Here is a 57671-nt window from a genome sequence, read left to right as displayed (position 1 = left end):
ACAATGGTAGAAGATGAAGAGCAGCTCGACGATCTCGCCGAAAACGCGAATGCTCTATCTGTGCAGTTCGTATTCACGCAGGCAAAGACCTCAAAGAGCTTCGACGCAGGGGATCTTTCCAAATTTTTGATTGCCGTAAATGATTTCTTTAGCGACAGCTTAGCTCTAGTCCAAAATGAAAGAGTTCAGACGCAGCATAAGATAAAATCAAAGTTATACCAGTACGCGGCGAAATTTGTTCGAGGCCTTCCGCATCTGCTATTATTTTATGCAACAACAGGAAGTTGGCAGAATGATGCAAACTTGATGGCTATTCGGGACGCCTATCTCAAAACCTTCGAGTCTAAGCATATATTCGATAAAATTGAGTTTTCGCCCATAGACGGATCTCGGCTTCAGAAGTTGTACTTTCAAACCAAAAACGCAATCAAAGTCGGCGTGCAATTTCCAAGCAATATCGCGCTACCACCGATCGTCGGCGTTCGTGAGGCATACATCGGCGTATTGTCTGCGTTAGAGTACTTAAAACTCATAACAGACGAGCATGGCACGGTACGTAGGAGGCTTTTTTTCGATAACATAAGAGATTTTCAGGGCGAAACAGGCGTAAACAAATCCATAGCTGACACCATTGCCTCTAGCCGACGCATTGAGTTTCCGTTGAGAAATAACGGGATTACCATTGTTTCTCGAAACCTCCAGCGGGTCGGCAATGAATTTCAAATAGAAGATTTCCAGATTGTAAATGGCTGCCAAACAAGTCACGTAATCGCGAGCAAATGGCAGGCAGACTATGTAGATATGCTTATTCCTGTGAAAATTATAGTCACTGAAGACGAAGAGGTTACGAAGAACGTAATTATTGCCTCGAATTCGCAAAATGATGTTGATCAAGACAGTTTTTGGGCGCTGGACCCGATACACAAAAAAATAGAGATATACCTTGAGAGCAAAACGGGGGATGGAGTTCTTTTCTATGAGCGGCGTCCGGGTCAGTACAACGCGGTTCCGAATGTAGAGAAGGTTCGCGTCGTTACGAAGGACGCCTTGCTCAAAAATTTTGCCTCAATTTTCGTAGAAGAGCCTAACCAAGTTGGGCGCTACTACAAGGATCTCATTCCGCGGATTGGCAAAGACATATTCAATGCGCACCACGAGGTGAATGCCTACTATACGGCAGCATATGTGGCTTTTCGCTTAGAATGGCTCTTTAGAAACAAAAAATTGGACTCTACCTACAAGCCCTTTAGGTTTCAATTAGGCATGGCAGCTCGTCTGCTGATCGAGCGAAGTCACGGCCTGGACCCGAAGAAAAAGCTTTCGAAGTTAAACTGCGACACTATCGATAAAATTATGCTCGATCCCGAGGCGAGCTTGTTGGTCTTCGAACGCGCTGTGGCGTCAGTAGATGAGGCTATCAGGCAACTTGGATCACAAGTTGGTCTTGACCGTCGTACTGCCAAAATGAGAGACATGCGCGACATGCTTCGGACAGTTCTTGCCTCAACGTAAGTTTGTGCTGCAAGGTCTTAAGGACGGGCATAGGTCTTTGGCGGCAAATTGAAAGATTCGCTTCACCGCCGCTTCCGACCTCGAGCGGTCCTTTACAGTGATCAGGGTTCGATCTCAGCGCCCCGTTCCTCGATAGCATCGCACTATTCTTTCAACTCCCCTCCCTCAATGTACCGTGGGGAGTTCTTCGATGTGCGTCGTATAGCTTGGCTGTGATTCGATGTCCCTACCGTCCGAATACCTTGAACGAGCATTCGCCATCGATATCAGCCACAACGACGTCACCGTTTGCGGGTGTGAGGGAACGATCCACCACCGCAAGATCACCGTCGAACAGCCGGGCGAGGATCATCGAACCACCGGCGACACGCATGAGGAATGTCGCCGGAAGGTTCGCGATCAGTAGCCGTTGTAGGTCGATCTCGTCCTCGATGAAGTCGTCAGCCGGAGACGGAAAACCCGCTTGAGCGGGCCTCGCCAGGACTTGCATCGACACAGGATGGATGATGATGGGTACGGCGGTATGGAGCATCGACGGCCACCTTTAGTGATTCAGAACATATCGGGAATACTCCCGGCGCCTAACGTCTAGGATCGCGAACTGTGGATAACTCAAGTGTTGGTTCAAGGTGCGCTACGTCTGTCGTTGGCCTCCCCTGGGAGATGCTTGTTCCCCTCAACGTTCCAACAGCATCACTTTATGTGAGGTCAAGAACGCCTGAGCTTCTTGAATGACAGCGGGCATAGTTTCTCAAATTGATCTTGTATCGAAGGTCCGCCGGTTGCTGTCACCGAGCCGATATCCTCTCGACGAGAATTCAAGATGCTAGCTGATCCCGTGCTCGTCACGCTCACGACTGTGTATCTTCCGCCGAAATGCGGGATAATCGTTCGTGAAGCACAGTTAGCTTTGGATACATATGACTTCGATCCCTCTTCCGCCATGGCGCTATCAATACACTTCTTCAATGCCTTCGGTTTCAGTCCGTCGCCGTTCGTGGAGTTACGTTGACAGGATTCCTCGGCGTCCGCTCGGGTCACCTTTCCTGTCATCATCGCGTTCGTTGTGTCTGGATCGGTAAGGCTGACGATTGTCGCACTATAACCGTGGCTTGACAGGCTGAATGAACCCGCTTCGAAGGATGTCGGAGCCTTCGTCGATGCGTCGCCCCTCGACGAACTTGTCTTCCCGTTATCACAGCGCACGTAGATGACGGCCGCCTGCTTTCCTTCCTTCCAAATGATACGATCGGGTGAGACGATATCAACGCTAACGGTGCTCTTGAACCGCTCACCTTCTGAGGTGCAGGTGTTTCGGAAGGTCAGCCGCGATCCAGTTCGATTGATTGAAGAGGCCGAACAGTAGCTTTCTACTGACCCGTTCTGACCGTTCGCCTTGATATGAAGTCGCTCATCATAGTCAGGCAAGGCTTGCTTGCACATATTGCGATCCCAAGCCCATATACCAACTATGGAAGCAATTTCGGAGGGCCGTGCTTGAACTGTACACGCCAAAGATAAGCAGGCGACTGCAGCCGTGGCGGCAGTGATGGTCGGTAGGCTCATTGGAATCGAAGTTGCCATTGATATGATTGCGCGACAGAATAATCGTTACCAGAGGCCAGGGTCCGAGGCATTAGCTTCCGGCCTACGTGGATGTGGAGCGGCTAGAGCGTCGAAGCTGCGATATCGTCGCGGCCTATTCTAGAGTTAACGGAAGCTCGCATCGGTAATTGCATAATTAATTGCCAGTCTGTATGCCCAAAAGACAACCATTGAATAATACCTGTTCATGGGATAGATGGGTGGCAGGAGCAGCCATACTATGCCAGAGGATACCTACCATACTTTTCAAACTGTTTCCGGTCGCCACAGTCAGCCGAAACGACGAACAAGCCTGACGCATCCGCTTGAGATCGCGACGCTCCCGGCTGGTGATGGCCTCGGTGCAATTGCTGTTACGTTCTGTCCCGGTAAGATTCAGACGGACGGCGCCACAGGCTCCTGGAACCGCGATCTGGCGACGGACATCAGGGCGATCTCTGATTGGGGCGCGACAACACTAGTCACGCTGATCGAGAGTCACGAGATCGAGGCCCTACAGGTTCGTGGGCTTGAGGCCGAATGCCAGCGTCACGGGATCGATTGGCTCCACCTGCCGATTCCCGATGTTTCAACCCCTACGCAGACGTTCGAGACTGCATGGGTGACGGTCGGCGAAGGGCTTCGGTCACGCCTTCGGAACGGCTTCAACGTCCTCGTTCACTGTAAGGGCGGTCTAGGACGTGCCGGGACCATAGCGGCAAAGCTCCTAGTCGAGCTTGGTGCCGATCCTGAGGATGCCATCAAAAGGGTCCGTGAGGCTCGTCCCGGCGCTATCGAGACCGTCGAGCAGGAACGCCACGTCCACGGTATCCGGCCAATCCCCGAACGCCAGCCCTCGGCAACACTGGACGCGATTCGGGACCGTGCGCTTGGTGCCCTCGTAGGCTTGGCCGTGGGTGACGCTATCGGGACCACGGTAGAGTTTCGCTCACGCGGCAGCTTCGATCCCATCACGGACATGATAGGCGGCGGCCCCTTCAACCTCAGGCCAGGTGTATGGACCGACGATACCTCGATGGCCTTGTGCCTCGCGGACAGCCTGATCGCGTGCGGTGGCCTGGATGAACGCGACTTGCTCCAACGCTTCTGCCGATGGTTCAGGGAAGGCGAGAACTCTGTCACGGGTCGCTGCTTCGATATCGGCAACGTGACCGCGACCGCCCTCACCCACTTCGAACAAACCGGCGACGTTCACGCTGGCCCGACGGATAGGATGACGGCCGGCAATGGGAGCCTGATGCGCCTGTCACCGGTCGCTGTCCGTTATTGGAACGATTCCGACGGCTTGAGGAACGCAGCAAGACGGCAAAGCTACACGACCCATGGCGCTCAAGAGGCCGTAGACGCCAGTGAAGCGTTCTCGGCGATCCTGGCCTCGGCGATTCAGGGAAGGCCGCTCACGGACGTTCTAGGCGCATCCTACGGCCATGCTCTCTGTAATGGTGTGCAGGCGATCAACCAGGGATCGTGGAAGGGTAAGCACCGGGACGACATTCAGTCCTCAGGCTACGTCCTCCACTCCCTCGAAGCAGCCCTATGGTGCATCGGATCGTCGGGAAGCTTCTCGGAAGCGGTCCTAAAGGCGGTGAACCTAGGGGACGATAGCGACACCACTGCCGCGATTGTTGGCCAGCTTGCCGGTGCCTTCTACGGTCTCTCAGGCATTCCCGAACGATGGCGGAAGCGTCTCGCCTGGAATGATCGGATCGAGGGCTTAGCGGATCGTCTGTTCACGGCGAGCTTGCGATGAGTGACGATCCCTTCATCCCCTATGCCGTCATCGAAACCGCGAACTGGCCGCCCACGTCGGTGATGACGATATGGGCGATAGGGGCAGCGAACCTGAAACGCATCGATCTCGACCTGTCACAGCCGGAAGATACGTTCATCGATCAGGCATTAGCGGGATTACAGGCCAAGCTTGATCGATACGGCGGGAAGGAACTTCCATCGTTCGGCCGTCCGATTTCAATTGTCATCAACCTCGAGCCGAACAGGGGAATTCGGATTGGTCTCGATGGCACTATTCTAGACAAGCTGGACTGGACGATGACCATAGGATCAGCGTCTATGTCAGCTAAGAACAAGAAGGTAAGTCTGGAACTTAACAAGTAGTGCAGCGAGGGACGTCTCGAATCGTTGCTTATAAGAGACGTCCCTTGCAGGCGTAGATGCTATTATCGGCGTGATTGATGCCAGCGGAGAAGGTTCTTCATCAATCGGTCAACCTGCTTATTCCTATGTACCGGCGAGTATGCGGATTGTGCTGCCTCGTATAGACGTTCAGAGATCGTCTGAGGATGCAGTTTCAATGCACATAGAGCGTGATACAGGGTGAAGATCGCATCATGACCCTCGCCCGGTAACGAACCAATACGATACCATTCGCTCATAGACGTATCGATACCGGCTTGCTGGTCCGGGCTGATCGTAAGAGCATCCTCATCAAGGGGAACGTAGGACAACGAATCCACCATACCGACATCATCAGGCGCAATGCGGTGCTGAATCCAGCTATCGACATCAAGTGGCGCCCGACGATCACCCTTGTATTCCTTAAAGAAGCTTGCTTGTCGCTCTTGCGCCTGACACGGGAGAGCGAAAACAGCACAAGGATGAGGGAGAGAATCAATACCATGATAATTTCCTTGAAGGCTCTCCCGACAGATATCATCAGCGAGCTTGCCTGATCGATACCCCTTGGTTTCGAGAACATACACAATCTCCTTATGAATCATCCTGTACTCAGTATCCTTCATTACTCTGTTCGTCGGGATGTAGATGCGACATCTCATCCTCTCTAGCGTGTGTCGAAAAGTATTATAAGCAACCATGCGAAGCTGTGGGAATGCACGAGAGAAGTCGTTGTGAGTCATAGTCCCCTTCTCGATATCGATCCACATACCTCGAACCAATTCGACATTATCATTGCCCCTATCCGTGTCATCTGACTTATCAACGTCGAATAGGGCACCGCTTACACAAGGTATTTCGTTTTTACTCGTGTACACATTCTTAGAATGATCCTTCAGGTAGCGAATGAACTGATCCTCTGTTTTCGATATGACGAATGGATCAGTTGATAAGTAATTATTGAAGTAAGAACCCCTGAATCGGGCGACGAAACGACTTATATCCTTAATAGCTGATTCGTCGTCATTGAGGTAACTAACTCGTTCAAGATATGAAGAATCAATATTATGGGCGAAGCCCGAGGCGAGTGATAGCTCGGCTCGTGAACGTTTCTTCGACGCATTCTTCCTTTCATTATCACTGTCATAGGTGCGCTTTCTGCCCACCTTCTGTTTTTCAGGTTGATCCAATCCGAGTGATTCGGCACGTGAGCCAGGAAAGATTCGATGCAACCAATCTGCGGTGTCTTTCGAGGCCACTATCCATGTCTTGTCGTGAGCTAGATCATTATCACGGATAGACGTACGACAGATCGCTTGATATACACTGTGATCGGTGAACGCCCGGAACTGCTTATCATCATCGAAGCCGCAATACTCTTTCAGGAACTTGCTAGCTTCCGGTGTCTGATTATTCGCTATAATGACCGCCGCGTGATGGACGTGGCGATACTGATTGAGACCGTGCGAGATTCCGGGTATCAGATTGTCACCTAGGAGTTTGTTCAGTGGACTAGTGAGCTTGACGTCGTTGTTCTCCACTCTGACGTACTTCTGATTTCCAAGCTTCTTAGTTGCAGCCTGAATGATCGGCGTATTATCACCACCGAGCTTATCCCTTAGATACTTTGAATAACGTGTCTCGTAGCCATAGTGGATAGTTACACTTGGATTGAATGGATGAAGGTTGGCGGCGTTCTCACGTGTTAATTCCAGAGACTTCTTCCAGATTACACCCGTCTGAGACCACTGATGAAAGGCAAACGTTTCTTCGAAGAGCGCACCGGATATCGTCACGCTATCAAAGTCAAGGAAAATGCTCGGTTTCAGTATTGAGAAGACCGAGAGAATACCATCACTCGAAGTCTTAGCTCTAAGCGACTCGAACTTCGCGATGTTGACGTAATTATCATAGTTTTTCGATAGGAGGATTTTTGCCAAGTCCTGAATATGCTCAACGATTGAATCCTGTCCCCTATTCTCGGCCGTCTTAGTCAGCTCAGATTGATTCGTGACCTGTAAACGGCTATATGCAGAGGCCGAATCCCTCGTCCGAACGTGATCGGTGATGAGGCCGTGCTTGATTGATAGATTCTCGCTGAATGTCTCAAGCACATTCGGGCATTCATCGAAATACAACGACCACCGATCCTTGCGATAGAAAAACGGAAGTCCGAGGAATGTTCTGTGAGTAATGAATACAATAGATCCATCTAGATCGGCATTGTTGAGATACTTCATCACTCTCAAGCTCACATGGCCCGGCGCTCCATCGTCCGAATGGAACTTGTGGGCTACGACAGCCGGGAAGCGTTCTTTCAGCCGAGCGAACGTTTCATCGATCAGCCCAGTGGTAGGTTGAACGATAAGACACTTCTGTCCGTTCGTGGCTCGCTTGCAAGCCGCGGTCACTATGTCATACGTCTTGCCTCTGCCAGCCATTCGAGAGTCGTAGTGAAGCAATATACTTGTAGGCTGAGCATCGGTGACTTGTGTGTTGATAATGATTTCATGCTCCGATGCGTTGTCGGATTTACTGTCATCGTAGTGCATAAGAACCAATTGATCTCTCTGTAATATCTGTCATTACCGCTCTAATCTAACGCTCGTGATAGAATGGCTTCTCTCACTACAATAGATGCTAGGGCGTTCTGCGTTGCTGATAACTGGTGCCGAGCGCCAGATGTGGGGCGCTCAGTGGAGGAACTATGTCAGAGAGATGTTCAATTTAATATACTAGCTAAGCTGGCGCGATCTGGGCAGGATCGTTTGTCGACTGTCTCGGAAATTGCCGATAATATGGCCGCGGATGATTTGCGATTTTAGACGCTTTTGGCTCGACAGAGCGTGACCCTTGATAATGCGTAAGCTACGATGGCGGTCTATATGACTGTAGAATGCTGACGGGGTGGGTCGATGTTGTAGCGAGGAAACCGCTCAATCGCACCGCTCAGCATTGATAAGGACGGTGTTTCATGTCGTCGTCCAACCCATGCAACGCGATGACCGGTTGTAACAGCCTACTAAACTAATTCGGGTGCGCTTCTGGCTGATTTAGCTGCTTGTGTCAGGCGAGGTACCATTAAGGTGGGAACTTGCACCGCTTTCAGTCAGCTGTGAAAGCTTGCGACTAAGAATTTCAGGTCTAATATGCGTATATCTCATGAGCATCTTTGTGTCACGGTGGCCGCTGATTAGGGCGACTTCGGGTACGCTAAGTCCTAACTCGAAGAACCGGCTTATCGCTTCGTGTCTAAGATCGTGGAAACGCAACGTTCCTAGACCTGCGCGAACACGTATACGGTTCCAGCAAAGCTGAACTGCGTTGCCTGATACCTGAAAGATGCTCTCGCCTTTTCGCTCAATGCGCTTTAACTCTTCTATAGCTCTTGGAGTTAGTGGAATTGTCCGCGGCCTGCCGTTTTTCGTTTGAAGTAGACGCACCGTCCCCTTTTCGAGATCAACCTCCCTCCAGCGAAGCGAAAGTAATTCGCCTCGGCGCATACCTGTCTCTATAGCTAGTACTATAACAGATGCGATATGTTGGTTACGTATTGCTCCAATTTCTCGGTAAAGATTGGCGGCACCAGATTCCGAAAGTCTCTCTTCACGGGGGAGCCCCGGCGCAGGAAACCGGATATCATGCAATGGATTCTTGGCAACGTGTATATCCCATTCTTTCCTCGCGATCTCGAAGCAGTGGCGAAAGATCGTTAGTTCACGTCTCACGGTATCGGCTCCGACTTTCTTCAGCCGATTGTTTCGATATTCGGCGAAGTGCCTTGATGTGATATTCGTGACTGAGGCGGTGGCTACGGGATGCCCAAGCATGTTGTTGATTCGGCAGTTCTCCGAAGCGTAGCCCCGTTTGAGCGCGGTGACCTCAGTCTGATACCGCTGCAACAGTTCCCCGACCGTCAAGCTATCGCCTGCGGGCCGCTCAATGGGGTCATCAGTCGGAGCATAGTCGCGTTCCCGAGCCTGTGCCCAAGCTATCGCAGCGGCCTTGGAAGAGAACGATTTCGAGCGAGTGGGAAAGCCGACATGCCGCACCTGAACCTGCCAGGAACGTCCCCGCTTTCGGATAGCTGCCATGATTCGTGACCCGTCGCTTGTGACAAAGCGTGACAGGCTGTTCACGAACGCTAGATGGAGCTTCCGGAAGGGTCAAAAAACCATAAGCAAAAACAATGGCTTATGATTGGCGCACCCGACACGATTCGAACGTGTGACCTTTGCCTTCGGAGGGCAACGCTCTATCCAGCTGAGCTACGGGTGCTGACCGTGACCCGTGAGTAGCCCAACTCAAGGCGCTACGCAACGGCGCTGTGCAGGGCGATGAAATGCCTCGGTCGCTCAAAGGGATGGTAGCGTAGCCCTCCTCAGGCAAAGGTCACACGCTCGAATCGTGTCGGGTGCGGGATCGTGGCCTGGAGCGCAGAGAGGCAGTCATCCAGCGGCAGGAGGGTGTGACGGCGAAAGGCGACGACGACCGCCTCATCCTCCGGCGACAGCACCGTCGAATGCGGATGCTTCCGGCCTGTGCGCTGGTCGGCGACAGAGGTCCGTTGCCGCCACTGGGCAACCGTCTTCGGATTGATCCCGTAGCGCTTCGAGAGCGTCCTCAGGCTCGCTTGACGATGCTGGATCGCTCAACGGATCGCCTCCGTCGTCTTGGCGCTGCCGTGAAGAACCGGGCCCATAGCGCGTCCCTGCACGCCGACGGGGAGACTGCACCATCAAACCCTGGAATCAAACAGTTAGACCGCGCGCGCCCTGCGATGTCCAAGGACGTAATGGGGAAAGCCTTGAACCCAGGGTGCATGCCCCTCGCCTAAACCGGACACGTCTGGGACCTCGCTATCTCGATTGGGCTGCTGTTCCAAGGCTGCCTTGCGCCAGCAACGAAACCTTGTGTTCGAACAAAAAAGGATTTTTCTACAAGTGAAAGCGGATGCGCTCGCAACAGCCTATGGCCCACGCCGGCCAATTCTGATTGCTAGATTTGCCCCTGCCAGGAAGCGACGGCTAAATCGTCCTTGTAGACGGCTGCGGCGAGACTGTTGCGGAGCTTCCGAGACGTGAGGCGTGCGAGCAACGGCCGAATCGCTGCCCAGCGAATCTTGCAGAACATCCTCTTCTTTATCAGCGCACAGGAATTTCTCCATACAACCAGCCTTGAAGGATCGCGAATTGAACAATCTGTGCCCGACTCGCGAGCCCGAGCTTGGTACAGGCCCGCGCCTTCTGGGTCTCAACGGTCTTGGGTGTCGCCGCGAGCCGATCGGCAATCTCCTTACTCGTGAAGCCGAACGCGACTAGTCGGAGAATGTCCTTCTCACGCTCGTTCAAGGTCGAGCAAACCTGTTCGTCCACGCTGGAACTCAGGCGTCGATGCGGCGCGGTCCTCTCCGGTAGCGCCGGATCAAGAACTACGGTCTCCTTCAGGCGCCGGAAGGCGGTCCGGGCAGCTAGGATGACCTTCCAATTGCCGATCGCTTGGTCGATGGGCGCCAGGGCACGGGCCGACGTGATCGAGGCGGCGATGATGGCCCCGGCGGACAGCTCGCCGCCGATGACGAGGTAGGCGCCGAGCCCAAGCACCGCCGATTGCAGGATCATGCGCAGGACGCGTGAAACCGCCCCGAACGTGCCGCTGACATCGGTGGTGCGGGTCTGGAGTTCGAGGTGCTCGTCGTTGGCGCGGCGGTAGCGGTCCACCGCACGGTCGGCGAAGCCCATCGCCTTGAGCACGTCGGCGCTGCGCGCGTTCGAATCCGCGATGGCGTTGCGCGCCACCACGGCCTGCTGCGTCGCTGCGGTCCACCGCCGGGTCAGGAGCTCGGCCAGAACCGTCAAGAGAGCGAGGACGACCGCGCCCGCCACGGTGAGCGCACCGAGATACGGGTGAAGGATGTAGACGAAGACGAGGAAGACCGGCACCCACGGCAGATCGAACAGGGCGACCAGGCCCGGGCTGCCGAGGAAGCCGCGCACCGTGTCGACGTCGCGGCCGCGCTCCATCGCCTCCGCGGTCGAGAAGCCGAAGCGCGGCATGTCGATCCCGACCCGCTGCGCCAGCGGGGCGACACGGCGATCGAGCTGGGCTCCGAGGCGAACCAGGATCTGCGAGCGAAGAACGTCGAACAGGCCCTGCGCCAGGTAGAGGCCGATGGCGAGGATCGACAGGCCGATGAGCGTCGGCAGGCTTCCGCTCGGCAGGGCCCGGTCGTAGACCTGCAGCATGTAGAAGGAGCCGGTCAAAGCCAGGATGTTGATGATGCCCGACATCCCGAACAGGAAGAAGAAGGGTGCCCGGAAGCTTCGGGTGAGCTGCTCGGCACATCTCTGCTGTGCGAGCTTCTTCTGATCTCTGGAACGCATGGCTGGCACTCCCCCTCGTCAGGCAAGTGGGCCGGGCCCCTGGCCGGGGCCCGACCCGGATCAGAGCGTGAAGTCCGCCGCCGTGGGAGCCGTGTTGCCCTTGATGGACAGCTTGAACTCGGGGGAGGCGTCGCCGGCCGTGTTGCCCTGGACGACGACGTAGTCCCCGTCGTCCCGCGTCTCCTGCGTCACCAGGAGTTGTCCGACTCCCGTGAAGGCGGCACCGCTCGCGAGCGTGAAGGCTTGGTTCCCGGCCAGTCCGGCATCGGCATCGATCGCGCTGAAATCGATCTTGTCGCCCGGCTGGAAGCTCTCGATGGTGTCGCCGTTCGCGGCCGCCGCGGAGCCGAAGCGGTAGGTGTCGCTTCCCTCCCCACCGTCCATCACGTTCACGGCCTCGCTTGCCGTGATGTCGTCGTCGCCGGAACCGGTGACCACGTTCTCGACGCCCCAGAGCACGTCGCGACCCGACTGGGTGCTCGTCGCGCTGCCGCGTCCGGCCAGACCCGTCCCGAGGTTGACCGCGATGTTGGCGGTGATGGCCGCCATGTCGAGCGTGTCGCTGCCTAAGCCGCCGCCCATCTCGTCGCCCCAGTAGGTGTCGTCGCCGTCGCCGGTCTCCGCCACGAGCAGGTCGTCGCCCTCGCCGCCGATGACCGTGTCCCGACCGGCGCCGGCGGTCACGAGGTCGTTGCCGGCGCCAGCGAGGATGCGGTCGTTGCCGCCGTCGCCGTACACCATGTCGGCGCCGCCCCCGGCGAGGACATCGTCGTCGCCGTCCCCGGCGAACACCACGTCCCGGCCCTCGCCGGCATCGACGAAGTCGTTGCCCGCCCCGGCCCGGACCACGTCGGCACCGCCGCCGGCGAGGATGTTGTCGTCGCCGTCCAGGCCGAGGATGGTATCCGCCCCGGCCGTGCCGTTGAGGACGTCCCCGCTCGGGCCGCCGGCGATCACGCCGGGAGGATGGTTCACGGGCGGGTTGGTGCCGGGATCGGTGCCGGGTCCGTCCTCACCGTCGTCCTCGCCATCGTCGCCACCGCCGACAGGGTCGGTCGTCCCGTCGCCGTCTCCTTCCCCGTCGTCGTCATCGTCCCCTTCACCGTCACCGACAGGGTCCGTCACGCCGTCGTCATCGTCGTCATCGTCATCGTCGCCACCGCCGACCGGATCGGTCGGGCCGTCGTCGTCTTCGCCATCTTCGCCGCCGCCCACGGGATCGGTGGCGCCGTCGTCGTCATCGTCGTCGCCGGGCTCCGTCCCCGGCCCGTCCTCGTCGGACACCTCGAAGATGTGTTCCGGCAGGACGGTCAGGCCGGTGTTGCGGGCAATGATGTCCGAGAATTCCTGGCCGTCGACGAAGTTTTCGTAGAAGTCGAAGTTGTCGAAGCGCTCCAGATAGTAGAAGCGGTCGCCGTCCTGCAGCCGGTCGAACTGCTCGTGCAGCACGACCCAGAAGGTCTGGCCGACGACGCCGCCATTGATGTGCTTCTCGGCAAGCCCGCCGACCCAGAGATCGAGCCGGTCGATGCCCTTCACGACGCCGGTCCCGTCGGCCTGCATCGCGATGGCGATGTCCCCGTTGATCGCCCGGAAGGCCGCGATATCGGCGGCGGCAAGGACGAGGTCCGGGTAGGCCTGCCGGAACTGCCCGATCACCGCGTCGCTGAGGCCGTTGCGCGCCTGGAAGTCCTCCCAGGAGGCGTAGGGCGAGAGGTCGCCGCCGGCGAAGCCCACCGCGTCCCGGATGTAGGGATTGGTGGAGGCGGCAAGATCGGCCCGGATCTGGTTGAGGGTGCCGAGCCCGACGTCCCAGCCGCGGGCCACGTTGAAGGCGAACAGGTCGGCCCGGATGCGCACGAGGTCGTTGCGGACCGCGTCGACGATATTGAAGTCGACATCCTCGGCCGCCTGCTCGATGGTGCCGCCGATGATGCCGCCGACACCGTACTGGGCGTAGCCCGGCTGGGGCACGTAGCCGGGAGGCAGCGGCCCCGTGAACACCGAGGGGTCGTTGCTCGGGTTGAGGAAGGCGTCGAACAGGCTGACCGGAACGGTCTCGCCGTCGGCATCCTTCACGTTCAGCGTCTGCCCGATCAGGGAGTGGCCGAAGCGGAACACCGCCGCCGCGAACTCGTGGCTGATCGCGGCATCCACGCTCGGATCGTAAGCCTCGAAGCCGTGCGTGCCGTCCGAGCGCAGGCCGCCGATCAGCGTCTCCAGGTACTCGTCGAAGACGACGCGCTGGTACTCCGCCTCGTTGACCATCTTGGCGGCCTGGAACACCTGCTCGGGCGTGCCCTGGAAGCCGGATTCGAGCAGCTTCTCGACGTGGTAGTTGTGGTTGCGCGCCCAGATCGTGTGGATCGAGGTGAGGGCGAAGTTTTCGTTGGCCCGTCCGTCGCCAGCGACGAAGTGGTCGAGGACGCTGATGAAGGGGTTGGTGTCGAGCAGCAGCGGGTGACCCGAGCCCATGAAGTCGCCCACGAGCTTGGTGAGCACCTGCGGGTCGAAGGCGCCGGTCTCCGTGTTGAACAGGGTGCCCGTCACCCCCTCCGACAGGGCGAAGTTGGTGTAGTAGGTCCGGAAGCTGATCGGCCCATTCGGTCCCTCGAAGATCGTGTCGGCTTGCCAGTGGTGATTGACCAGCTCGCGCAGCGTCGGCAGCAGGTTGAAGGCGGGGTTGGACGGGTCCGGTGCCCCCGCCAGGAGCCGCATGCCGACGCCCTGCGCCCCGTCGCTCTCCCGCAGGAACTGGCCGACCATCGCGTTGGAGCCGTAGGCCTGGTTCTGGTCGATGTAGGGCGAGGTCTGGTTCTTGTGCTGCGGGATGCCGTCGGCGTCGAGGCCGAGGACGGTGCCGCGGGTGAGGTCGGCCGGGTTGTTCGAGCCCGGCGCCCCGCCGCCGGGCGCGCCGATCACGATCGAGCCGTTGCCGCCCTTGGGCAGGAAGTCGAGCCCGTGGTCGATGTACTGGCCCATCGCCATGAAGAAGATGTTGGCGTCGTTTCCGGCCTTGGGCAGGCCGGCCTCCTGCGTGCCGAGGATGTTGCTGATGGTGCGCGCGTCGAGGCCGTCGAAGATCGGGTTGATGGCCCGGTTGCCGTTGGCGTCGGGCTCGCCGTAGCGGGCCTGCGTCAGGCGGATGAAGGCTTGGTCGGCGCTGCCCCAGGTCGGGTGGTCGAGGTTGTTGCCGTGCCCGCTGAGCTCGCGGTAGCCCGTCGGCACGTCGTCGTCGCCCGCATTGTCCGGGCGCTGGCCGCGCACCAGCGCCTCCAGCCCGGCGATGTCGGCCGCCGTGTAGGCGAAGGCGCCGGTGACGCCCTCTCCCTCCCCGCCGTCGGCACCCGCCTCGACCGCGATCCGCGGCATGCCGCCTGCGGCCGAGAAGGTGACCGTGTGCGACCCGTTGGAGAGGGTCGTCATGCCGTTCGCGCCCGCGGTCGTGACGTAGTCGGCCCGGTTCGAGCCGGCCGGCAATTCGATCACGTCCTGCGGCCGCAGGGTGCCGACGATGGTGTCGTGCCCCCCGTTCGAGCGGAAGACGATGCGGTGGGCCGAGGCGAGGGCGGTCATGTCCACGGTGTCATCGCCGGACGAGCCGTCGATGGTGATGGTGCTGAAGTTGAGGCTCGTGCCGGTGAAGCTGCCGATCACCTGGATCGTGTCGCCGCCGTTGGTGCCGCCGCTTTGGCCGCCGGGCGATGTCACTTGGAGCGTGTTGACGCGGATCTCCTCGATGTTGTCGAGTTCGGCGACGATCGCGGCGGCGCCGGTGCCGTTGCGGGTGACCACGATCTCGGTGCCGGCGGCGAGTTACGCCTGCGTGTTGCCGGTGACGTCCAACCAGGCCGACCGGCTGTAGATGCGGAAGAGCTCAGACCCCGCGACGCCGTTCAACTGATAGGTGTCGATGCCGGCCCCGCCATCGACGCGGTCGCGCCCATCGGTGCTGGTCTGGATGAACGTGTCGGCGCCGCCGCGGCCGTTCAGTACGTCGTTGCCGGCCCCGCCATTCATCGTGTCGTTCGGCTGGATTCCGAAGAACGCGGTGTCGGCGCCGTTGGCGATGTCGTCGCCGGCCGTGCCGTTGAAGGTCCTGTTGAGCGCCGTGCCCGTGAAATTATCCCCTACGACGCCGGTCGGCGCCGAGAACAGCACCTCCGGATTTCCCGCGCCGTCAGTGAAGCTCACGCGGAGCCGCAGCACGTCCCCGACCTGGGCTTGAGTGGGTGTGTAGTTGAGCGTGCCGGCGGCGGCGCCGGCGATGTCCGTCCAAGTCTGGCCGTTGTCCCCCGATTGCTGCCAGCGCGGCGAGAAGGTCCCAAGTCCGTCGGCGTCTTGGATGCTGGCGACCAGCGCGCCGAGGGGCTGGCCCTCGGTCGGCGAGACGAGCCCGTTCGTCGGCGTCGGATCCGTGACCACGGGCGCGCCGGTCGCGACGCTGTTCACGACGACCCCCTCGACGTTCTTGAGCTCGGCGATCGCGACCCCGTTGCGCACGACCACGGTCTGCGTGTCGTCGCGGAACGACAGGTTCGCGAACTGCGACCGGGCCTGAGTCAGCGTGAGCTGCTGGACGAGACCGGTTCCGTTCATGATCCGGAAGCTGTCGGTGCCGGCGCCGCCATCGACGAAGTCGCGGCCGTCACCCGTCCGCCACAGGATGGCGTCGTTCCCTGCTCCCGCGAAGACGAGGTCGTTCCCCGCGCCTCCGCTGAGACTATCGACGCCGGCCGTCCCCACCACGATGTCGACGGCCGCCGTGCCGTTGGCGACCAGCGCGTAGGGCGTGACATCCTCGCCCATCTGGATCTGCTCGATCGTGGCGAGCGTGTCGACGCCGTCGCCCTCCGCACCGAGGTTGTCGCTGACGACGACCTCGCCCTGCGCGTTCCGCTCGAAGCTGTAGGCCGCGATCGGTCCCGAGAAGAGGGCGGTGTCGGTGCCGCCGCCGCCGATCAGGCGATCGTTGCCGTGCCCGCCGGAGAGCTGATCGTCGTCGTTGCCGCCATCGAGCGTGTTGTTGCCGGTCCGGCCGATCAGGGTGTCGGCGCCGTCATTGCCGAGAAGGATGTCGTCGCCCTCGCCGCCATCGACACGGTCGTCGCCGCTGCCGGCGTAGATCGCATCGTTGCCGACATCGCCCTCGATGTCGTCGTTGCCGTCGCGTCCCAGAATGACGTTCGGGCTCGCGGAGCCGGCGATATCCTCGTCCGCGGCGGTTCCGACGAAGGCGGTCTGGACGGAGGCCGTCTGCTGCGGGCCGGTACTGCCGGCGACCGTGCTGGTCCAGTTCGCGACCACCCGGATCTCGACGCCCGTCGCGCCGGTCGGCGTGAAGCGCGTATTCCCGTTCGTGACCTGGCCGTCCGCGCCCGTCACGTTGCGCCACTGTCCGTTGTCGGCGAGCACCTGCCACTGCAGGGTCACGGGCCGGGTGGCCGCGTCCACCCGGCTCACCAGCGTCGCGACGAGCGTCGAGGAATCGTCGCCATCCGCGTCGAGCGGCGTGATGGTGAGGCGGTCGAAGGGCTGGTTGAGGACCAGCGCGACATCCACCGTGCCGTCGGCGAAGCGCAGTTTCTCGATGTTGCGCAGCGTGTCGGTGCCGTCATCGACGGCCGGGTCGCTCAGCGTCGTGTGGGCGATCGTGAGCGTGCCGTTCGCCGCACGGGTGATCGTGTAGTTGGCGCGGATATCGTTGAAGACGGCGGTGTCGACATCCGTTGTCGCCGTCCCGGTCGTGACGACCTCGCGGACGATGCTGAGCTGGGTCGGGCTGACCACACGGTTCACCATTAGCTCGAAGAGCGAATGTCCGGCCCACCCCGCCGGCAGATTGGTCGCGCTCGCCGGGAAGGTGTGCTTCAGGCTGTCGACGGTCGCGAGTTCGGCCGTGTTCGCGGCGTTGCGGATGGAAATCCGCACGTTGAGCCAGCTGTCGCCGTCGAGGACATCGTCGCCGCCGTTGCCCTGAAGCGTGTCGCTGCCCGCTCCGCCCAGCAGGATGTTCCCCTTGTCGAAGGCGATGAGTGCTTCGCGCTGCGCGGCGGTCGCGCCCACCGGTGCCGCTGCCACGAGGCTGCCGAGGACTTGGCGCAGGCCGTTGATCCGGTCGATCCCTGCCTGGCTGAGGCCGTCGTTGAAGAACACGCCCTCGTTCGCGGCCGTGACCGGTGCGCCCGCCGGCTCCTCGGCATCGGCTGCGGCCGCCGCGGTCCGATCGTCGCCGATGAGCGTGTCGTTGTGCCGCCAGCCCGACAGCGCCTCCGTCTTGTCGAAGCGGTTGCGTAGGATGTCGGCTTCTTCGGTGGTGAAGATCGGAACCCGCATGTCGGCATTGGCCGCGATCTGGTTGCCCTTGTAGATCGCCCAGTCGAAGCCGAACATGCCCTCGTTGCGCATGACGCTCTCGCCCTGGACCATGATGTCGTCGCCGGACTCGCCGTCGAAATCATGCTCATCGCCACCGGCGAACATCACGTCATGGCCCTTGATGGCCGAGTTGAAGAACAGCTCCGAGTTGTCGCCGGCCGTCGTGTCGAAGCCGCCGCCGCCCTCCATCCAGTCGTCGCCCTCGTTGCCCATCAGCAGATCGGCATCGTCGCCGCCGACCACGAAGTCGTCGCCCTCGCCGGCGAAGACTTCGGTCGCATCCACGCCGACGAAAATTGCGTCCTTGCCGCGACCACCCATCAGGATGTCGATGCCGTTCGAGTTGGCGATGACGTCGTTGCCGTCCTCGCCCTTGAGGAAGTCGCCGGTGTCGCCGGAATCGGTGATGATGTCGTCGCCCGCCCCGCCATTCACGAGGTCGACGCCCGCGCCCGACTCGATGCGGTCGTTGCCCGCGTCGCCCCAGATCCCATCATCGCCGTAGTCGGTGATGATGGTGTCGTTCCCCTCGGTGCCGCCCACCAGCACGTGCTCGCCGCCGGTGAAGCGGAGGTAATGCCCGGTCGCGAACGGCTGATCGAGCGCGGCCGGATCGATCACGGTCGCATCGAGGTCGGCGGCCGGGCTGGCGATGGCCTGCCCCGTGCGCAGGACGTTGCCGGCCGCATCGCGCAGGAACGGGTCGGCGGCCGGGTCGTAGCCGGGCGTCTGCGCCGGGCTCAGATCGGACCGGTAGGCCGGTGCCGTCCGCACGAGTTCGACGTCGTCCACGAGGATCTGGGCGTCGCCGCTGCCGGTGTTGCGGATCTCCAAGCGAAGCTGAAGGCCGGCGAGCGCCGCCGGGACGGCCTCCGTTGCGAGGCTGAACGTACCCCACTGCCCGTCGGCCGGCTCCGCCAGGGTCAGCGTTCCGAGGATGACCGGGTTCGCTCCGCCGACGGCCACAAGGCGCGCCTCGGCCCCTGGCCACGTGAAATCGGTGCGGTCCCCGACCTTGAAGCTGTAGCTGTAGGTGACGCCGGCCTGGAGGGTGCTTCCGCCCTCCTGCGAGAGCGTGGCGCCGCCGCGCAGCCACACGACGTTGGCGCCGTCGCGGCCCGCGGGATCGACGACCGCGTCGGCCGGCGCGTAGAGGCCGCCGACGCCCCCGGCGATGGACCAGCCGGCCGGGTTCGTCATGGTGTAGTTGCCGTTGGCGTCGAGGATCACGCCCTCCTGGCCGGCCACCAGCGCGAGATCCTCGAAGCTGCCGTTGGCCACCGCCACCGGCTCGGGACCGCTCGAACCGGGCGTGAAGGCGAGGCGCCCGTCGGCACCGACCCGCAGCATCGGCGCATCCAGCATGTCGGCCTGGGTCAGGGCGATGCCGAGCGTGGCCGCATTGGCCTTGAGGTCGGCCTAGGTCACGGGGCTGCCGGCACCGCCGACCCCGTCCTCGCTGCCGTCCACGAGTGCACCCGTGGGGGCGCCGTCCGCGCCGTAGCGCCGGACCAGGGCGTTGATCGAGGCGTGGAAGCCGCTCGCGCCCTCATCGGCAGCGGTGCCGGGATCGTCGCGCACGACCTTGCCGAGACCCATCGCCTCGAGCACCGGGTCGTTTCCGGTCGGGTCGCGGCCGGGGGCAGCGCCGTTCTGGTCGAGCTGATTGGCGGCGTTCACCTCCAGCTCGAAGTCGTAATCGGCGAAGGCGTCAACGCCGATGTGACGCGGCACGATGTCGTCCGCCGTGCCCCGGATCTGGTCGGGTCCGGGAAGCGATAGGCTCGAATTGGCGAGCATGATCTTCGAGAAGGAGTTCTGCTCCAGCTCGTTGAGGAAGTTCTGCCCCTGGACCCGGCTGAGATAGTAGAATCTGTCGGCGTCCTGCAGGTTCTCCATCTGCGCTTCGAAGATGGCGTTGAAGGTCGAGCCCAGCATGCCGCCGAACGGCATCTGCTTCTCGGCCAGACCGCCGATCCAGAGGTCGACCGCGTTAAAGCCCGTCTCCCGTCCGGCCCAGCTCCCGCGCGCATTGAGATAGTCGAGGCGATCCGCCGGCGCGCCCTCGCCGCCGAAGACGAGCGCCATGGCCGCCTCGCGCTTGTCCGCGAGAGTGCTCGCTGCGGTGACGGTGCCATGGGTGCCGTAGGCGGCGATGAAATTCACCACCGAGAGCGGGTTCTTCAGGTTGGCCGCCATCTCCACCCAGCTCGTATAGGGGGTGAGGAAGGTCGAACCCGTCGCGGCGTAGAGCTGGGCGCGGGCCTCGTTAAGCGTCGGCGTGCCCGTGTCGCGACCGCGGGCGATGTTGATCGCGGCGAGATCGAGCGGCAGGCCGAGCAGGTTGTTGCGCAGGGCGCCGACCACGAATTCGTCGATCTCGCTGCCGCGCTCGATGGTCATGCCGCGCATGATCGCGGCCGCACCGTCGTCGTGGGAGATCGCACCCCCATTGTCGAACTGGAGCGGATTGAGGAAGGCCTCGATCAGACCCAGATCGGCGTCAAGCGGCAGCCCGTCCGGCCCGAGCCGCGGCATGTTCTCGGTCAGCATTGAGTGGCCGAAGCGGTAGACCGTTTTGGCGAACTCGGCGAAGATCGCGGGATCGATCTCCGTAATCGCGTTGAACACGAAGGGATCGACCAGCGGCTGGATCTTGCGGGCGAATTCTTCGAAGACGAGGTGCTGGTACTGCATCTCGGTAGCGAAGCGCGCCGCCTGGAACAGCCGCTCCCCGTCCCAGGACAGCGTGTTGGCGTAGGCGAGCTGAGCCAGCGGCGCCCTCTGCGTGAAATCCGCCGGTAGGGCCGCGATATCGATCGCCAGCCAGTCGTTGATGAAGGCGAGATCGCCCGACTGCAGAACCGTGAGCTTCTGCGCGTCGACCTGCCGGTTGTGCTCGGAGTGGAAGATGTGGTGGACCGCCGTGAGGCCGATATTCTCGTTGCCACGCCCGTCGCCGGTGACGAAGTGCCGGTCGAGAAGCTCGTTGTCGTATTCGAGGTTTCGGCCGGTCTCCGGATTCATCTGAACCGCATTGCCGGCGAGCGTGTCGGCGTCGGGTCGAAGCACGCCGTTCACGACGACCGGCACCGCGTTGTGGGCGATATCATCGAGGAAGGCGTTGAAGGTGCGGGCCGCGGCAACCGTCTCGCCGGCCTCGATCACGTTCTGTGCCCCGCCCGACCCCATCAGCACGGTGCCCACGGGGAGCTGGATGGCCGATAGCCTGAGAGGCTCGGCGAGGCTGCCGCTGGCATAAACCGCCTGCCCCCCCGGCCCCACCCCGACCATCACCTGCGGCAAACCGTTCGCGCCCCGGACGAACTCGCCGTAAGCGTCCACCAGCAGCTGCGGGACAGCCGAGACGTCGGCGTCCGTCAGTTCGATGCCGAGCATCACCCGCGCTTGGTGTTTGACATCGGCCCAGGTGGCGAGGCCTCCGTCCGCGCCGCCGAGCAGGCGCCCGGTCGCGACGGGCTTTCCGTCCACGAGCGCGTATTCGCGCAGGAACACTTGGTGCGAGGCGTTGGACGTGTAGGTCTGGTTCTGATCGACGAAAGGCGTCGTGACATTCCGCTGCGAGGCTTCGACCGGGGTCGCGCGCGTGAGCGTCATGAAGCGCAGATGCGGTGCGAGGTCGTCGGCGGTGCCGGCCACGCCATCGCTCCCGAGCACCAGCGGGTCGTCGGCGGTGAGCGGGATGTAGACCGTACCGTTGCCGCCCTTGGAGATCAGGTCGAGCCCGTGGTCGAAGAACTGGCCGAAAAAGGTCATCCAGGCGTTGAAGGGCTTCGACAGCCCCTCGTCGGGCGAAACGTTGAGGACGTCGATCGAGCCGTTGGTGACGGTCACCCCGGCCTGCTCCAGCAGCGTATCGAGGGCCGATTGCAGGGCGGCGTGATCGCCCGCCGGGTCCGCGGCCTTGGCGGCCTTCAGGGCGTCGTGGGCGGCGCTGATCGCGCGCTGATCGGCGATCACGTTCTCCGAACCGGCGATGCGGAGCGCCGCGGCGATGGCGGCCGGATTGTCGAGCGATGCATCGACCAAGAGGTTCGAGATGATGCGCGGATCAGCATCGGCGACGGAGCCTGCACCGGGACCGGACGCGCCGTAGTTGGTGTTGTTGATGGTTGGCCCTCCCGGCCCGAGCACCATCGAGTCGCCGTCCGCGTCGTTCAGGTACTTCGGCGGGAACAGCTGCGGCATCGGCTGGCCGGCTGAGCCCCAGCTCTCGCGCCCTGGGACGATGTTGTTGAAGGTGCCGTCGACCGTGCGCAGCCCGTAGGGCACGTGCGGATCCGGGATCGCCCTCGGCATCGCCGCGTCGCCCAGCCAATCGCCGTCCGCGTCGTAGAGGCCCCGGTCCATGATCAAGGTGCCGGCGGCATCGATGCGCAGCTCCGTAAGCTTGATGCCGGACGCGTGCGCCTCGGCAATCTTGATCTGCCTCAGGATGAACGTGAGATCCTGGAGATTGAGCTTCACGGCCATGGCCACCTCCCAATGTGGGCCCAGGGAGGCATAAGCCGTCCCTGATCATGAACAGAGAGCCCGTCAAGTCTTGAGGCTTTCCGGAACTGGTCAGATCATTCCATTAGCCGCGCATAATAACTGGGTTAAAAAGTACTTAATGCCGCAGGAAAATTCCAACTTGAGGATTTTTCCTTCGGTCGATAACAAATGCAAATCTTCTTGAAAATGTATCTTTTGAAAATATTCGATGGGATCCTCGAGCGCGCGAGGGCAGAGCGATCCGACGAAACGTCGTAATCTGCTTCTTCCGATGCGGATGTGCGCACTCGCATGCCCGAAGGTCTGACAAGGGTTTGAAGTTCGCGCTCAACTTGTTCGGCTGTGCGCCAGGAGCCGACCTTGACCCATCAGATGCTCAACCGCCGCTTGCGACCCTGAGTCGTAGTCGTGAGCCATATCAGTGTGGAGCCGCCCACGACGTTACAGCGGACCCAAGGACGGGTACTTTGAAACACATAAAATTCTTCGATTGAGGCATGTATTTTGATCAAATTATGGGATCGGCGCTGATGCAATAGCTCAATGCTAAGCTATGCATAGTTGCAAATGATGTTGCAGCTTTGCGGTGGCTCGATGTACTCATTCAACTGTGGCTCGGTTGGGTGCTCGTGATGCGACCAAGCGAGCAATTTGGGGAGGGCTTGTCATGAAGCTTGTCCTTGTCGCTTTCGGTTTCTTCGTGGGCTTGATCGCTTACCTCCCAACCGAGGCGAGTGCAGTCGTCTGCGCCAGAGGCGTTTACCGGGGCGGATGCGTCGGCCCCCAGGACGCGGTTGGCATCCGACGCGGCATCTATGGACCGCGAGCCGTGGGTGTTCGGCGCTGATAAGGCCCAGCTGAACGATCGGCATCTGTGCTCGATGTAGAATTCACCGGGTCATACAGCTACGTCATTTCTGCTGGAGGCCGGCATGACTGCCACGCTGAACCCCGCCGCCCCTCATCATCTGCCACCGTTTATCGCCGCCCCTGGTGAAACGGATATCCTCACGACGGCTGCAGCCGTGATCCTCGTTCTCGCTACCCTTGCTGTCGGGCTCCTCTTCCTGCGCCTGCACACGCTGCCCGAGCGGATCGCCCATAAGAGCCATAAGCTGCAATTCGAAATCGTCGCCGTATTGGGCCTGCTGGCCCTCTTCACGCACGTGCATCTCTTCTGGGTGATCGGCCTGCTGCTCGCCCTGATCGATATCCCCGATTTCGGAGGAGCGCTCAGCCGGATGGCTCGGGCACTCGAGCGGATGGCAGGCATCCCTCGTGCCGAGACCACCGAGGAGGCCGGCATCGTCACTTCCCTCAAGATGCCGACGCCCTCGTCGCGGTCCGGGCCGAGAGTTGTACCGACGAACACGGGAAGCTGACCATGCTTGAGCTTCTGCTCTGCTCGGTGCTGACGGTGCTCCCGGACTACCTCTACCGGCGTTTCGCGGAAGGGAAGCGGATCGGAAAAGAGATCACACTCTACTCGATGTGGTTCGAACTGCGCTGGGGCATCATCACATGCCTGATGCTTACGGTCGGCTTGATAACGGTAATATTTTATTATCACCCCTCTACAACAAGCGCTACTCTCTATTTCAGGACCGTCCCCATCGCTCCTGAGATCAGTGGGCGAGTTGCACAGATCTACGTGAGTGGCGTGAGCAGCGAGGTCAAGCAGGGGGCGCCGATCTTCAGGCTCGACAGCTCGACTCAAGAGGCAGCGGCCGAGGCGGCCCGTCGCAAGATCGCGGAAGTCGAGGCCAGTATGGTATCGGCCAGAACCGACATCGCGGCAGCCGACGGCAAGATCCAAGAGGCAGCGAGCGCCGTTCAACAGGCCGTCGACGAACTGGAAACCAAGCAGGAGTTGAACCGGCGCAACGCCGCCATCGTTGCGCCGCGCGAGATCGAGAAACTGCAGAACCTCGTGAAAGGCCGCCGCGGTGCGTTGGCGGCAGCGACTGCCGCCAAACAATCGGCCGAGGCGCAGATATCCAGCCTACTTCCCGCACAGAAGGCGAGCGCCGAAGCGGCTCTCGCGCAGGCCAAGGTGGAACTTGCCAAGACCATCATTCGAGCTGGCGTGAGCGGACGGGTGGAGCAGTTCACGCTGCGGGTCGGCGACATCGTAAACCCACTCATGCGCCCGGCCGGTGTGCTGATCCCGGACGTCTCCGGGCGCAGAACCGTCATCGCGGGCTTCGGACAGATCGAGGCACAGGTGATGAAGGTTGGTATGGTCGCAGAAGTGGCCTGCGTGTCGAAACCATGGACCGTCATTCCCATGGTGATAACTGGTGTGCAGGACTTCATCGCCGCCGGCCAGTTCCGTGGTGGCGAGCAACTGATCGATCCTCAGCAGGTCGTGCGACCAGGGTCCATCCTCGTCTTCCTCGAGCCACTCTACGATGGAGGCCTCGATGATGTGGCTCGTGGCAGCAGCTGCATCGCGAATGCCTATACCAGCAATCATGACTTGATCGCCTCCGGCAGCGTGGGCGGGTTCAAAAGCTTGATGTTGCACGCGATCGACGCAACGGGACTCGTGCATGCAATGATCTTACGTATGCAGGCACTGATACTTCCAATCCGAACTCTCGTTTTCAGCGGACACTGAGACAGCAATGCTTCAATATATGCCAATTTTTAAATGCAAATTGGATATACAGGATATCTGCTATCTTAGATAAGATATTCCGTGGCGCCCTCCCGAAAAGCTTCCGCTTTTGGGGTAACAGCAGCCACTTCCGGCGGCTCGGCACGCTGCCGGCTTCACCGAGGAAGTGGCGCAGGGCTATGCGGTGACCGAAGGCAAGCCCATCCCTCATGGAAAGACCGCCCGGGACTTCGTCGGATCAGACGGTGTCAGGACATCGCCGTTCAGGGTAGGCCGGCTCTATCGGGATCGGGGCGCCTGTCTGTCACATCGTTCCCGCCTCTGGCGCCTGAACTGCCATACGCCTCGCGATCGTAAGCGCGCGTCACGGAGGGCGAGCCGATTCCGGCTCGCCCGGGGCCGTGGCGGTGGAACCGTTTGAGGCGGCCGCCGCCCCCGGCGAGAGGAGCGACGTCGACCGGATCGTGCTGCTGTCCGGCCTCGCCGCCCTCCTGATTCTGCCGGCCCTGCTCGCTCTGCTCTGACGCTGTGCGTCCGTGAGATCCGACCCGCCGCGCGGAGCCGTGGCCGGCCCCGCCTCAGGGCGAGAGTGGGGCCGGCCGGGTGAGGCCGGCCTTGCGTGCCAGCCGCTTGCGCAGGTCGCTGAGCGGCCCCCAGAACAGGAGCAGCAGGCCGACGACCATCAGGGTCGAGACGAGGCCATTCGAGAAGAAGACGGACAGGTCACCGCCCGAGCCGAGCAGCGCCTGCCGGAAGGCGTCCTCGGCGCGGTCGCCGAGGACGAGCGCGAGCACCAGGGGCGCGAGCGGATAGTCGAGCTTCTTGAAGATGTAGCCGACGACCCCGAAGACCAGCATCAGCCAGATGTCGAAGCGCGAAGATTCGACCGTGAAGGCGCCGATGGCGCAGACGACGAGGATGATCGGTGCGACGAGCGCGAAGGGAATGCGCATGATCGCGGCGAAGACCGGCACGGTCGCGAGCACGATCAGGAGTCCGGCGAGGTTGCCGAGATACATCGAGGCGATCAGGCCCCAGACGAATTCCTTGTTCTCGACGAAGAGCAGCGGCCCGGGCTGAAGGCCCCAGATCATCAGGCCGCCGAGCAGCACCGCCGCGGTGGCCGAGCCGGGGATGCCGAGCGCCAGCATCGGCAGCAGTGCCGAGGTGCCGGCGGCGTGCGCCGCGGTCTCGGGGGCCAGCACGCCCTCGATGTCGCCGCGCCCGAACTGTTCCGGCTGGCGGGAGAAGCGCTTGGCGAGGCCGTAGCCCATGAACGAGGCCGCGATGGCCCCGCCCGGGGTGACGCCCATCCACATGCCGACGACCGACGAGCGGATCAGCGTCGCCCAGTAGCGCGGCAGGGAGGCCCAGGTGCGCAGGACCACGCCGAGATCCATGGCGGCCCGCTTGCCCTTGAAGTGCAAGCCCTCCTCGATGGTGAGCAGGATCTCGGAGACGCCGAACAGGCCGATCACCACGACGAGGAAGTCGAAGCCCTTCATCAGCTCGGGCGCGCCGAAGGTCAGGCGCAGGTCGCCCGAGATGGTGTCGAGGCCGACCGCCGCGAGGAGGAAGCCCAGCGCCAGGGAGACGACGATCTTGGCCTTGTTCTCCCGGCCCATGCCGACGAACGAGCAGAAGGTAAGGAAGAAGACGCCGAAGAATTCGGCCGGGCCGAAGCGCAGGGCGAACTTGGCCACCAGCGGCGCCACGAAGGTGATGAGCACGACGCCCGAGAGCGCACCGATGAAGGAGGCCGTGAAGGCCGCCGTCAGCGCTTCGCCGGCCCGGCCCTGCTGGGCCAGCGGATAGCCGTCGAAGGTGGTGGCGACCGACCAGGCCTCGCCGGGAATGTTGAACAGGATCGAAGTGATCGCGCCGCCGAACAGGGCGCCCCAGTAGATCGACGACAGCAGGATGATGGCCGAGGTCGGGTCCATGCCGAAGGTCAGCGGCAGCAGGATCGCGACGCCGTTGGGGCCGCCGAGGCCCGGCAGCACGCCCACCACGATGCCGAGCAGCACGCCCACCACCATGAACAGCACGTTGTGCCACGTGAGCGCGACCTGGAAGCCGAGCAGGAGCTGGTTGAGGTCGTCCATGACAGTGTCTCCGCCGCGGGCCGGTCAGGTCAGTAGCCGAGGAAGGCTTCGATCGGTCCCTTGGGCAGGGGGACCCGGAACTGCAGCTCGAACACCCAGAAGGAGATGAGCGGCACGAGCACGACGGCGAGCGCGGTCTGCCACCAGCGGAAATCGCCGAGCATGATCATGAATAGAGCCATGAACAGCGCCGAGGCGACGTAGATGCCGAGGAAGGCGATCGCCAGTACGTAGAGGAACAGCGGCACGAAGACCTGGGCCACGAGCCGGAGCTGGCCGTAGGTCACGAAGACGCTGTCCTCCCGCCGCAGGGCGCTGACGAGCGCGGCGATGGCCGCGATGCCCAAGATCGCGGCGACCCGGGCCGGGAAGAAGCCGTTCTCCGGCCCGTTGTCCCAGCCCGCACCGCGCTCGTAGGAATCCCACAGGGCCAGCGCGGCGAGGCCGAGCAGCAGCAGCGCCACGACGATCTCGACGGCGCGGCGCGACAGGCCGCGCTCGGCAAGCGGGGGGGAGGCTTCGGTCATGATGGGCGTTTCCAGAACAGGTGTTCGCCCCGGCCGCGCCGCCCACCGGCGAAGCGGCGGGCGGCGGGGCCGGGAGCGGGCTCAGTTCGTCGCGATGAACCCGGCCTTGGTCATCAGCTCCTTGTGCTTGCGCTCGTCCTCGGTGAGGAAGTCGACGAAGCTTTGGCCGGAGCGGAAGTCGGGCACCAGCGCGTTGCGCTCGAGATAGGCCTTCCAATCCGGGGTCTCGGTGACCTTCCGGAACAGCTCGACGTAGAAGGCCTGCTGCTCCGGCGTGACCTTGCCGGGCATGAACATGCCGCGCAGCATCTGGTAGGTGACGTTCATGCCCTGCGACTGGCAGGTGGGGATGTCGGACCACGCCATGTCGGCGGTGACCTTCTGGGAGTAGTCCATCGGCTTGTCGGAGAAGGCGCAGAGCGGCTTCACCGCGCCGGAGCGCCAGTTGGCGACCTCCTCGGCCGGGTTGTTCATGTTGGCGTCGATGTGCCCGCCCGCGAGCTGCACCGAGGCCGGACCGCCGCCCTGGTAGGGCACGTAGGTGATCTTCGTGCCCGTCGCCTGCTCCATGGTCACGGAGATCAGATGGTCCTCGCGCTTCGAGCCGTTGCCGCCGGTCTTGAGCGGCGGCTTTGCGGCCTTGGCGGCCTCGATGAAATCGCCGGCGGTCTTGTAGGGCTTCTCGCTGTTCACCCAGAGCACGAAGGCGTCCTGCGCCATCATCGCGATCGGCGTGAAGTCCCGCCAGCTCACCGGAAGCTTGGTGGAGAGCGGCGTCATGTAGATGCCGCTCGAGGTGGTGATGAGCTTGTGGGGGTCGCCAGCCGACTTCTGGATGTCGAGCATCGCCTCGCCACCCGCCGCGGCGGGTTTGTTGACGATGATGACCGGCTGCTTGACGAGGTTGTTCTTCTGGATCGCCCCCTGGATCGTGCGCGCCATCTGGTCGGAGGATCCGCCGGGCGGGAAGGGAACGATGATCTCGATCGGCTTCGTCGGCTCCCAGGCCTGTGCCGAGGCAGCAGACAACAACAGGGCCGCGATCGCGGCCTGCACGGCAACTCTCATGGCGTTTCCTCTCGCAGTGCTCTTTGCGGCACGCGGTCCGTTCATCTTGACCTCGACGGCCAGCCTACCGCACCGAAGGCCCCACGACGAGGCCGTTCGGATGGATGAGCGCTTGCCGGCACGGTCCGCGAACCGTCGAAAACCGGAGATCGAGAGGCGCAGCCTGGACCTGGGCTGACGACCAGCGGAACTTTGAATTATATCGCAGGGCCATGCAAGCGGATTGATATGAATTATGCACGCACATTCGGCGCGGCCCGGTCGAGCGAACGGCTTCGGGATGGCCGGCACCCGGGATCGAATCGAACGGGCCGCGATCACGCATCTCCCCATTCCTTCCGCTGCACCATCGGCCTGCCGTTCCTCCGGAGCCGCGGGGTCGAGCGGGCTTCATACCGACGCGACGGGCATGGGCAGCGAACACTGCACAAATCCAGCGACACCATCAAATGATATGCGAACGAGCCAAAGTCCATCAATTGATAGGACAGAATTAAAGATCATGCGTGCGGACGGCTAACTACATTTTAAGTCTGTTTCTGCTCTGTGTGAGGGATCGGCCAGCCCCATCGGTCCCAGAATTATGCGCATTTCTCTCAAGACCATCCTGATCGGTGCGATCGGCCTCCTCGCACTCTCGGCCGCGGCCCAGGGTGTGATGAGCGCCGTCAAGCTCTCTTCCATCCAGCGCGAGGTGACACAGGTCGCGACGAACTGGTTGCCGTCGGTCAACGCCGTGAACACGCTGAGCACCGGCACGCGGGACATGCGGGTGAAGCTGTACCGGCTCGTCGTCACCTCGGACACGCCCCAGGCGCTCGTCGACAACGAGAAGGGCCTGAAGGTGTCGATGCAGAATTTCGACGAGTTGCGCCGCACCTACGAGCCGCTGATCGCCAGCGCCGAAGAGAAGGCGATCTACGACGGGTTCCTTCCCCTCTGGACCCGCTACATGGAGAGCCAGCAGAAGGTGCTCGATCTCATGAGGGCGGGACAGAAGGCGGAAGCCCTGGCCCTCACCACGAGCGCGGGGATGGCCGACCTGAACAACGGCGCCGTCCGGGCTCTGCAAAAGGCCGTCGACTTCAATCGCGACGGCGCGAAGCGCAGCGCCGAGACGAGCATCGAGAGCGCCGATTCGGCCCTGCTGACCGCCTACGTGTCGATGGCGATCTCTTTCGCCGCCGCGGTCGGCGCGATGCTGTTCAGCCTCTTCGGGATCGCGCGGCCCATCGAGCGCATGACGGGCACGATGGGGCGGCTTGCCGGGGGCGACATTTCCGTGGCGATCCCCTCCCAGGGCCGGCGTGACGAGATCGGCGACATGGCCGCCGCCGTCGGCGTGTTCAAGGACAACATGATCCGGACCCAAGCGCTGGAGAAGGAGACCGAGGTGGCCCGGGCCGGCGCGGAGGCGCAGCGCAAGGCGGCGATGCACGAGATGGCCGACCGCTTCGATGCGGCGGTGGGCGGCATCGTCGGCCGGGTCTCCTCGGCGGCCGCCGAGTTGCAGGCCACGGCGCAGAGCATGAGCGGCACGGCCACCCAGACGGCCAGCCAGTCGACCAGCGTGGCGGCGGCCGCCGAGGAGGCCGCCTCGAACGTCAACACCGTCGCCGCCGCGGCCGAGGAACTCGGCTCCTCGGTTCAGGAGATCGGCCGCCAGGTCAGCTCGTCCGCCACCATGGCGCACGCCGCCGTGCAGGAGGCCTCGCAGACGGCCGGCCTCGTGCAGCAGCTGAACACGGCGGTCGGCCGGATCGGCGACGTGGTGACGATGATCACCAGCATCGCGGGCCAGACCAACCTGCTCGCGCTCAACGCCACCATCGAGGCGGCGCGGGCGGGCGAGGCCGGTCGCGGCTTTGCTGTTGTCGCGGCCGAGGTGAAGGAACTGGCCAACCAGACCGCCCGGGCCACCGAGGAGATCGGCGATCACATCAGCCAGATTCAGGGCTCGACCAGCCAGGCGGTGGCGGCGATCGGCAGCATCACGGCGCGCATCCAGGAGATCAGCAACGTCTCCACCACCATCGCCGCCGCGGTGGAGCAGCAGGGCGCCGCCACCCAGGAGATCGTGCGCAACGTGGCTCAGGCCGCCATGGGCACGGGCGAGGTGACGAGCAACATCGCGGGCGTCGCCGGTGCGGCCGAGGAGACGGGGGCCGCCGCGAGCCAGGTGCTGGCCTCGGCCTCCGAGCTGTCGCGCCAGTCGGAAAGCCTCGGCACCGAGGTCGACCGCTTCCTCGCCACCGTGCGCGCGGCCTGAGATCCCGCGACTTCGGGCGCTGCCATCCGGCCCGCCCGAAGTCGCAGGGAACGGCGTTCGCGTCAGGCGGCGTCCGCTCCGGCGTAGGAGCGGCAATGCTGCAGGTAGCCGACTTCGTGGCGGCCCGCGAGCTCGACCACGCTCGACCAGAGCCAGGACGGCGCGCCCTCCCCCTCCGCCTTGCCGCGCGTCACCGCGCGCCGCCACTCGGCCCGAACCGCCCGCTCCATCTGCCGCCCATGGGCCGTGCCGACCACATGGGCGAGGTAGCGCGCCGCCTGCACGGCCTCCTCGCGTCCGAACTGATCGACGTCGAGCTTGAGATCCTGCGGCAGCAACTCGCGCATGACGATCGGCTTGCCGAGGAGCCGCACCGGCAGCATGCGCTCCCCTAGGTTCGGCGAGAGCGCCCGCGCACCGGCCACGACCCGCTCCGCCGGATCGTCGGGCATCCGGACACCGGGGGCCGGGGGCGCGGCCGCCGCGACCGCTTCCTTGAGATCGACCAGGGCGAGCCGGCGCTTGCCCTCCTCGGCGTCGATGCGCACCAGCGCCGCGTAGCGCAGGAAGCCGAGCGAGCTGCAGCCCTTCATCCAGTAGGCGGCATCGATCAGGCGCATCTGCGCCCCGCCGTCGCGCCCGTTGAGGGCAAGGACGAGTTCGCGCACGGCGTCCTGCGCGAAGAGCGCGTCGAGGGCCGCGCGCTCCTCCGCGTCGAGGGCCCAGAAGCGGCGCCCGAGGGGGATCGACGGCTCCACATCCTTGAGGCGCTCGCGGGCGAGGTGCTTCCAGTGCCGGCCGAGCGCCCGGCGCCGGACCGTGCGCACGGCGTCGGGCTCGGCCGGGGCCGTGCGGTCGGCCTCCCCATCCGGCGCGGCGAGGCCGGCGGCGTAGCCCCGCACCATCTCCTCCAGCATCCGGGAGGTCACGATGCCGGGCAGGTTGGAGCCGCGCGCGGCGCTCGCGAGCGACAGGCCGAGCCGGACGAGATCGTGGGCCGGGTTGCCGATCACGGTCTGGTCGAGGTCGCGGATCTGGATCGCGACCTGCCCGTCCGCGTCGGCAAGCGGCCCGAGATTGCCGAGATGGCAGTCGCCGCAGATCCAAACCGGCGGCCCCTCCGGCAGCGTGCCCCGCGGCAGCCCGTCGAGCCATTCGTAGAACTTCAGGGTGTTGCCGCGGACATAGGCATGAGCGGATTTCGCCATCTTGAGCGCCCGTTGCCGTTCCAGAACGGATTCGCGCTCCGCCCGATCCACCGTTTCAACCGCAGCCATCCGATCCTCTTCGTCCCGCCTCCGGCCCGGCCCGGGTCCCGGCCGGACGACGGACAACGCCGGAGGCCGCCCCCGGCTCACGCGGCCGAACGTCTCTGGTGTGGATGATTTCCTTCGCCCGAACGTGCGGCCGCATCACCGCGCGTCGCGCGAGGCGGCCGTGAAACGGGCGCCCGAGGCAGGCAAGGCGGCGTGGAGGCCCATGCCGGCGAGCATCGCGAGGACGAAGACGGCGACGGGCAATGCCCCGGTCGAGAGCGCCGCCACCGCCGGACCCGGGCAGAAGCCTGCCAGGCCCCAGCCGATTCCGAACAGGATCGCACCGAGAATCAGCGGCGGATCGATCCGCGTCTTCGTCGGTTCGTGGAACCGCGCGTCGAGGGCCGGGCGGCGCAGGCGCCGGGCCAGGGCATAGGCCGCCGCCGAGACCGTCACGGCCCCGCCGAGCACGAAAGCGAGGCTCGGATCCCAATCGCCCGCCACATCCAGGAAGCCGCGCACCCGGGCGGGATCGAGCATCCCCGACAGGGAGAGCCCGAGCCCGAACACGAGTCCGGAGCCCAGGGCGACCGCGGGGCGAAGCCCGGCGGCGAGGCGCGCGCCCGCGCTCACGACAGCACCCGGACGAGCGTCACCGTCAGCACGCCCGAGGCCAGGAAGGTCAGCACCGCCGCGAGCGAGCGCGGCGAGAGCCGGGCGAGGCCGCAGACGCCGTGGCCGGAGGTGCAGCCCGAGCCGAGCCGGGTGCCGAACCCGACGAGGAGGCCTGCCAGCGTCAGGATCGGCAGGGACGCCGCGATCCGCATCTGCGGCCAGGCGCCGGTCAGTCCCGCGAAGGCGACCGGTCCGAGCATCAGCCCGAGGAGGAAGGCGCCATCGGCGAGCCAGCGCAGGCCGCCGGGACGGCCGAGCCCGGCGAGGATGCCGCTCACCCCGGCCACGCGCCCGTTCAGCAGGATCAGCATCGCGGCCGAGAGGCCGATGAGAAGGCCGCCGGCGAAGGACGGCAGGTAGGAGAGCATCGCGCGTGCCCTTGCGAGGCGGTGTCGGGGCGGCAAGCCCCCGCTTCCGACCGGCCTAGCGCGGGTGGAAGCGTGGAACAAGACTTGTCAAACGAGGCTCTGTCGATAATTATCAAATTACAACAATGATTTAGCAAAGATAATGCTCCCTTTCGCCCCAGACACGCAAGTATTTTTCTCCCCCGCCCCCTCGCGGGCGGAAGGCTCTTCCCAGCCCTTCCCGCGGACCTTCCCGCGGACGCGTCCGGGCGAGCGGCGCGCGTCCCGGCCAACCGGGGATCGTCACGGGATCCCGGCATCAAGGACACCATCATGCTGACTGCGACGATGCTTCCGGGCGATCAGGTCGTGTTCGATCGGCTCGACCTCGCCGAGACCCTCGGGATCTGGCGCCACGCCCGGGGCCGGGTGGTCGGCATCCACGGGCAGGCGGGCCGCGCGACGATCGACGTGAAGTTCGACGGCCACGACACCCTGCAGAGCTACCTGCCGGACCTGTTCCGGCGCATCTCCTGACCCGACCGGACCGCCCGACGATGCACGGCCACGACGAGCGCCGCGATGCGGCCGGCTGGGGCGCGCCCCGCCCCCTGCCCGAACTTCCGGCGCTGGCGATCACGCTGCCGCTGCGCGCGACGAGCCGCAGCACGGCGGAGACCGACGTCTGGGCCGCGATGCGCGCCGAGGCCGAGGCTGCGCTGATCGAGGAGCCGCTCTATGCCGGCCTCGTACAGGCGACGGTGCTCGACCAGCGCGGGCTGGCCGAAGCGCTCGCCTACCGCCTCGCCCACCGGCTCGGCGACGGCGACCTTTCCCGCCTGACCATGCGCGACCTCTGCCTCGCCGCCTTCGAGGCCGACCCGCATGCCGGCGCCAACGCGGTGCGCGACCTCGTGGCGATCCGCGAGCGCGACCCGACCTGCCGCCGCTACATCGACCCGTTCCTGTTCTACAAGGGTTTTGCCGCGCTGGAGGGCTACCGGGTCGCGCACTGGCTCTGGCATCAGGGCCGCGCGACGCTGGCCCTGCACGTCCAGAGCCGCATCTCCGAGGTGTTCGGCTGCGACATCCACCCGGCGGCGCGGATCGGCTCGGGCGTGTTCATCGACCACGCCACCGGCGTCGTCATCGGCGAGACCACGGTGGTGGCCGACGACGTTTCGATCCTCCAGTCGGTCACGCTCGGCGGCAACGGCAAGGAGAGCGGCGACCGGCACCCGAAGATCAGCCGCGGCGTGCTGCTCAGCGTCGGCGCCAAGGTGCTCGGCAACATCCGGGTCGGCGAGGGGGCCAAGGTGGCCGCCGCCGCGGTGGTTCTGCACGACGTGCCCGCCCACACCACCGTGGCGGGCGTGCCGGCGCGGGTCGTCTCGCGCCTGCGGGCCGATGAGGAGCCGGCACAGAGCATGGATCAGTCCTTCGTCGGGTACGGCGACGGGATCTGAAGGAGGCCGCTCCGGCCTGCGGAAAATCATTCCGCGCAAGGACGTTCCATCGATTTCCATCAGTGGAAGTGGATGAAGAAATATTTTCTATAAAAATATCGATATATGCAATCACAGCATCGATAACACAGTCTACAGAAAGAGCCTTATTGCCTTTTGTCGGAAAATTGGAAAATTATTCCGTTGACTCGCCATCATCGCGACGCCTAGACATCAGGTGTTCGGGCGCCTGAACCCGCCGGAACGGATCTCGACCAATATTGAAACGCGCACGCGCAAGTCTAGCGCGGTACGGAGTGGTCCTCGATCCACGCCGTGCCGGCGGCTGCCTGCCCGTGAGCCGGACACGCCGTCCTGGGCGCGGTCCCGCGCCGCGCCGGCCGATAGACCGCCCCCTGCAACGACCAAGGAGACGACGAGCGATGAGTGGACCGGGCCTGAGCGTGAGCGCATCCGCTGCGCGCAATCTAGCGACCGCGACCGTCACCTCGGTCCAGAACGTCGCCAACACTCCGCGCTTCCTCCTGCGTCTCCTGCCCTTCGTCGACGTCGCCGGCGGCGTCTACCGCGTCAACCGTCGCGCCGTGGTGCTGGCCAAGCCCGGCCGCATCGATCTCAGCGCCGAGGACAAGTGCCGCACGGTCCGTCCCGGCTCGCTGCGCGCCGTGCCGCTGTTCAGCCGCCTGGGCGATGCCGAACTCGCCGCGCTGGCGGGCAAGTTCACGCAGACGCAGCACAAGGCCGGAGACGTCATCGCCGAGGAGGGCTCGTCGGGCCGCAGCCTCGTGGTGGTGGCCGACGGCACCGTCGAGCTGACCCTGTCGGGCCCCTACAAGGGCCGGCTGCGCCAGGGGCTCGCCACGCGGGGCGACTATTTCGGCGACGACGCGCTCGTCGGCGAGGCCGGTCCGGCGCCGGCCGTGAAGGCGCTCTCGGCGGTGACGCTGCTGACCCTCGACCGCGCAGCGATCGAGGATGACGGCATCCGCTCGCGCATCGGCCAGTACCAGGAGGAGCGCGACCGCCTCAAGGGGCACACCAACTCCCACGGCGAGCAGGGCATCGAACTCCTGGCGGTCCATGCCGGCGAGCCGCGCCTGCCGACCACTTTCGTCGATTACGAGATCGACCCGCGCGAGTATCACCTCTCGACGATCCAGACGATCCTCAACACCCACACCCGGGTCACCGACCTCTACTCCAACGAGATCGACCAGTTGCGCGAGCAGATCCGCCTCACGGTCGATGCGGTGAAGGAGCGCGAGGAGTGGGAACTCCTGAACAACTCGCAGTTCGGCCTGCTCGGCGAGGTCGCCGGCCGCCAGCGCATCCCGACCCGCTCGGGACCGCCGACCCCGGACGACCTCGACGAGCTGCTGACGCTGGTCTGGAAGAAGCCCGCCTTCTTCGTGGCGCATCCGCGCGCCATCGCCGCCTTCGGCCGCGAGGCCACCCGCCGCGGCGTGCCGCCGGTCGTCGTCCACCTGTTCGGCGCGCCCTTCATGACATGGCGCGGCGTGCCGCTGGTGCCGAGCGACAAGCTGCCGATCGACACCGATCCGGTCACCGGCGCCCAGACCACCTCGATCCTGCTCCTGCGCGTCGGCGAGGGCGAGCAGGGCGTGGTCGGCCTGCAGAAGTCGGGCGTGACCGGCGAGATCGAGCCGGGTCTGTCGGTGCGCTACATGGGCACCAACGATCACTCCATCGCCTCGCACCTCGTGACCCGCTACTTCTCGGCCGCCGTGCTGGTCGAGGATGCGATCGCCCGCCTCGATAACGTGCTGCTGGGCAACTACCATGACTACGCCTGACGCACCCGTTCTCGGTCTTCCGACCGGCAGCGCGGGCGAGCTGGCGCATGCCGATCTCGTCGGGCGCCTCGCCCGCGAGATCTACGGCCAGGGACAGGCGGCCGGCGCGCCGTTCCAGCCCCACCTGCCGCAGACGCCTCAAGTCCCCGATGACTTCGGGCGAGGACCTGGGCTTGAGAGCCTCCCCACCGGTTCCGGGCAGCCCGCACTGCCCGGCGTTGCCCTCGGTACGCCCTCCGTGCCGTCGGGCGCGCTGCCGTCGGGCTTTCAGCCCGACGTCTCGGCCCAGGCCGCGCGTTCCTTCGGGGCGCCGCCGGTCGGCCTGCCGGGTCTGACCGGCCCGTCCCACGCCAACCTTTTGGGCGCGACGCCCGCGCCGACGAGCGCGAACGTTTTCGACGTGGCGGCGATCCCCGCGGTGTACCCGTTCCAGAACCAGAACCGGTTTCCGGAGTACTTCGTGCCGAGTGTGCCCGACGTGGCGGCCGCGATCCCCGGCGGCCCCGACCTGCACCGCCAGATCGCGGACGACCATCCCCGCGCCAACGGCTTCGCCCACGCGCTGGCGCCGCACCTCGTGCCGCGCGATCCCGGCAAGCCCGGCGGCGACGCCGCGCAGGAGCATTTTTCGCGCACCGGCCAGCTCTCGCATCCGCGCGGATCCGCCCCCGACAACACGAGCGATTACTACTTCCTGAGCCCGGCCCCGCCGCCGGTGCGGGGCAAGAAGAGCGCCGCCCAGCCGCGAGTCGAGCCGTCGCGCCACGAGGGTCCCGCTCCGCGGGTAACCTCGCACGGATCGGTCCCGGCCGGCCCGCCGTTCGATGTCGAGCACGTGCGAAAGGACTTCCCGGCGCTGCACCAGAGCGTGAACGGGCATCGGCTCGTCTGGCTCGACAACGCGGCCACCACCCACAAGCCGCAGAGCGTGATCGACGCGACGAGCGAATTCTACGGCCGCCACAACTCGAACATCCACCGGGCCGCGCATACGCTGGCGGCGCGCTCCACGGACCTGTTCGAGGGCGGGCGCGAGAAGACGCGGCGCTTCCTCAACGCGCCCGCTAAGGACGACATCGTCTTCCTGCGCGGCACCACGGAGGCGATCAACCTCGTCGCCAACTCCTACGGCCGGACGAATGTCGGCCCGGGCGACGAGATCATCGTCTCGACGATCGAGCACCACGCCAACATCGTGCCCTGGCAATTGCTGGCGCAGGCGACCGGCGCGACCATCCGGGTGATCCCGGTCAACGACCGCGGCGAGATCATCTTCGAGCAATACGCCGCCCTGCTCTCGGGCCGCACCAAGATCGTCTCGGTCACGCATGTCGCCAACGCCCTGGGCACGGTGAATCCGATCCGGGAGATCATCGCTCTGGCCCATGCCTACGGCGTGCCGGTGCTGGTCGATGCAGCGCAATCGACGCCGCACATCCCGATCGACGTGCAGGCGCTCGACACCGATTTCCTGGTCTTTTCCGGCCACAAGGTGTTCGGGCCGACGGGCATCGGCGCCCTCTACGGGAAAAAGCACCTGCTCGAGGCGATGCCCCCCTGGCAGGGCGGCGGCCACATGATCGAGGACGTCACCTTCGCCAAGACCGTCTACAAGGGTGCGCCGGAGAAATTCGAGGCGGGCACGCCCGACATCGCCGGTGCGGTCGGTCTCGGCGCCGCGCTCGATTACCTGGAGAGCGTCGGCCTGCCCGCGATCGCGGCCTACGAGCACGACCTGCTCGACTACGCGCAGGAGGGCCTGGCCGAGGTGAAGGGCCTGCGCCTGATCGGCACGGCGCTCGACAAGGCGAGCGTGATGTCCTTCACGGTCGAGGGGCTGAGCAACGAGGCGGTCGCCCACCACCTCGATTCCCTCGGCATCGCCGTGCGTTCGGGCCATCACTGCGCCCTGCCGGCCCTGCGCCGCTTCGGCGTGGATCAGTCGGTGCGCGCCTCGCTGGCCTTCTACAACACGCGGGAGGATGTCGATCTCTTCCTGCGCGGGCTGCACACCCTGCCGCGGCCCTGAGGCTGCGACACCGCGCACGCATGATGGCGTGGACGGGTCGGCGATGAGGCAGGATCATCGCCGACCGGAATGCCGGACAACGCCTGGTCCGCTCGGGCCCGAGGAGCCTGCTGCGAAGACGCCCCTCGTGTGCAGACCTATGTTGCGGCGATCGGTATTCGTTCCCGCCTTGAGTCCGCTATGCAATATCGCGACGCGCGCGGCGGCTGATTCGAGGTGCACCATGACGTGGCCGGCAGGATGGCGAAGCAATCGCCGAAGCTTCGAGATGGCCGAGATCAGCACGCGCCACATGACGCAGGTCATGGCTGACGCCATCGGACAGGTGCTGACCAACCTACCCTCCGACCAGCGCCAGAAGGCCTTCTTCCTGATCGGTGCAACGGCCATCTGGTCTGCCGAGCAAGTGAAGGGCGATTCCTCTGAACTTGTGAAATCTGTCATCCGGCAAATGGCGCATGCCCATGTCGAGCATGCGCTTCAGGCGATCGGAAAGAAGCTCGGCCTCAGCCTGCCCGATGTCCAAGGGGATGGCACCAAGCGGCATTGAAGCCGGAATCCTGCGCTCCGCCCGGGCGGGGCGTTGCGCGGAGAGGACGCCGAACTCCGTCATCACCGCGCACTTCCGACGGTTCCGACCGGCTCGGGCCTTGCCGTCGCGACAGCCCTCAGAGCGGCCGGCCCGGCACCTTGGCGAAGAAGGCGCCGACCGCCGCGAGCGCCCCGAGCAGCAGCAGCAGCACCGACAGGTACTGCATCGGAATCCAGAACAGGGTGTGGCGTGAGCGCAGCACCACGGTCTGTCCGGTGCGCGGATCGACGAGTTCGCGGTCGGGGCGGGCGTTCAGCCGCGTGCCGACGACCCAGTTCAGGGACGCCGCGGCGAGCCAGACGGCGACGACGCCCGTCGGCGTCGGCACGCCGATGCGCGCGAGCGCGGGATCGAGGAGCACGCTGAGCACAAGAGCCACGCCCGCGATCAGCACGGACAGCACGCCCCAACCGGACCAGATGATCATTGTCGCTCTCCTCCATCATAGCCACGCGCTTTTGGCCACGCGCTTTCGGCCAAGCGCTTCTGGGCCCGCGCTTTGCAGCCCGTTTCCCGCCACCGGCAGCGTCCCGGCCCAGGCGTCGTGGACCGCGCAGACGCGATTTCGCCGCCGGACGAAGGGTGCAGGACCGTCCATGAGCCATTTTCGCATGATCTACGAGGGCACGGCCTACGCACCGGCGATCACGTCGTCCATCCGGGCGAGCCGCCGCAGCACGGCCTGACCGGCACCCTGCGCCGCTGATCCGGCCGAGAAAACCTCTGCGGCGTCATCCGCCGGGTTCTTCCTCCACCGCGCTCGCGCCGGCGGGCGTCAGCGCCTAGAACGCGTCACGACCGCCCGTTCACGGGCGCGAGAGGAACTGACGGAATGGACATGCAGGCTCCGCCCAGCCACGCGGCGCCGCGTCTGGTGCCGCCGGTGCCGGTCCCGCCGGAGCGGGAATTGCCGACGCTGCGCTTCATCGCGGCCATGCGCACCAACGGCATCGGCTGCTGGCCGGCCGCGGCCTACGAGACGCCCCTGCGCCGCCGCCGCCTGCTCGGGCGCACGCGCTTCACCGTCAGCGACCCGGACGCCGTGCGGCGCGTGCTCGTGGACAACGCCAGCAACTACGCCCGCACCCCGATTACCATCCGCGTGCTGCGGCCCATGCTCGGCGACGGCCTGCTCATCAGCGAGGGGGCAGCGTGGCGCCACCAGCGGCGCACGCTGGCCCCCGCCTTCACCCCCCGGGCGGTGGAGATGCTGGTGCCCCACATCCTCTCGGCCAGCGACGAAGCGGTCGTCGCCCTCGAACGCGAGGCCGCCGCCGGGCCGGTCGATCTCTTCACCGCGCTCCAGCGGCTCGCCCTGGAGATCGCCGGGCGGACCATGTTCTCGGTCGGCACGGCGCGCCACGGGGCGCGGCTGCGCGGCTTCCTCGAAACCTATGCCGGTCGGCTCGGGCGCCCGCATCTCAGCGACGTGGTGGTGCCCCTGCGCTTCGCCACGCCGCTCGACCGCGCCCGCGCCCGCTTCCGGCGCGACTGGGTGGCCTTCCTCGACACCGTGATCGCCGACCGGGACCAAGGTCAGGAGGAACGATCCGGGGGCGAGGCGCGCGACCTCCTCGACCTGTTGCGCGCCGCCCGCGATCCCGAGACGGGACGCGGCTTCTCGCACGAGGAACTGCGCGATCAAGTCGCCACGATGATCCTGGCCGGGCACGAGACCACGGCGGTGACCCTTCTCTGGGCCTGCACCCTGCTCGCCCTCTCGCCCGAGACGCAAGAGGCGGTGGCTGCCGAGGCGGAGCGCGCGGACAAGCCCTTCACCCGCGCGGCGATCGAGGAGACGATGCGGCTCTACCCCCCGGCCTTCGTGCTGGCCCGCCGCGCGCTCGGCCCGGACAGCCTCGCCGGGGAGGCGGTCGCCGCGGGCGACAGCGTGACGATCTCGCCCTGGCTGCTCCACCGGCACCGCCGGCTCTGGCAAGACCCCGATGCCTTCGATCCCGGCCGGTTCCTGCCCGGGGCGCCGCCCGTGCCGCGCTTCGCCTACCTGCCCTTCGGGGCGGGGCCGCGGGTCTGCATCGGCGCGGCCTTCGCGCTCACCGAGGCGACGCTGGCACTGAGCCGGATCGTCGGACATTTCCGGCTCGCGCGGGCGGATGCGCGCCCGGTGCTTCCGGCCGCCGTGGTGACGACGCAGCCCGACCACGCCCCCGCCTTCCGGCTGACGCGGCGATAGAGCCTCGTCCCGAACAGTGGCCACCGGCGCTCGAAAAAAGACGTTGCAAAACAAGGGGCCGGCGCGGCCGGTCAGGTACAGCGCAGGTCGATGTCGTGCCGGGCGAAGCGGTCCGCGAAGGGCTCGGGCGGGGGCCGGTCGGTCACCACGGTGAGCGGCGCGGCGAGGTCGAAGGTCTGAAGGCTGGCCTGACGCCCGAACTTGTGGGAATCGACCAGCAGCACCGCCCGCCGGCTCTGGCCCCGCAGCGCGCGGCGCAGGAACGATTCGTGCTCGTCGTAATCCATCCAGCCCTGCGCGAGGTCGCAGGCGGCGATGCCCATGACCGCGAGGTCGAAGACGTGCCGCCGGACGTAGTCCACGGTGTCGTAGCCGACGAGCGCGTTGTCCTTCGGCCGCAGCGTGCCCGGCGTCAGGTTGACCCGGACCGGACTGTCGGCGAGCAGCAGGGCGAGATCGACGGAGTTCGTCGTCACCGTGAGCTTGCGGGTGGTCAGGCGCCGGGCGAAGGCGAGCGTGGTGGTGCCGGTGTCGATGAAGAGCGACATCCCGTCCTCGACGCACCCTTCGGCGAGGGCAGCGATGCGCCCCTTCTCGCGGCTGTTGAGCCCGCTGCGCTCGACCGGGGGACGCTCCTGATCGAGGCGCGGCAGCACGGCGCCGCCGTGGATGCGCCGCAGCAGCCCGCGCTCCTCCAGCATCTTCAGGTCCCGCCGGATCGTCTCGTCGGAGACCGCCAGGATGGCGGCGATGCTGGTGACGCCCACGCGCCCGGTCTGGGCGAGCTGCGAGAGGATTTCCTCGTGGCGATGATCGGTCAGCATTCCGGCCCTGTCCCCGTTCGGGGCCAGGATAGCGCCGCAACCGCAGAATGGTCGCGCACAATTTCGGCCGGTGCCAGGGGGTCGTACGGTCAGGGGTACGGGAGACGACGCGCCTTGCCCCGGGGAGGCAAGGCGCGTCGCCTTCATCGCCGGGACGAAGCGCTCAGACCGTGAGGGCGGGCGCGCGGCGGTGATGCGTGGCCTGCTCGTAGGCGTAAGCGCAGGCGAGCAGGTCGCCCTCGCTCCACATCCGCCCGACGAAGATCAGGTTGAACGGCGAGCCCGAGGCGTAGGCGCCCGCCGGCAGCGTCACCCCGGGCAGGCCGGCGATGTTGATCTCGCAGACCGTGGTCTCCAGGAGGGTGCCCGGTCCGTGCAGGGGCGGCAGCTCGGCCCGCATCTGCGGGAAGACCAGGGCATCGAGCCCGTTCTCCGCCATCACCCGGTCGAACAGCGCGAGATAGGCCTCGCGGGCGGCCAGGAAGTCGGAGAGGTCGGGCGGGCTCGCCGGGTCGGCGAGGCAGGGGGCGAGCCCGCGCAGGTTCGTGATCGGATGCAGCACGCCGCCCGGCGCGAAGGCGTCCTCCGCCTTGGTGGCTTCGGCGAAGGCGGCAAAGCTCCGGATCGCCGCGTCCGGCCCCATCCGCTCCAGGTAGAGCTGGAGGTCGTAGGGCGCGGATTCGAAGCCGCGGGCGTCGAAATAGACGAGGCCCGGCGTCGGCGCGGCGATGGTGGAAAAATCGGTGCCGGCGAAGGGGTCGGCCACCAGCGCCGCCCCGGCGGCGGTGAGTTCCTCCTGCGCGCGGGCGTAGTGGGCAGCCGCCTCCTCCGAGAGCGGCAGGTCGCGCCAGCCCGGCCCGTACAGGCCGAGGCGCTTGCCCGCCAGCGCGCCCGCGTCGAGGCCCGCCGCGTAGCCGCCCGCCGGACGCTTGCCGATGCCGGCCACGGTCTTGGGGTCGGCCGAGGAATAGCCGGCGAGCGCATCGAGGGTGAGGGCGGCGTCGCGCACGCAGCGGGCGATCGGCCCGACCACGTCGCGGGTGCTGCCGGCCAGCGGCATCACGCCCGCATTCGGCACGAGGCCGAAGCTCGGCTTGATGCCCACCAACCCCTGCGCCGAGGCCGGGTTCTGGATCGAGCCGCCGGTCTCCTCGGCCAACCCGAGGACGGCGAGGCTCGCGGCCACCGCCGTGGCGGTGCCGGCGCTGGACCCGCCGGGGATGCGGTCGGGTGCCGCCGGATTGAGCGTGGGGCCGGCCCAGCTGTCGTTGGCGTGGCTGCCGGTATGGCTCAGCACCGGGACGTTGGTCTTGCCGAGGATGACGCAGCCCGCCTCGCGCATCCGCGCGGTCACGGGCGCGTCGGTGGCGGGGATGAGGTCGATGCCGCCGGCGGCCGCGCAGAGGAAATGCCAGCCGCCGGTGCTCGGCAGGCCGGCCATGTCCATCGTGTCCTTGATGACGACGGGCACGCCCGCGAGCGGCCCCAGGGCCTCGCCCGCCGCGCGTCGGGCATCGATGGCGCGGGCCTCCTCGACCGCCCGCGGATTCATCACGATGAGGGCGTTGTAGCGCGGATTGTAGGCGGCGATCCGCGCCAGGAAGGCCTGCGTCAGCGCCTCCGCCATGACGCTTCCCTCGGCGAGGGCCTGCTGAACGTCCGCGACCGTCATCTCGATCAGCTGCGCCGCCAGCGCATCCTCGGCGGCGACGGGCACGGAAAGGGCTGTCTGACTCATCGGGCTCTCACACTTCGCACATCTTTCGACGGCGCGGGGCCATCCTCTCGAAGAGGATCGCCCGACACGGGGCCGCCGCCGGCCTTCGCGGCCGGCCCGCACGATCACGCAAGGCACATGCCACGAAAGCCACAAATCCCGCACCGCTTGTGCCGGCTTCCGACCGGCGCGGGGAGGGCAGCGGGGACGCAGGGTCGGCCGGCCTGAGGTCGGCCCGCGCGAAATGCCGTCGTCGTTAACCGGCCCTTAAGCGCTTGATCCCCTCGTTTGAGGGGCAGGATTGCCAATCCCGGCACCCTGCGGTCGGCCAGCCGTGTTGGCGGAGACCCGCATGCCGGATTCCTTGCGAATCTCGCTCAAGGTGCTGAACGCGACCCAGCTCGCCGCGATCGCGGCGGGGGCGCTCCTGCTCGCTTGGCTCGGGACGGTCGCCCTCGGCACCGGCACGGGGCCCGCGGCGGAGGGTGGGCGCGGGACGGCGCTGGCGGCCGCGCGCGCCTTCGCCGAGGCCGTGGAGGCCGAGCTTCACGGCAGCGTCGGGCACGCGCGCAACGCCGCGCTGCTGCTGCGCCCCGACGATCCGGCGCTCTCCGAGGACGAGCGCACGGCCTTGCTCGGCGACTGGCTCGCCCTCAATCCGCGCTACCACGATGCGGCCCTGATCGGCCCGGACGGGAGCGTGCGGGCGGCCGCCGACCGCCGCCGCGTCGGCACCAGCGTCGCGCGCGAGCCCTGGTTCGCCCGGGCCCGCAACGCCGAGATCGTCGTCGCGACCGGCGGCGGCGAGACGGCGCCCCTCGACATCGCCGTGGCCCTCGGCACGCCGGGCCGCTCCGACCGGATCCAGCTTCGGGCCGGCCCCGACTTCCTCCTCGCGATCGGCCCGCGCGTGCGTCAGGCGCTCGCCCTGCCGGCCTCCGTGGCCTTCGCCGTCACCGGTGCCGACGGGCGGATGCTCGCGGGCCAGCCCTCCGCTCCGGCGGGCGGGCGGGCCTCGGCCTCCGTTCCCGTGCAGGGTGGGCGCGAGCTGGGCAGCCCCGGCTGGCTGGTCACCGCGTCCGCGCCCGCGGTCGCCGCGCCGGCGCTGTTCCCGGATGCGCGTCTCCTGATGCTGGCGCTCGCCGTTGTGCTGGCCGCGGGCCTGATCGGCTACGCCCTGGGCGGGCGGGCGGCGCAGCCGCTCGAGCGTCTGGCCGAGGGCGCGGGCGAGCCGGACGAGGCCGCCGCCTCGCCCGTGCGCGAGATCGCGGCCCTGACCCGGACGATCGCCGGTCGCTCCCAGAGCACCGATGCGGCCCTGGCGCTGGCGGGCACGGGCCTCGACCGCATCAAGGGCCGGCTCCAGACCTTCGAGGCCATGTCCGGCTGGACCTGCTGGGAGATCGACCCGGAGACGCGGCAGGTGGTCTGGTCGGATTCCGACAGCACCGGCATGCCGACCGCCTCCGACCACGCCACCGACCTGTCCGATCTCGCCGAATGGTTCGAGGCGGACGATCGTCCCCTGCTCGACCTCGCCCTCAAGGCGGCGCGCGACGCCGACGGTCCCCACGACGTGGTGCTGCGTGCCCGCGCCGACGGCGAGGCCGTCCCGGGAACGGAACGGCGCGTGCTGGTCCGCTTCCTGCGCGGGGCCCGGGACGGCAGCCGCATCCATGCCCTCAGCCGGGCGATCGAGCCCGGTCTCTCCGAAACGCCGGCCGGCCTGAACGAGCGGCGGCGCAACGTGGTCCTGCGCCGCGTCACCGACGGCATCGTCCACGACTTCAACGACGCGCTGACCGTCATCCTCACCAATCTCGGCCTCGTGCGCCGCCGCCAGGGCCTCGACGCCGAGCAGGCGCGCCTCGTGGACGCGGCCCTCACCGGGGCGCGGCGCGGCGCTGCGCTCACCCGGCGGATGCTGAACCTCGTGCGCGGCGAGAGCGACGCGCTGGCCGAGAGCGATCTCGCCGCTTCCGTCGAATCCGCTCTCGCCTTCATGCAGGCCAACGTCCTGCGGGACGTACCGGTGATCAACCGCATCCCCGGCGCGCTGCCGCGGGTGCTGTGCGCCGAGCGCATCCTCGAAGTGACGCTGCTCAACATCGCCTTCCACTTCCGCGACCACGGGCTGCACGGCTTCGCGGTCGGCGCCGCGGAGCACGTGGCCGAGGCGGAGACCGGGTTCGGCCTGGCCCCGGGGGCCTATGTGCGCCTCCTCGTCGCCAGCGGGCAGCGCGTGCCGGGCACGCAGGCGGACGTCCCGGGCCGGCGCGCCCTCGAAACCGTGGCCCGGCTGCTGGCCGAGGTCGGGGCGGGCTGGCGCCTCGTCTCCGACGGCACGGGCGAGGAGGCCTTCGTCGCCGAGATCTGGCTGCGGGCCGCGCCGCGGGCGGCCTCGGAGCCGGTGGTCTGGCAATCGCCCCTGAGCATCCTCCTCGTCGAGAGCGACGGCCTCGTCCGGACCAGCCTCGCCGAGGCCCTGTCCGATCTCGGCCACCGCGTCGTCCAGGCGGCCTCGGGCGAACACGCCCTCGACCTCCTGCGCGAGGACGCCGCCTTCGACGCCATGGTCGCCGACCAGTCGATGCCGGTCATGACGGGCCTTCAGCTCGCAGCGACGGTGGTCGAGCGCTACCCCGAGATCCGCATCATCCTGGCGAGCCCCCACGGGCAGCTCCCGGCGACCGCACGGCAGTTCCTGCAGCTGGACAAGCCGTTCCGCCCGGACGACCTCGCGGCCGTGCTGAGCGCGGCAGCCCCGCAGGCACGCGCGGCGTAAGAGGGTTCCTCCCCCCGCGGCGGAGACCGGATGCATTCGCAGCCGGTCCTGGCCCCGCTTCCGAAGTTCTGAGCACCGGCGGAAATCGCCTTTTCGCGGTTTCGGGAGCCTCTTGTTAACCGTCAGCTTGGATAAATCGGTGCGTAGCGTGTGCGTATCCGAGGTTCGAATGGCTGTGGTCTCACGCCAACATCGACGGTATTCCGGGAAACCTTGCGTCCTGGTCCTCGGATTGGCAGCCGCTCTCGGCCTGTCGGCTCCGGCCGCCGCCGCCGACCTGCCCGCCGTCTCCGCGGGCACCGACTGGTACACCGGCGCGCCGCAGCAGGCGGTGGACGACAGCTGGGCGGTCGCCGTCGACGGCTCGACCAGCGTCACCTCCAACAGCTCGGCCTTCGGCTCCGTCACGGTCACGACGGCCCTGGGAAGCCCGCCGACGGTGAGCGGCGCCCGCGTGCGCATCGAGGGCGTGGCCGGCACCTACTCCTATCCCGGCCAGGCGGTCGGCGCCCGCGTCACCGGCTACCAGCAGGAGGGCTCGGCGCTGGCCGGCTACGAGTGGATCTGGCGGGACGCGGCGCTGGCCGGCTACATCGGCTTCAACGTGCGCAGCAACCAGCTCTCGATCGCCGATCCGGGCAACCCGGTGGTGGGCACCGGCGTCGGCCTGAAGGTCGCCGGGAACTTCTACGCCAACCCGACCGACCGCACGATGGTCTCGGCCTACGGCTCCTACTCGACCAAGTTCAACGCCTACTATTCCCGCTTCCGCGTCGGCTACATGGTCGCCGACGGCGTCTATATCGGTCCCGAGGCGCTGTTCCTCGGCGACGACTTCTTCCGCCAGTACCGGGTCGGCGCCCACCTCACCGGGCTGACCTTCGGCCCCGTGCAGATGTCGCTCGCGGCCGGCTACGTGAAGGACCGCATCCAGGGCACCGGCTACTATTCGAGCATCGAGGCACGGGCGAACTTCTGATGCGGGGCGGCCTTGCCGCCCCCCCGTGCCGAGGCTGACGATCGAAGGAAGACGGGCTCTTTGGAAAGATCATTTTCTCATATGCAACTTATCTTTCAATGATCTTTCCCGGTGAGTGGATGATGTTTCCGCAAGCGGAACAATCCGTCACAGCGCAAAATCAACCTTAGTCGGATAGCGACGCGATGGCTGCGTGAACCCACCGGGAAATTGTCGTATTTCAATGATGGTCCTGGTGGCGTCGCAGGGGTGGCGGGTGTGATACGTGCGCTTCGGTGGCTGGCCTGGATGGGGACGACCGTCGCCGGTCTCATCCTGCTGAGCCAACCGGTCGGGACACAGAACCAGCTCGCCATGAGCCTTGCCGCCATGGCGGCGATGATCGTGCTGTGGCTGTTCCTCGACGGGCCGCGCACGCGCTTCGTGTTCCTGGCGCTGGGGAGCCTCGTGGTGCTCCGCTACATCCTGTGGCGGGTCACCGACACGCTGCCCTCTCCCGGCGATCCGGTCAGCTTCGGCTTCGGGCTGCTGCTGCTCGTGGGCGAATTGTACTGCGTCTTCATCCTCTTCGTCAGCCTGATCATCAACGCCGACCCGCTCAAGCGCCGACCGCCCCCTGCGGCGAACGCCGCCGCGCTGCCGACCGTCGACATCTTCGTGCCGAGCTACAACGAGGATGCGGCCATCCTGGCGATGACGCTGGCCGCCGCGCGCCAGATCAACTACCCGCCCGACAAGCTCACGGTCTGGCTCCTCGACGACGGCGGCACCGACCAGAAATGCGCCGACGCCAACCCGGACAAGGCGAGGGCCGCGCAGGAGCGGCGGCGCGACCTTCAGGCCCTGTGCGACGAACTCGGCTGCCACTACCTCACCCGCGCCCGCAACGAGCACGCCAAGGCGGGCAACCTCAACAACGGGCTGGCCCACGCCACCGGCGACATCGTCGCCGTGCTCGATGCCGACCACGTCCCCTTCCGCTCCTTCCTGAGCGAGACGGTCGGCTACTTCGCGGAAGATCCGAAGCTCTTCCTGGTCCAGACGCCGCACGCCTTCCTCAATCCCGATCCGATCGAGCGGAATCTCAAGACCTTCGACCGGATGCCGTCGGAGAACGAGATGTTCTACGCGGTGACGCAGCGCGGGCTCGACAAGTGGAACGGCTCGTTCTTCTGCGGTTCCGCGGCCCTGCTGCGCCGCACGGCCCTGGACGAGGCCGGTGGGTTTTCCGGCATCACCATCACCGAGGATTGCGAGACCGCCTTCGAGCTGCATTCCCGCGGCTGGACCAGCGCCTATGTCGACAAGCCCCTGATCGCCGGCCTTCAGCCCGAGACGCTGACGGCCTTCATCGGCCAGCGCTCGCGCTGGTGCCAGGGCATGTTCCAGATCCTGCTCCTGAAGAACCCCGCGCTGCAGAAGGGGCTCAAGCCGATCCAGAAGATCGCCTACCTGTCGAGCATGACGTTCTGGTTCTTCCCGGTGCCGCGGCTGATCTTCATGTTCGCGCCGCTGCTGCACATTTTCTTCGATCTGAAGATCTTCGTAGCCAGCGTCGACGAGTCGATCGCCTATACGGCGACCTACATCGTCATCAACCTGATGATGCAGAACTACGTCTACGGAAAGTTCCGCTGGCCCTTCGTCTCGGAGCTGTACGAGTACGTCCAGGGCCTCTACCTCTCGAAGGCGATCGTCTCGGTGATCTGGTCGCCGAGGAAGCCCACCTTCAACGTGACCGACAAGGGCATCAGCCTCGATCACAACCATCTCTCGTCGGCCTCGCTCCCCTTCTTCGCGGTCTACGGCCTCCTGGCCATCGGCTGCGCGGTGGCCGCGTGGCGCTACATGTTCGAGCCGGGCGTGACCAACCTGATGCTGGTGGTCGGCCTGTGGAACTTCTTCAACCTGCTGACCGCGGGCGCCGCGCTCGGCGTCTGCGCCGAGCGCCGCCAGTTGGAGCGGACGCCCTCGCTCGCGATCAACCGACGCGGCGGACTCACCCTCGGCGGCCGGGCGGTCGACGTCTCCATCGAGCGCGTCTCGGCCGAGGGCTGCAGCGTCCGGCTGCCGGCCGCCCTGGCCCCGCCGGGCGTCGGCAAGGGGAAGCTCTCGGGCGCGCTGAGCGTCGTGCCGGTGGCGGGCGCGCGGGCCGCGGGCGCCCTGCCCGTCACCCTCGAAGGGATCGAGCGCGACCGCGACGCGGTCTTCGCCCGTCTCAGCTTCGGCCGGCTGAGGCCGCAGGATTACGTGGCGCTCGCCGGCCTGATGTACGGCGACGCGGAGGCGATGCGCCGCTTCCAGATGCGGCGGCGGCGCCACAAGGACATCCTCACCGGCACCCTGCAATTCATCTGGTGGGGCCTGTCCGAGCCCGTGCGCGCCCTGCGCTACGCCTTCGCCGCCGACGCGCGGCCGGCGCTCGCCGCCGCCACCGGCGAAACCTCGCCGATCTACGACGCGCCGGAACAGGCGCCGACCGGGACGGGCCTGCCGGAACCGCTGCTCTACCCGCCCGCCCCACGTCCGGTGGCCGCGGAGCCTCGCGAGCCGGCGATGTCCCAGGCCGCGGCTCACGCGGCCTCTTCGTCCCCGCTCCCGGCCCAGACCCCGCCCCCCGGGCAGATGCCGGCCCGCGCCTCGAACGACTGGGTGCGGATGATGCTCGACTACGAAAACGAGCGTGCCCTGTCCGGCCAGGCCGGCCGCGGCACGGGCACGGCGTGAGCGCGATGCCCCTGCCCTCCCGAGCCGGGCGCGTTCGCCCCCTCCCGTTCCTGGCCGCTCTCGCCCTCGCCTGCGCCCTCGCCGCCGGCGCGCCGGTCCGGGCACAGAGCTTCCTCGGGACGGGTCCGGCCGAGCGGCTGACGGTTCCCCCGACCGGGGATGCCCTGCGCCCGCAGGCCCGCCCACCGGCCGGCCAGCCCCCGGCGGGGGGACCTCCCGGGGCCGGCGCGCCCGCCCGTCCTCCGGCGGCCGAGACCGACGCCGCCCGCCGCCCCTCGGTCCAGGCCACCATCGCCCCGGCCCGGCGCCTGCCGGCGGGCACGCGGGGCTTTCGCCTCTCGGGCGAGGAGGACGGGCTGCAATATCCGGTCTACCTCACAGAGGGGCAGGCCCGCGGCACGGCGCGGCTGCGCGTCTCCTACCTCTCGGCGATCTCGGTGGCGCCCGAGGTCTCGGAGCTGTCCGGCCTCGTCAACGGCACCAAGGTCGGCTGGACCCGGATCCAGGCCCCCGGCGCCGTCAAGGTCGTGGAGTTCGCGATCCCCGACGGGGTGCTCAAGGGCGGCTACAACGCCGTGACCCTGACGGCGAGCCAGCGCCACCGGGTCGATTGCTCGATCGACGCCACCTACGAGCTGTGGACGCAGATCGACCCCTCGCGCTCCGGCCTCGTGGTGGCGCCGGCCCCCGACCTCGAACTGAAGTCGCTGGCCGCGCTGGAGCCCGACGAGAGCGGCGCGCTTCCCGTCGGCGTGCTGCTCAACGAGCGGCCGAACCTGCCGCGCCTCGAGCGCATGATCGGCGCGGTGCAGGCCCTGGCCCTGGTCGGCCGCCTCGCCCGGCCCGCGGTGACGTTCGGGGGTCCGCTCACCGGCCGCAACGGCGTCAACCTCGTCGTGGGCACCGCGACCGAGATCCGCGGCACCGAGGGGGTCGACGACCTCGGCCCCATCACCGGGCCGCGGCTCGCCCTGCTGCCCCCGCGGGGCAACCGCGTGCCGACCCTGGTCGTGTCCGGTCAGGGTCCCGACGACGTGCGCGCGGCCATCGCCCAGCTCGCCGCCCTGGGCGATCCCGGCGGCAGCACGGCGGGCACCACGCTGGCTCCCCTGGTGCGGGGCTACGAGGTGCATGGGGGCGAGCGCCTCGACCTGGAACGCCTCGGGGTCGCCACCCGCGAGTTCAACGGGCGCCTGCTGCGCACCCGGTTCGAACTCCGCTTCCCCGCCGATTTCGTGCCCGCCGACTACGGCAAGGTGATGCTGCATCTGGCCGGCGGCTACGCCGCGGGGCTGGATTCGAGCGCCCAGATCGTCGTCGACATCAACGGCCGCAACGCGGCGAGCGTGCCGCTGCCCTACACCCGGGGCGAGGTGTTCGACGATCAAGCCATCCCACTGCCCTTGAGCCTGTGGCGGCCGGGCCTGAACCGCGTCGAGATCAGCGCGCAGCTGCCGAACGCCTCGGACAAGGTCTGCGACACCCTCTCCCCGGCCGCGCGCCAGCCGCGCTTCCTCTTCCTCGACCGCACGCGCCTCGAGATCCCCGCCCTGGCGCGGGCGGTGCGCAGCCCCGACCTCGCCGCGGTCAAGGCCGGCGCCGTGCCCTTCGTCGCGCCGGGGCCGCGCCCGCGCCTCGTGCTGCCGACCACCGACCGCGACACGGCCGACGCCGCCGCCACCCTGGCCGCCCGGCTCGCCATTGCCGCCAAGCGCGTCATCGATTTCGAACTCGTCTCGGATGCGGGCGGCACGGAAGGGCGCGCGAGCCTCGTGGTGGCGCCCGCCCGCGCGCTCAACCCCGTCACGATCCAGTCGGTCGGGCTCGACCCGGAGGAGATCCGCCGGGTCTGGGGCGGACGCGCCGAGACCGTGGCCACGCCGGGCCCGTTCGGCGCCGAGGGCGTGCTGACCCTCGACCGGCTGCGCCGCGACCTGCCGATGCGCTGCGCCCTGCCGCCCGCGGCGGTGCCGGTCAGCGTCGCCGCCCCCGCCGCGCCGCCCAAGCCGGATCCCGCGACGCAGCCGCCGCCGACCGCGGCGGCGAACGCGCCCTCGGGCGCTCTGGCCACCGAGGCGGAGATCCTCGCCCGCTGGGATCAGGCCCTGTCGGGCTCGGCCTTCGTCCCAACCGTCCTGCGGGAAGGCTGGAGCGGGCTCGCGAACCGAGCCCTGAAGCTGCGCGACGACGTATCGGGCCTGGTCGAGAAGCCGGCCGGCCCCTCGGTCTCCCTCGACCCCCGCGCCTCGCTGATCATCGCCGAGGGCAGTAGCGGCCATGCGCTCAGCGACAGCACCGTGCTGGTCACCGCCCCGAACCCGTCGATGCTCAAGGCCTCCGTGTCCTGCCTCGTCGACCCCGTGGTCTGGACCCGCCTCGTCGGGCGGGCCGCCTTCCTCGACGCCTCGGACGGCACCCTCACCACCGTCGAGCCGGATCACGTCGCCCTGATCGAGACACGCGCGTGGTCGCTGCCGAACTTCCGGCTGGTCTCGGCGGCCTGGCTCTCGCTCAACCCCGCCTCCTATGTCGGCATGACCCTGTTCATGGCCCTGTGCCTCGGCCTCGCCACGACGGGCCTCGTGCGCCAGCTCGGCCGGAGGAACGATTGATGCAGGCCTTCCGCCCCCCGCGCCGGCCGCGCCGCCTGCTCCTTGCCGCCGGCCTGCTCGCGGGCTCGGCACTCGCCGCCCTGCTCGCCGCCGCGCCCGTCCGGGCTCAGCCGGTTCCGACGCCGCAGACCGCCCAGCCCCCGGAGGCCGCCACGGTGCCCCCCGCCACCGCCCTGCCGACGCAGCCGCGAGCCGAGAGCCCGGCCCGCTCCGAGATCGGCCTGAGCCTCGCCAACACCCTCGGGGACGATGCGGGATGGCGCGTCTACCGGGCGCGCTTCGTCACGGAGCAGGGCCGGGTCGTCGACACCGCCAACGGCCTCATCAGCCACAGCGAGGGCCAGGGCTACGGCATGCTGCTCGCGGTCGCCGCCGGCGACCGCCCCGCCTTCGAACGGATCTGGGGCTGGACCCGCGCCAACCTGATGGTGCGCTCCGACGAGTTGCTGGCCTGGCGCTGGTCGCCCGACCATCGGCCGGCGGTCGCCGACATGAACAACGCCACCGACGGCGACATCCTCGTCGCCTGGGCGCTCACCGAGGCGGCGGAGGCCTGGGGCGAGCCCTCCTATCGCACCGCGGCGCGCCGCATCGCCGTCGAGTTCGGCCGCAAGACCATCCTGTTCAAGGATCCGCACGGGCCGGTGCTGCTGCCCGCCGTCGCCGGCTTCTCGGCCCGCGAGCGCGCCGACGGCCCCCTGATCAACCTGTCCTACTGGGTCTTTCCCGCCTTCCAGCGCCTGCCGATCGTGGCGCCGGAATACGATTGGGCCTCGCTCGTCCGCAGCGGCCTCGATTTCCTGCGCCAGTCCCGGTTCGGGCCGAGCAGCCTGCCGACCGAGTGGATCTCCGCCAAGGACGCGCTGCGGCCGGCCGACGGCTTCCCCGCCCTGTTCTCCTACAACGCGATCCGCGTGCCCCTGTACCTGGCCTGGGCGGGCGTCGGACGTCCGGAGGATTATGCGCCCTTCAAGGCTCTCTGGGGCGGAATCGACCGCGAGCGCCTGCCGATCGTCGACACCAGGAACGGGCAGCCCGTCGAGTGGCTCAGCGAGGTGGGCTACACGGCGATCCCCGCCATCACCGCCTGCGCCGCCGACGGCACGTCCTTCCCCGAATCCTTAAGGACGGTGCAGGACAATCAGAACTACTATCCGACCACCCTCCACCTCCTCGCGCTGGTGGCGGCCCGGATGCGGTATCCGTCATGCGTGAAGTCCTGATCCCCCTCACCGCGCTGCTGCTGGCCGGCGCGGGTCCCGCCGCCGCCCAGGGCGGCGCTGAGTCGGCTCCGCGCCTCGTCTACGGCGACGGCGCCCGCGCGCCCGCGATCGTGGTCGATCCCGAGACGGGCGTCACGCCCGGCATGGTCGACGAGAGCGCGCTACGCTACTACGCCTCGCAGAAGCAGACCGCGCGGATGAAGGCCGAGATCGCCCGGCTGAAGCGGCTCTATCCCGGCTGGAGCGAGCCTTCCGACCTCGACACCCTGCAGCCGAGCCCGCCCGAGGAGGCGCCGCTGTGGGATCTCTTCACCGCCGGGCGCTTCCCCGACCTGCGCGCGGCCATCGCCGCGCGCCGCTCCCTCGAACCGAACTGGCAGCCCTCGGAGGAGCTGGCGCGCAAGCTGCGCCGGGCGGAGTTCCGCAACAGCATCAAGATCGTCTCCGAGAAGAACGGTCCGGGCAAGAATGATCCGGGCAAGAATGCCGAGGAGGTGGTCGCGCTCTATCGCGCCGATCCCAGCGCCCTCGAACCGACCGACGTGGAGAGCGTCTGGATCATCGCGGACGCGCTCGCGGCGACGGGAGCGAGCGAAGACGCCTACGACCTCTACAAGTCGGTCCTCGACGGCAGCGCGGATGCGGGCGCGCGCCTCGCCACGATCCAGAAGGCGATGAGCCATCTCAAGATGGATCAGGCCGAGCGGCTGATCGCCATGGGGCGCGCGGGCCAGGAGGGCGCCTCCGAATTCGACGCGATCCGCCTCGACATCACCCGGGCGCGCATCGCCGCCTTCCTGCACGACGAGCCGGCCCAGACCCCGACGCTGGCCGACCTCACCGCCTTCCAGACCTACGCCCGCAAGAGCGGCGACCCGAGCCAGACCGGCCTGCTCGGCTGGTACGCCTACAAGCGGCGCCAGTTCCGCGAGGCGCTGGAATGGTTCAAGCTCGCCATCGCCCGCGGCGGCGATGCCATGGTGGCCCACGGCCTCGCCCACACCCTGCGCGAACTCAACATGCTGCGCGAGGCGGAGGAGGTGGCCTACGCCTGGCGCGACCGCTTCGTCGGCAACGAACTGCTCTTCATCGACGTGCTCGAACGCAAGCTGACGCAGGCCAATCCGCCCTTCATCGAGCCGGCCCGGATCGAGCGCTACGCCAAGGTCGTGATCGCCAGCGCCTCCGGCGAGGGCGCGCAGGGGCTCGCGTGGTACGCCTACAATTCCTGCCAGTTCGACACGGCGCTCGAATGGTTTCAGCGCGCCGTCGCCTGGATGCCGAGCGAGACCACGGTGTTCGGCTATGCCCTGACCCTGCAGCGGCTGAAGCGCCAGCGCCCCTATCTCGAGGTCGTGAACCGCTACGACGGCTTGTTTCCGAAGGTCGTCGACATGCTGTTTCGCGAGGAGACCGGCGGGCCGCCGCTACCCTGCGCCGCGGCCCAGCAGCCACCCGCGTCCCCGGCGCGCCCGCCCGCCGCCCGGGCGGAGGCAAAGCCCGAAAGCCCCTCCTACGGCCGGGTGCCCCGACCGGATTCGGCCACCGTCGGCGCCCGGGCCGAGACGCCGCCGGCGGTCCAGCGCAACGAGTTCCCCCTCGCGGTGGCCCTCGACAATCCCCTGCGCTACCCGCCCGCCTCGCTGCAGCGCGCGCTCTCCGAACCGGTCGCGCCCGGCAGCTATGCCCGCGAGCCCTCGACGGCGCGCCCACCCCTGGTCGCGCGGCGCGTCAACGGGGCGGGACCGATGCCCTACGAGCGCTACGGCTTCGCGCTGCTGCCGGGCTATAACGGCCTCGACAAACCGGAGACCCTGGGCGCGCCGCCGCCGGGCACACTCTGGCAGGACCAGCAGGCGGAGCGCGGCCGGGGTGCGTCCCCGGAGAACGACCGCTTCTCCGTCCCCTCCCGCGTCTCCACGGGCGGCGGATCGACCGGGAAAGGCTTTTAGTGCGTTCGCGTGTCCCCGGCTCCCTCGCGGCGGCCTTCGCCCTTCTCGCCGGCCCGGCCCTGGCCCAATCCGCACCTGCCCTGCGCCTGCCCGGCGCCGGGCCGGTCGCCGGCGTCGTCGAAACCCGCCTGCGCGACGGCTTCGATCAGCGCATCCGCTTCGAGGGCGGCGACGGCCGCAATCATGCCGAGGTCGCGTTGCGCAACGAGACCGGGGACCTGCTCCTGGCCTTCCCGCCGCGGCTGGCCAAGCCGAGCCAGTTCGGCATCGAGAGCGAGATGGCCGTGCGCTTTCCCGGGCAGGTCATGCGCGCCGTCGCACCGCGCCGCAACGGCTACGGGCCGGTGGGCATGGCGCTGAGCGCGGAGTGCCTCTACGCGTGGCAATGGTTCGAGCGGCCGAGCGCGGCCCAGCGCGTCGCGAGCCGGGGCGGCTTGCTCGACACCCTCGCGCCCACGTCGGGGCGGCGCGCCCTCTCCCTCCGGATTCGGCTGTGCCGGACGGCCCAGGCCAGCCTCGACGATCTCGTCGCCGCGGTCGAGCGGATGACGATCGCGCTGCCCGGCGAGCCGGGTGCGGCGGGGCGCCCCGGCCGTGCCGGACCCCGTCCAGCCCTCGTCCGGCGCCCGCCGCCGACGCGCGCACGGCAGGCCGCGCGGCCCGCTCCGCAGGAACCACCGCCGGCCGCCACGCCCCAATCCGCTCCGACGCCGCCCCCCCAGCAGGCCGCGCCCCCGGCCCGGCCGCAGGTCCCAGCACCGCCCGACAGCGCCGGTCGCCGCTACATCGCGCCGCCGACCCCGGAGGGAACGCCGCCCGCATCGCCGCCGGAGGCCGGCGCAGCCGCAGGCGGCGCGCAGCGCTTCATCACCGGCGTCCCGAAATCGGGCGAGGCCTCCGGCCGCGACCTGATGCCGAGCCCTGCCCCCGGCCGCTCGACCGGCGAGAGCCTTTCGCGAGACCTCCCGCCTGAAGCCTACCGCCCCGCTCCGGACCGCAGAGGCCCCTGACGACGCGAAAGTCGACGTAAGACGGTTCGGCGACGACCGGCTCGTCCTCATGCACACAGCATCTATCTCCGCATTGGACGCTCGACCGGACTTTTTGCCATTACGTCCTCGCGAGGCGACGCCGACGCGATCCAGGGCGCGGCGCTTCCGGACTGATCGTGCCTGGATAAGCCCCCTCCCCTCTCGCGGGGCGTGTCGGCCGGGCTCGGTCCGGCGGGTTGCGCGTGTTCGCGGGTTTCGATCCGCACAGGCCTGGGGTGGCGCGGCCTGATCTGGCCTGGCTTGGCCCGGCTCAGCTTGGCCCATGCGCGGTTTAGCGGCGTGGTGTGGACGCGGCGAGGCCCGCGCGGGGTT

General features: G+C 66.5%; 32 protein-coding genes, 1 tRNA gene and 4 pseudogenes (1 of these 37 running past the window's edge). 19 read left to right on the top strand and 18 right to left on the bottom strand.

Translation table 11 applies throughout. The features are described 5' to 3' along the window. On the top strand, window positions 1-1512 hold the 3' portion of the coding sequence (locus tag BY998_RS20120; RefSeq protein ID WP_110353483.1) for an AIPR family protein. Its footprint begins 201 nt before the window's first position; only the last 1512 of its 1713 coding nucleotides appear in the window; its start codon lies off the left edge, out of view; its stop codon occupies window positions 1510-1512. 229 nt (window positions 1513-1741) lie between these two features. On the opposite strand, the pseudogene BY998_RS20115 reads toward BY998_RS20120, so the two are convergent. Further along, a pseudogene (locus tag BY998_RS20115) lies at window positions 1742-2002 on the bottom strand (S24 family peptidase); the annotation flags it as partial. Between the two features lie 218 nt (window positions 2003-2220). Continuing rightward, on the bottom strand, window positions 2221-2955 hold the full coding sequence (locus BY998_RS24065; protein ID WP_146221817.1) for a hypothetical protein: 735 nt from the start codon (window positions 2953-2955) through the stop codon (window positions 2221-2223). A gap of 382 nt (window positions 2956-3337) precedes the next feature. On the opposite strand from BY998_RS24065, the gene BY998_RS20110 reads away from it, so the two are divergent. Together BY998_RS20110 and BY998_RS20105 are read left to right on the top strand one after the other, a co-directional pair. Then, window positions 3338-4867 carry an ADP-ribosylglycohydrolase family protein gene (locus BY998_RS20110; RefSeq protein WP_110353481.1) on the top strand — a complete coding sequence of 510 codons (1530 nt, stop codon included), beginning with the start codon at window positions 3338-3340 and terminating at the stop codon, window positions 4865-4867. Beyond that, on the top strand, window positions 4864-5232 hold the full coding sequence (locus BY998_RS20105) for a hypothetical protein (protein ID WP_110353480.1): 369 nt from the start codon (window positions 4864-4866) through the stop codon (window positions 5230-5232). The genes BY998_RS20110 and BY998_RS20105 overlap by 4 nt, the downstream gene beginning before the upstream one ends. Before the next feature lie 62 nt (window positions 5233-5294). Here the strand turns inward: BY998_RS20105 and BY998_RS24060 are convergent, their stop codons facing one another. From BY998_RS24060 to BY998_RS20075, 7 genes and pseudogenes are all read right to left on the bottom strand, one after another. Next, complete coding sequence (locus BY998_RS24060; RefSeq protein WP_210205507.1) at window positions 5295-7490, bottom strand: hypothetical protein; 2196 nt, start codon at window positions 7488-7490, stop codon at window positions 5295-5297. Between the two features lie 813 nt (window positions 7491-8303). Further along, on the bottom strand, window positions 8304-9080 hold the full coding sequence (locus BY998_RS20095) for a site-specific integrase (RefSeq protein WP_245421673.1): 777 nt from the start codon (window positions 9078-9080) through the stop codon (window positions 8304-8306). A 371-nt stretch (window positions 9081-9451) separates the two neighbouring features. After that, a tRNA-Arg gene (locus BY998_RS20090) sits at window positions 9452-9528 on the bottom strand. A 127-nt stretch (window positions 9529-9655) separates the two neighbouring features. Then, window positions 9656-9898 (bottom strand): annotated as a pseudogene (locus BY998_RS20085) (IS481 family transposase); the annotation flags it as partial. Between the two features lie 496 nt (window positions 9899-10394). Further along, window positions 10395-10625: a LuxR C-terminal-related transcriptional regulator gene (locus tag BY998_RS24865; protein WP_245421672.1), complete on the bottom strand. Its 231-nt coding sequence runs from the start codon at window positions 10623-10625 to the stop codon at window positions 10395-10397. Between the two features lie 54 nt (window positions 10626-10679). Further along, window positions 10680-11633, bottom strand: a pseudogene (locus BY998_RS20080) (ABC transporter transmembrane domain-containing protein); the annotation flags it as partial. Between the two features lie 60 nt (window positions 11634-11693). Continuing rightward, window positions 11694-22505: pseudogene (locus tag BY998_RS20075) on the bottom strand (peroxidase family protein). A gap of 953 nt (window positions 22506-23458) precedes the next feature. Here BY998_RS20075 and BY998_RS20065 point away from each other — a divergent pair. Beyond that, window positions 23459-23908: a hypothetical protein gene (locus BY998_RS20065; protein ID WP_110353476.1), complete on the top strand. Its 450-nt coding sequence runs from the start codon at window positions 23459-23461 to the stop codon at window positions 23906-23908. 2 nt (window positions 23909-23910) lie between these two features. Continuing rightward, on the top strand, window positions 23911-25146 hold the full coding sequence (locus tag BY998_RS20060; RefSeq protein WP_110353475.1) for a biotin/lipoyl-binding protein: 1236 nt from the start codon (window positions 23911-23913) through the stop codon (window positions 25144-25146). Between the two features lie 578 nt (window positions 25147-25724). Here BY998_RS20060 and BY998_RS20055 read toward each other — a convergent pair. The 3 genes from BY998_RS20055 to BY998_RS20045 form a co-directional block, all read right to left on the bottom strand. After that, complete coding sequence (locus BY998_RS20055; protein WP_110353474.1) at window positions 25725-27251, bottom strand: tripartite tricarboxylate transporter permease; 1527 nt, start codon at window positions 27249-27251, stop codon at window positions 25725-25727. Window positions 27252-27280: 29 nt separating this feature from the next. Continuing rightward, window positions 27281-27778 carry a tripartite tricarboxylate transporter TctB family protein gene (locus tag BY998_RS20050; protein ID WP_110353473.1) on the bottom strand — a complete coding sequence of 166 codons (498 nt, stop codon included), beginning with the start codon at window positions 27776-27778 and terminating at the stop codon, window positions 27281-27283. An 81-nt stretch (window positions 27779-27859) separates the two neighbouring features. Next, a complete protein-coding gene (locus tag BY998_RS20045; protein WP_110353472.1) occupies window positions 27860-28846 on the bottom strand; it encodes a tripartite tricarboxylate transporter substrate binding protein in 987 nt (328 codons plus the stop codon). Between the two features lie 583 nt (window positions 28847-29429). On the opposite strand from BY998_RS20045, the gene BY998_RS20040 reads away from it, so the two are divergent. Further along, complete coding sequence (locus BY998_RS20040; RefSeq protein WP_110353471.1) at window positions 29430-31115, top strand: methyl-accepting chemotaxis protein; 1686 nt, start codon at window positions 29430-29432, stop codon at window positions 31113-31115. 62 nt (window positions 31116-31177) lie between these two features. On the opposite strand, the gene BY998_RS20035 is transcribed toward BY998_RS20040, so the two are convergent. The 3 genes from BY998_RS20035 to BY998_RS20025 form a co-directional block, all read right to left on the bottom strand. Next, window positions 31178-32392: a DUF2252 family protein gene (locus tag BY998_RS20035; RefSeq protein WP_110353470.1), complete on the bottom strand. Its 1215-nt coding sequence runs from the start codon at window positions 32390-32392 to the stop codon at window positions 31178-31180. Between the two features lie 135 nt (window positions 32393-32527). Then, on the bottom strand, window positions 32528-33004 hold the full coding sequence (locus BY998_RS20030; protein ID WP_110353469.1) for a YeeE/YedE family protein: 477 nt from the start codon (window positions 33002-33004) through the stop codon (window positions 32528-32530). Next, the gene (locus BY998_RS20025; RefSeq protein WP_110353468.1) at window positions 33001-33414 is read right to left on the bottom strand and encodes a YeeE/YedE family protein; all 414 of its coding nucleotides are present in this window, start codon (window positions 33412-33414) and stop codon (window positions 33001-33003) included. Before BY998_RS20025 ends, BY998_RS20030 begins: the two co-directional genes overlap by 4 nt. Window positions 33415-33726: 312 nt before the next feature. On the opposite strand from BY998_RS20025, the gene BY998_RS20020 reads away from it, so the two are divergent. The 5 genes from BY998_RS20020 to BY998_RS20000 all read left to right on the top strand — a co-directional run bounded on the left by BY998_RS20020 (window position 33727) and on the right by BY998_RS20000 (window position 39252). Beyond that, on the top strand, window positions 33727-33930 hold the full coding sequence (locus BY998_RS20020; RefSeq protein WP_110353467.1) for a hypothetical protein: 204 nt from the start codon (window positions 33727-33729) through the stop codon (window positions 33928-33930). Window positions 33931-34088: 158 nt separating this feature from the next. Continuing rightward, window positions 34089-34859 carry a serine O-acetyltransferase gene (gene cysE / locus BY998_RS20015; protein ID WP_245421671.1) on the top strand — a complete coding sequence of 257 codons (771 nt, stop codon included), beginning with the start codon at window positions 34089-34091 and terminating at the stop codon, window positions 34857-34859. A 422-nt stretch (window positions 34860-35281) separates the two neighbouring features. Further along, on the top strand, window positions 35282-36673 hold the full coding sequence (locus BY998_RS25105; protein ID WP_110353466.1) for a family 2B encapsulin nanocompartment shell protein: 1392 nt from the start codon (window positions 35282-35284) through the stop codon (window positions 36671-36673). Then, complete coding sequence (locus BY998_RS20005; RefSeq protein WP_110353465.1) at window positions 36660-38702, top strand: family 2A encapsulin nanocompartment cargo protein cysteine desulfurase; 2043 nt, start codon at window positions 36660-36662, stop codon at window positions 38700-38702. The genes BY998_RS25105 and BY998_RS20005 overlap by 14 nt, the downstream gene beginning before the upstream one ends. 268 nt (window positions 38703-38970) lie before the next feature. After that, entirely contained in the window at window positions 38971-39252 is a 282-nt protein-coding gene (locus tag BY998_RS20000; RefSeq protein ID WP_110353464.1) for a hypothetical protein, read from the top strand. Between the two features lie 118 nt (window positions 39253-39370). On the opposite strand, the gene BY998_RS19995 is transcribed toward BY998_RS20000, so the two are convergent. Further along, a complete protein-coding gene (locus tag BY998_RS19995; protein WP_181425575.1) occupies window positions 39371-39721 on the bottom strand; it encodes a hypothetical protein in 351 nt (116 codons plus the stop codon). Window positions 39722-40126: 405 nt separating this feature from the next. Here BY998_RS19995 and BY998_RS19990 point away from each other — a divergent pair, with 405 nt between their 5' ends. Then, window positions 40127-41488 carry a cytochrome P450 gene (locus BY998_RS19990; RefSeq protein WP_110353463.1) on the top strand — a complete coding sequence of 454 codons (1362 nt, stop codon included), beginning with the start codon at window positions 40127-40129 and terminating at the stop codon, window positions 41486-41488. A gap of 71 nt (window positions 41489-41559) precedes the next feature. Here the strand turns inward: BY998_RS19990 and BY998_RS19985 are convergent, their stop codons facing one another. Next, entirely contained in the window at window positions 41560-42312 is a 753-nt protein-coding gene (locus tag BY998_RS19985; protein ID WP_110353462.1) for a DeoR/GlpR family DNA-binding transcription regulator, read from the bottom strand. A 163-nt stretch (window positions 42313-42475) separates the two neighbouring features. After that, window positions 42476-44050 carry an amidase gene (locus BY998_RS19980; RefSeq protein WP_110353461.1) on the bottom strand — a complete coding sequence of 525 codons (1575 nt, stop codon included), beginning with the start codon at window positions 44048-44050 and terminating at the stop codon, window positions 42476-42478. Window positions 44051-44381: 331 nt separating this feature from the next. On the opposite strand from BY998_RS19980, the gene BY998_RS19975 reads away from it, so the two are divergent. The 7 genes from BY998_RS19975 (at window position 44382) to bcsN (ending at window position 57317) form a co-directional block, all read left to right on the top strand. Further along, window positions 44382-46814: a response regulator gene (locus tag BY998_RS19975; RefSeq protein ID WP_110353460.1), complete on the top strand. Its 2433-nt coding sequence runs from the start codon at window positions 44382-44384 to the stop codon at window positions 46812-46814. 169 nt (window positions 46815-46983) lie between these two features. Beyond that, window positions 46984-47793: a cellulose biosynthesis protein BcsS gene (gene bcsS, locus BY998_RS19970; RefSeq protein ID WP_110353459.1), complete on the top strand. Its 810-nt coding sequence runs from the start codon at window positions 46984-46986 to the stop codon at window positions 47791-47793. A gap of 249 nt (window positions 47794-48042) precedes the next feature. Further along, window positions 48043-50520, top strand: coding sequence for a UDP-forming cellulose synthase catalytic subunit (gene bcsA / locus BY998_RS19965; protein WP_110353458.1), 2478 nt, complete (start codon window positions 48043-48045; stop codon window positions 50518-50520). 5 nt (window positions 50521-50525) lie between these two features. Continuing rightward, window positions 50526-53132: a cellulose biosynthesis cyclic di-GMP-binding regulatory protein BcsB gene (locus tag BY998_RS19960; RefSeq protein WP_110353457.1), complete on the top strand. Its 2607-nt coding sequence runs from the start codon at window positions 50526-50528 to the stop codon at window positions 53130-53132. Beyond that, window positions 53132-54355: a glycosyl hydrolase family 8 gene (locus tag BY998_RS19955; RefSeq protein WP_110353456.1), complete on the top strand. Its 1224-nt coding sequence runs from the start codon at window positions 53132-53134 to the stop codon at window positions 54353-54355. Before BY998_RS19960 ends, BY998_RS19955 begins: the two co-directional genes overlap by 1 nt. Continuing rightward, window positions 54340-56307, top strand: coding sequence for a hypothetical protein (locus BY998_RS19950; RefSeq protein ID WP_110353455.1), 1968 nt, complete (start codon window positions 54340-54342; stop codon window positions 56305-56307). The genes BY998_RS19955 and BY998_RS19950 overlap by 16 nt, the downstream gene beginning before the upstream one ends. Continuing rightward, window positions 56307-57317, top strand: coding sequence for a cellulose biosynthesis protein BcsN (bcsN, locus tag BY998_RS19945; protein ID WP_110353454.1), 1011 nt, complete (start codon window positions 56307-56309; stop codon window positions 57315-57317). The genes BY998_RS19950 and bcsN overlap by 1 nt, the downstream gene beginning before the upstream one ends. Window positions 57318-57671: the final 354 nt, after the last annotated feature.

Origin of the sequence: Methylobacterium sp. B4 (assembly GCF_003201865.1) — a bacterium.
Lineage (GTDB): Bacteria > Pseudomonadota > Alphaproteobacteria > Rhizobiales > Beijerinckiaceae > Methylobacterium.
The sequence above is the reverse complement of the archived record's forward strand: the minus strand, read 5'-3'. Positions and strand labels throughout refer to the sequence as shown.

Coding starts and splice junctions, on each gene's coding strand:
- BY998_RS20050 (WP_110353473.1), bottom strand. CDS start 27,778: ATGACCGAAGCCTCCCCCCCGCTTGCCGAGCGCGGCCTGTCGCGCCGC.
- BY998_RS20110 (WP_110353481.1), top strand. CDS start 3,338: ATGCCAGAGGATACCTACCATACTTTTCAAACTGTTTCCGGTCGCCAC.
- BY998_RS20035 (WP_110353470.1), bottom strand. CDS start 32,392: ATGGCTGCGGTTGAAACGGTGGATCGGGCGGAGCGCGAATCCGTTCTG.
- BY998_RS20025 (WP_110353468.1), bottom strand. CDS start 33,414: ATGCTCTCCTACCTGCCGTCCTTCGCCGGCGGCCTTCTCATCGGCCTC.
- BY998_RS19990 (WP_110353463.1), top strand. CDS start 40,127: ATGGACATGCAGGCTCCGCCCAGCCACGCGGCGCCGCGTCTGGTGCCG.
- BY998_RS19955 (WP_110353456.1), top strand. CDS start 53,132: ATGCAGGCCTTCCGCCCCCCGCGCCGGCCGCGCCGCCTGCTCCTTGCC.
- BY998_RS20065 (WP_110353476.1), top strand. CDS start 23,459: ATGACTGCCACGCTGAACCCCGCCGCCCCTCATCATCTGCCACCGTTT.
- BY998_RS20005 (WP_110353465.1), top strand. CDS start 36,660: ATGACTACGCCTGACGCACCCGTTCTCGGTCTTCCGACCGGCAGCGCG.
- BY998_RS19980 (WP_110353461.1), bottom strand. CDS start 44,050: ATGAGTCAGACAGCCCTTTCCGTGCCCGTCGCCGCCGAGGATGCGCTG.
- BY998_RS20020 (WP_110353467.1), top strand. CDS start 33,727: ATGCTGACTGCGACGATGCTTCCGGGCGATCAGGTCGTGTTCGATCGG.
- BY998_RS19960 (WP_110353457.1), top strand. CDS start 50,526: ATGCCCCTGCCCTCCCGAGCCGGGCGCGTTCGCCCCCTCCCGTTCCTG.
- BY998_RS25105 (WP_110353466.1), top strand. CDS start 35,282: ATGAGTGGACCGGGCCTGAGCGTGAGCGCATCCGCTGCGCGCAATCTA.
- BY998_RS20000 (WP_110353464.1), top strand. CDS start 38,971: ATGGCCGAGATCAGCACGCGCCACATGACGCAGGTCATGGCTGACGCC.
- BY998_RS20095 (WP_245421673.1), bottom strand. CDS start 9,080: ATGCTTGGGCATCCCGTAGCCACCGCCTCAGTCACGAATATCACATCA.
- BY998_RS20060 (WP_110353475.1), top strand. CDS start 23,911: ATGCTTGAGCTTCTGCTCTGCTCGGTGCTGACGGTGCTCCCGGACTAC.
- BY998_RS19950 (WP_110353455.1), top strand. CDS start 54,340: ATGCGTGAAGTCCTGATCCCCCTCACCGCGCTGCTGCTGGCCGGCGCG.
- BY998_RS24060 (WP_210205507.1), bottom strand. CDS start 7,490: ATGAAGTATCTCAACAATGCCGATCTAGATGGATCTATTGTATTCATT.
- BY998_RS19985 (WP_110353462.1), bottom strand. CDS start 42,312: ATGCTGACCGATCATCGCCACGAGGAAATCCTCTCGCAGCTCGCCCAG.
- BY998_RS20045 (WP_110353472.1), bottom strand. CDS start 28,846: ATGAGAGTTGCCGTGCAGGCCGCGATCGCGGCCCTGTTGTTGTCTGCT.
- bcsS (WP_110353459.1), top strand. CDS start 46,984: ATGGCTGTGGTCTCACGCCAACATCGACGGTATTCCGGGAAACCTTGC.
- BY998_RS24065 (WP_146221817.1), bottom strand. CDS start 2,955: ATGTGCAAGCAAGCCTTGCCTGACTATGATGAGCGACTTCATATCAAG.
- BY998_RS20055 (WP_110353474.1), bottom strand. CDS start 27,251: ATGGACGACCTCAACCAGCTCCTGCTCGGCTTCCAGGTCGCGCTCACG.
- cysE (WP_245421671.1), top strand. CDS start 34,089: ATGCGCGCCGAGGCCGAGGCTGCGCTGATCGAGGAGCCGCTCTATGCC.
- BY998_RS19975 (WP_110353460.1), top strand. CDS start 44,382: ATGCCGGATTCCTTGCGAATCTCGCTCAAGGTGCTGAACGCGACCCAG.
- BY998_RS20105 (WP_110353480.1), top strand. CDS start 4,864: ATGAGTGACGATCCCTTCATCCCCTATGCCGTCATCGAAACCGCGAAC.
- BY998_RS19995 (WP_181425575.1), bottom strand. CDS start 39,721: ATGATCATCTGGTCCGGTTGGGGCGTGCTGTCCGTGCTGATCGCGGGC.
- BY998_RS20040 (WP_110353471.1), top strand. CDS start 29,430: ATGCGCATTTCTCTCAAGACCATCCTGATCGGTGCGATCGGCCTCCTC.